The 57,671-nt window shown below is 42.9% G+C and carries 52 protein-coding genes, 1 tRNA gene and 1 pseudogene (1 of these 54 running past the window's edge); 45 read left to right on the forward strand and 9 right to left on the reverse strand.

Annotated features, from left to right (window positions below):
- Positions 1-203: 203 nt before the first annotated feature.
- The 6 genes from QQK21_RS18045 to QQK21_RS18070 are packed head-to-tail and all read left to right on the forward strand — an operon-like array spanning position 204 to position 2,566.
- A complete protein-coding gene (locus tag QQK21_RS18045) occupies positions 204-635 on the forward strand; it encodes a hypothetical protein (RefSeq protein ID WP_284193570.1) in 432 nt (143 codons plus the stop codon).
- Positions 636-676: 41 nt separating this feature from the next.
- The gene (locus QQK21_RS18050; RefSeq protein ID WP_284193571.1) at positions 677-1,057 is read left to right on the forward strand and encodes a lysozyme inhibitor LprI family protein; all 381 of its coding nucleotides are present in this window, start codon (positions 677-679) and stop codon (positions 1,055-1,057) included.
- Positions 1,058-1,110: 53 nt separating this feature from the next.
- Positions 1,111-1,524: a lysozyme family protein gene (locus QQK21_RS18055; protein ID WP_284193572.1), complete on the forward strand. Its 414-nt coding sequence runs from the start codon at positions 1,111-1,113 to the stop codon at positions 1,522-1,524.
- Positions 1,521-1,901, forward strand: a complete 381-nt coding sequence (locus tag QQK21_RS18060; protein WP_284193573.1) for a lysozyme inhibitor LprI family protein — start codon at positions 1,521-1,523, stop codon at positions 1,899-1,901. The genes QQK21_RS18055 and QQK21_RS18060 overlap by 4 nt, the downstream gene beginning before the upstream one ends.
- 20 nt (positions 1,902-1,921) lie before the next feature.
- Positions 1,922-2,299, forward strand: coding sequence for a hypothetical protein (locus QQK21_RS18065; protein WP_284193574.1), 378 nt, complete (start codon positions 1,922-1,924; stop codon positions 2,297-2,299).
- Between the two features lie 51 nt (positions 2,300-2,350).
- Complete coding sequence (locus QQK21_RS18070) at positions 2,351-2,566, forward strand: hypothetical protein (protein ID WP_284193575.1); 216 nt, start codon at positions 2,351-2,353, stop codon at positions 2,564-2,566.
- 413 nt (positions 2,567-2,979) lie between these two features.
- Here the strand turns inward: QQK21_RS18070 and folD are convergent, their stop codons facing one another.
- Complete coding sequence (gene folD / locus QQK21_RS18075) at positions 2,980-3,843, reverse strand: bifunctional methylenetetrahydrofolate dehydrogenase/methenyltetrahydrofolate cyclohydrolase FolD (RefSeq protein WP_284193576.1); 864 nt, start codon at positions 3,841-3,843, stop codon at positions 2,980-2,982.
- A 202-nt stretch (positions 3,844-4,045) separates the two neighbouring features.
- On the opposite strand from folD, the gene QQK21_RS18080 reads away from it, so the two are divergent.
- Positions 4,046-4,122, forward strand: a tRNA-Arg gene (locus QQK21_RS18080).
- A gap of 66 nt (positions 4,123-4,188) precedes the next feature.
- On the opposite strand, the gene QQK21_RS18085 is transcribed toward QQK21_RS18080, so the two are convergent.
- On the reverse strand, positions 4,189-5,169 hold the full coding sequence (locus tag QQK21_RS18085) for a GlxA family transcriptional regulator (protein WP_284193577.1): 981 nt from the start codon (positions 5,167-5,169) through the stop codon (positions 4,189-4,191).
- 326 nt (positions 5,170-5,495) lie between these two features.
- On the opposite strand from QQK21_RS18085, the gene QQK21_RS18090 reads away from it, so the two are divergent.
- The 10 genes from QQK21_RS18090 (at position 5,496) to copI (ending at position 18,922) form a co-directional block, all read left to right on the forward strand.
- Positions 5,496-6,746, forward strand: a complete 1,251-nt coding sequence (locus tag QQK21_RS18090; RefSeq protein ID WP_284193578.1) for a sarcosine oxidase subunit beta family protein — start codon at positions 5,496-5,498, stop codon at positions 6,744-6,746.
- Positions 6,747-6,763: 17 nt separating this feature from the next.
- Positions 6,764-7,066 carry a sarcosine oxidase subunit delta gene (locus tag QQK21_RS18095; protein WP_284193579.1) on the forward strand — a complete coding sequence of 101 codons (303 nt, stop codon included), beginning with the start codon at positions 6,764-6,766 and terminating at the stop codon, positions 7,064-7,066.
- Positions 7,059-10,079, forward strand: coding sequence for a sarcosine oxidase subunit alpha (locus QQK21_RS18100; protein WP_284193580.1), 3,021 nt, complete (start codon positions 7,059-7,061; stop codon positions 10,077-10,079). Before QQK21_RS18095 ends, QQK21_RS18100 begins: the two co-directional genes overlap by 8 nt.
- The gene (locus QQK21_RS18105) at positions 10,072-10,734 is read left to right on the forward strand and encodes a sarcosine oxidase subunit gamma (RefSeq protein WP_284193581.1); all 663 of its coding nucleotides are present in this window, start codon (positions 10,072-10,074) and stop codon (positions 10,732-10,734) included. Before QQK21_RS18100 ends, QQK21_RS18105 begins: the two co-directional genes overlap by 8 nt.
- A 66-nt stretch (positions 10,735-10,800) precedes the next feature.
- Complete coding sequence (gene purU, locus QQK21_RS18110) at positions 10,801-11,673, forward strand: formyltetrahydrofolate deformylase (RefSeq protein WP_284193582.1); 873 nt, start codon at positions 10,801-10,803, stop codon at positions 11,671-11,673.
- Positions 11,674-11,796: 123 nt separating this feature from the next.
- Positions 11,797-12,252 (forward strand): hypothetical protein, encoded by a 456-nt coding sequence (locus QQK21_RS18115; RefSeq protein ID WP_284193583.1) that lies wholly within the window; start codon positions 11,797-11,799, stop codon positions 12,250-12,252.
- Between the two features lie 89 nt (positions 12,253-12,341).
- Positions 12,342-13,724: a TolC family protein gene (locus QQK21_RS18120; protein ID WP_431313140.1), complete on the forward strand. Its 1,383-nt coding sequence runs from the start codon at positions 12,342-12,344 to the stop codon at positions 13,722-13,724.
- A gap of 13 nt (positions 13,725-13,737) precedes the next feature.
- Positions 13,738-15,216, forward strand: coding sequence for an efflux RND transporter periplasmic adaptor subunit (locus QQK21_RS18125; protein ID WP_284193584.1), 1,479 nt, complete (start codon positions 13,738-13,740; stop codon positions 15,214-15,216).
- The gene (locus QQK21_RS18130; protein ID WP_284193585.1) at positions 15,213-18,356 is read left to right on the forward strand and encodes an efflux RND transporter permease subunit; all 3,144 of its coding nucleotides are present in this window, start codon (positions 15,213-15,215) and stop codon (positions 18,354-18,356) included. The genes QQK21_RS18125 and QQK21_RS18130 overlap by 4 nt, the downstream gene beginning before the upstream one ends.
- Positions 18,357-18,427: 71 nt before the next feature.
- On the forward strand, positions 18,428-18,922 hold the full coding sequence (gene copI / locus QQK21_RS18135; protein WP_284193586.1) for a copper-resistant cuproprotein CopI: 495 nt from the start codon (positions 18,428-18,430) through the stop codon (positions 18,920-18,922).
- Between the two features lie 134 nt (positions 18,923-19,056).
- On the opposite strand, the gene QQK21_RS18140 is transcribed toward copI, so the two are convergent.
- Positions 19,057-21,039: a hypothetical protein gene (locus tag QQK21_RS18140; RefSeq protein ID WP_284193587.1), complete on the reverse strand. Its 1,983-nt coding sequence runs from the start codon at positions 21,037-21,039 to the stop codon at positions 19,057-19,059.
- 381 nt (positions 21,040-21,420) lie between these two features.
- On the opposite strand from QQK21_RS18140, the pseudogene QQK21_RS18145 reads away from it, so the two are divergent.
- Positions 21,421-21,528 (forward strand): annotated as a pseudogene (locus QQK21_RS18145) (copper-resistant cuproprotein CopI); the annotation flags it as partial.
- Positions 21,529-21,654: 126 nt separating this feature from the next.
- Here the strand turns inward: QQK21_RS18145 and QQK21_RS18150 are convergent.
- Positions 21,655-21,885: a hypothetical protein gene (locus QQK21_RS18150; protein WP_284193588.1), complete on the reverse strand. Its 231-nt coding sequence runs from the start codon at positions 21,883-21,885 to the stop codon at positions 21,655-21,657.
- 470 nt (positions 21,886-22,355) lie between these two features.
- Between QQK21_RS18150 and QQK21_RS18155 the strand changes: the two genes are divergently transcribed.
- The 18 genes from QQK21_RS18155 (at position 22,356) to pyrF (ending at position 43,636) form a co-directional block, all read left to right on the forward strand.
- Positions 22,356-23,402, forward strand: coding sequence for an FUSC family protein (locus QQK21_RS18155; RefSeq protein WP_284193589.1), 1,047 nt, complete (start codon positions 22,356-22,358; stop codon positions 23,400-23,402).
- 167 nt (positions 23,403-23,569) lie between these two features.
- Entirely contained in the window at positions 23,570-24,178 is a 609-nt protein-coding gene (locus QQK21_RS18160) for a DUF2913 family protein (protein ID WP_284193590.1), read from the forward strand.
- A 630-nt stretch (positions 24,179-24,808) separates the two neighbouring features.
- Positions 24,809-26,056, forward strand: a complete 1,248-nt coding sequence (locus tag QQK21_RS18165; protein ID WP_284193591.1) for an outer membrane protein transport protein — start codon at positions 24,809-24,811, stop codon at positions 26,054-26,056.
- Positions 26,057-26,066: 10 nt separating this feature from the next.
- Complete coding sequence (locus tag QQK21_RS18170; protein ID WP_284193592.1) at positions 26,067-28,307, forward strand: lipase; 2,241 nt, start codon at positions 26,067-26,069, stop codon at positions 28,305-28,307.
- A gap of 117 nt (positions 28,308-28,424) precedes the next feature.
- Positions 28,425-28,658, forward strand: a complete 234-nt coding sequence (locus QQK21_RS18175; protein WP_284193630.1) for a DUF2789 domain-containing protein — start codon at positions 28,425-28,427, stop codon at positions 28,656-28,658.
- Between the two features lie 569 nt (positions 28,659-29,227).
- Entirely contained in the window at positions 29,228-30,532 is a 1,305-nt protein-coding gene (gene tig, locus QQK21_RS18180; protein ID WP_284193593.1) for a trigger factor, read from the forward strand.
- Positions 30,533-30,637: 105 nt separating this feature from the next.
- On the forward strand, positions 30,638-31,267 hold the full coding sequence (gene clpP / locus QQK21_RS18185; RefSeq protein WP_284193594.1) for an ATP-dependent Clp endopeptidase proteolytic subunit ClpP: 630 nt from the start codon (positions 30,638-30,640) through the stop codon (positions 31,265-31,267).
- Between the two features lie 70 nt (positions 31,268-31,337).
- On the forward strand, positions 31,338-32,621 hold the full coding sequence (gene clpX / locus QQK21_RS18190; protein ID WP_284193595.1) for an ATP-dependent protease ATP-binding subunit ClpX: 1,284 nt from the start codon (positions 31,338-31,340) through the stop codon (positions 32,619-32,621).
- Between the two features lie 136 nt (positions 32,622-32,757).
- On the forward strand, positions 32,758-35,109 hold the full coding sequence (gene lon / locus QQK21_RS18195) for an endopeptidase La (protein ID WP_284193596.1): 2,352 nt from the start codon (positions 32,758-32,760) through the stop codon (positions 35,107-35,109).
- Between the two features lie 171 nt (positions 35,110-35,280).
- Positions 35,281-35,574 carry an HU family DNA-binding protein gene (locus QQK21_RS18200; protein WP_284193631.1) on the forward strand — a complete coding sequence of 98 codons (294 nt, stop codon included), beginning with the start codon at positions 35,281-35,283 and terminating at the stop codon, positions 35,572-35,574.
- A gap of 202 nt (positions 35,575-35,776) precedes the next feature.
- Positions 35,777-37,636 carry a peptidylprolyl isomerase gene (ppiD, locus tag QQK21_RS18205; protein WP_284193597.1) on the forward strand — a complete coding sequence of 620 codons (1,860 nt, stop codon included), beginning with the start codon at positions 35,777-35,779 and terminating at the stop codon, positions 37,634-37,636.
- Between the two features lie 137 nt (positions 37,637-37,773).
- A complete protein-coding gene (locus QQK21_RS18210; protein ID WP_431313141.1) occupies positions 37,774-38,073 on the forward strand; it encodes a ComEA family DNA-binding protein in 300 nt (99 codons plus the stop codon).
- A gap of 137 nt (positions 38,074-38,210) precedes the next feature.
- Positions 38,211-38,891 (forward strand): (d)CMP kinase, encoded by a 681-nt coding sequence (gene cmk / locus QQK21_RS18215; RefSeq protein WP_284193598.1) that lies wholly within the window; start codon positions 38,211-38,213, stop codon positions 38,889-38,891.
- 103 nt (positions 38,892-38,994) lie between these two features.
- Positions 38,995-40,665 carry a 30S ribosomal protein S1 gene (gene rpsA / locus QQK21_RS18220; protein ID WP_284193599.1) on the forward strand — a complete coding sequence of 557 codons (1,671 nt, stop codon included), beginning with the start codon at positions 38,995-38,997 and terminating at the stop codon, positions 40,663-40,665.
- Between the two features lie 210 nt (positions 40,666-40,875).
- The gene (gene ihfB / locus QQK21_RS18225; RefSeq protein WP_114787216.1) at positions 40,876-41,157 is read left to right on the forward strand and encodes an integration host factor subunit beta; all 282 of its coding nucleotides are present in this window, start codon (positions 40,876-40,878) and stop codon (positions 41,155-41,157) included.
- Positions 41,158-41,387: 230 nt separating this feature from the next.
- Positions 41,388-41,660: a LapA family protein gene (locus QQK21_RS18230; RefSeq protein ID WP_284193600.1), complete on the forward strand. Its 273-nt coding sequence runs from the start codon at positions 41,388-41,390 to the stop codon at positions 41,658-41,660.
- Between the two features lie 36 nt (positions 41,661-41,696).
- Positions 41,697-42,866, forward strand: coding sequence for a lipopolysaccharide assembly protein LapB (gene lapB / locus QQK21_RS18235; protein ID WP_284193601.1), 1,170 nt, complete (start codon positions 41,697-41,699; stop codon positions 42,864-42,866).
- 71 nt (positions 42,867-42,937) lie between these two features.
- Positions 42,938-43,636, forward strand: a complete 699-nt coding sequence (gene pyrF, locus QQK21_RS18240; protein WP_284193602.1) for an orotidine-5'-phosphate decarboxylase — start codon at positions 42,938-42,940, stop codon at positions 43,634-43,636.
- Between the two features lie 18 nt (positions 43,637-43,654).
- On the opposite strand, the gene miaE is transcribed toward pyrF, so the two are convergent.
- Both miaE and QQK21_RS18250 read right to left on the reverse strand, forming a co-directional pair.
- Entirely contained in the window at positions 43,655-44,431 is a 777-nt protein-coding gene (miaE, locus tag QQK21_RS18245; protein ID WP_284193603.1) for a tRNA isopentenyl-2-thiomethyl-A-37 hydroxylase MiaE, read from the reverse strand.
- A 63-nt stretch (positions 44,432-44,494) separates the two neighbouring features.
- Positions 44,495-45,256 (reverse strand): DNA repair protein, encoded by a 762-nt coding sequence (locus tag QQK21_RS18250; protein ID WP_284193604.1) that lies wholly within the window; start codon positions 45,254-45,256, stop codon positions 44,495-44,497.
- Between the two features lie 291 nt (positions 45,257-45,547).
- On the opposite strand from QQK21_RS18250, the gene cysB reads away from it, so the two are divergent.
- From cysB to QQK21_RS18275, 5 genes are all read left to right on the forward strand, one after another.
- Positions 45,548-46,522 (forward strand): HTH-type transcriptional regulator CysB, encoded by a 975-nt coding sequence (gene cysB, locus QQK21_RS18255; RefSeq protein ID WP_284193605.1) that lies wholly within the window; start codon positions 45,548-45,550, stop codon positions 46,520-46,522.
- 57 nt (positions 46,523-46,579) lie between these two features.
- Positions 46,580-47,776, forward strand: a complete 1,197-nt coding sequence (locus QQK21_RS18260) for a methyltransferase (protein ID WP_284193606.1) — start codon at positions 46,580-46,582, stop codon at positions 47,774-47,776.
- 132 nt (positions 47,777-47,908) lie between these two features.
- Entirely contained in the window at positions 47,909-48,874 is a 966-nt protein-coding gene (locus QQK21_RS18265; protein ID WP_284193607.1) for an ABC transporter substrate binding protein, read from the forward strand.
- Positions 48,875-48,920: 46 nt separating this feature from the next.
- Complete coding sequence (locus tag QQK21_RS18270; RefSeq protein ID WP_284193608.1) at positions 48,921-49,805, forward strand: ABC transporter permease; 885 nt, start codon at positions 48,921-48,923, stop codon at positions 49,803-49,805.
- 46 nt (positions 49,806-49,851) lie between these two features.
- Positions 49,852-50,646: an ABC transporter ATP-binding protein gene (locus QQK21_RS18275; protein WP_284193609.1), complete on the forward strand. Its 795-nt coding sequence runs from the start codon at positions 49,852-49,854 to the stop codon at positions 50,644-50,646.
- An 11-nt stretch (positions 50,647-50,657) separates the two neighbouring features.
- On the opposite strand, the gene dusC is transcribed toward QQK21_RS18275, so the two are convergent.
- Positions 50,658-51,611, reverse strand: a complete 954-nt coding sequence (dusC, locus tag QQK21_RS18280; RefSeq protein WP_284193610.1) for a tRNA dihydrouridine(16) synthase DusC — start codon at positions 51,609-51,611, stop codon at positions 50,658-50,660.
- A 191-nt stretch (positions 51,612-51,802) separates the two neighbouring features.
- On the opposite strand from dusC, the gene QQK21_RS18285 reads away from it, so the two are divergent.
- The 4 genes from QQK21_RS18285 to serS all read left to right on the forward strand — a co-directional run bounded on the left by QQK21_RS18285 (position 51,803) and on the right by serS (position 55,847).
- Positions 51,803-52,417: a YecA family protein gene (locus tag QQK21_RS18285; protein WP_284193611.1), complete on the forward strand. Its 615-nt coding sequence runs from the start codon at positions 51,803-51,805 to the stop codon at positions 52,415-52,417.
- Positions 52,418-52,497: 80 nt separating this feature from the next.
- On the forward strand, positions 52,498-53,094 hold the full coding sequence (lolA, locus tag QQK21_RS18290) for an outer membrane lipoprotein periplasmic chaperone LolA (protein WP_284193612.1): 597 nt from the start codon (positions 52,498-52,500) through the stop codon (positions 53,092-53,094).
- A 2-nt stretch (positions 53,095-53,096) separates the two neighbouring features.
- The gene (locus QQK21_RS18295; RefSeq protein WP_284193613.1) at positions 53,097-54,443 is read left to right on the forward strand and encodes a replication-associated recombination protein A; all 1,347 of its coding nucleotides are present in this window, start codon (positions 53,097-53,099) and stop codon (positions 54,441-54,443) included.
- Positions 54,444-54,539: 96 nt separating this feature from the next.
- Positions 54,540-55,847: a serine--tRNA ligase gene (serS, locus tag QQK21_RS18300; protein WP_284193614.1), complete on the forward strand. Its 1,308-nt coding sequence runs from the start codon at positions 54,540-54,542 to the stop codon at positions 55,845-55,847.
- A 50-nt stretch (positions 55,848-55,897) separates the two neighbouring features.
- Here the strand turns inward: serS and QQK21_RS18305 are convergent, their stop codons facing one another.
- Entirely contained in the window at positions 55,898-56,728 is an 831-nt protein-coding gene (locus QQK21_RS18305) for a CPBP family intramembrane glutamic endopeptidase (protein WP_284193615.1), read from the reverse strand.
- Positions 56,729-56,861: 133 nt separating this feature from the next.
- Positions 56,862-57,671 carry the 3' portion of an asparaginase gene (gene ansA, locus QQK21_RS18310; protein WP_284193616.1) on the reverse strand. 207 nt of this gene lie beyond the right edge of the window, so only the last 810 of its 1,017 coding nucleotides appear in the window; its start codon lies off the right edge, out of view — the gene reads right to left on this strand; its stop codon occupies positions 56,862-56,864.

The raw sequence follows: 57,671 nt of genomic DNA on the forward strand, positions 1-57,671 counted from the left end.
CCTCATTTTACGGTGGAAACTTTACCACCTAATTTGGTGTCCGGGATCATTAAACCACTACACAATTGTTATAAGGAAATATAACAAAACATATGTTGCACTGGCCCTAAATCCAACGTCTTTAAAGGGAGAATGTGATCCCTCTGTAAAGTAACACATACTTTTTAGCCACATCGATTCTATCGGCGGAGACACCACTAGTCATGATTAAAAAACGTTTAGTATCGCCTTTGATTTTTCTATTTGTCTTTAGCTTGTATATTCATTCAGCTGATAAGGTGAGTGATATTGACGATATAATATATAGTGAGGATTATAGCGATCTTTTTAAGGCCAGCCTAAAAAATCAATTTGTATTAGGTCCAAACTTTAATAAGTATGATTATGTTTTCACATATTCATGTGGCGGTGGGGCGATCTGTGGAAATATTTTTTCTTCTAGTGAGCATGCTTTGATTGATTTCCCAACTGAATTTTTAATTGATTCTCAGGAAGGTGATTTTAACATTGATTATAGTATCGATGTGAATGAAATATGCTTTACTGGCAAAAGTGCATATGACTCTACATTTTATGACTATGATTGCTATAAATTTAGCTCTGGAAAGCTTATAAAGATCACGGGTAATCAATAGTATAATTGACATCTCAACTCTAGTTTGAAGTACGATAGTAAATGAATACAAAAATTATAATTTTTGCAATTATTTTTCTTTTTTCAAGCATATCGGTATCTGCTTGCACTAATTTAAAGTCATCGAGCGAGCTTTTAAGCTGTAAAAAAGAAGTTGAGGCAACATCTAGAGCTAAAATGCAAAAGGCGTATTTGAATTTGGATAAATATTTGTCTGGTGCTGTTGATTATCAAAAAAAGATTAAGCTGTCTCAAGAATCATGGGCTAAATTAGCTACTCAAAATTGTGATGTTTATTCCTACTTTGCGGAACAGGGCTCAATAGCACATGATATTGCTATAAGCGAATGTATGGTAAGTGAGTACAAGAGTAGAGAAGAATTTATCACTTCGTTATCTGATGTAGTAGAGCAATTTTTTTAGCCAGTTGACGATAAACATAAAAATCCCCATCAACACAGCTGAAGGGTCAGGATGTGTATGATCATTATAAAAACTTAGACAAGCAGGTTCCGAAATTAGAGCAAGTATTGACAAGAAAGCAGCAGCACTTCTTATTTTTAGAAATATACCCTTTTTACGAAAAAGAAACAGAGAGGTTATTGACGAAGCCTGACGTCAGAAGTGCGTATGATAAGAAATCAGTAATCGTATGGAATCAGTCATCATCTAGTATACGAGAGGTTCTAGTTGATTTGACGTATCGAGGAGATAATGTTTCTAGCACAAGAAAGATGATTATTCCTTCTTTAGTGACTGATATTAATGATAAATTGAATGGTTGTGACTCCAAGCTCTGCTTACTGATGAAAGATGATAAGGTTTGGATTGAGAGATTTGGGGTTAATCACAATCGTTATAAAGCTAGGTATGAGGCCCTATTAAAATGAATGTAAAGTTGTGCGCTGCTCTTTTGTGTTTTCTGTCATTTAACGTGTTTTCAGATGATGCAGGCGATCCTTGTTTAATCAAAAATGGTGGTGTAACTGCGGGGTATCTTTGTGTCGATAAAAAGATAAAGGATATCGACATTGTGTTAAATGAAAGCTATCAACAGGCTATTGAAAGAATTTTGGATGAAGCCCCCGATATAGAGGGAAGCTTCAGAGAGGCTCAGAGATCATGGTTGAGGTTCAAGGACTCAGAATGTGACTTTATTGGATCATCTTTGACAAATTCACCATGGCGTGGAGTACGAATAGAAGAATGTAAACTGCGTATGATGAAAGAAAGAATTAAGTATTTTAATCAAGTATTTGTTGGGTGAAACTTGAGTTAATGTATTACATGAAAGGGAAATCATATTTTGAAGTGGCTAAATTAATAATGGTTTTATGGCTTTATTGTGTGAGTTTCCAACTTAACGCGATGAGTGAAGCTAGCGCGAACTGGCTTTTTGAAAAGCAAAAGCAATGTGATATCAAAATCGATTCTTTAAAAAAAGACATACAGAGCCATGCTGATAATTTGTCCAAAGGTAATTATAATGAAGCTGTCGTTTCTGACTTGCTTTCAGTCACATATAAATATGTACAAGAAAAATGTAGGTTTGATAATTTTGAAATTTTAGGTACTGAAACCGAGACATTAAATATGTGTGATTGTTTGATTGATGAGTACTCGAAGTTTAGTGAATACTTAGTTGAAAAAATAAACTTACCTTAAATACACACTTAAAAAAAGCCTCACCAAATGACAAAGGTGTCAAACCAGTTTATGAAGATGATGCAAAATTTGTTGGTCTGGTTAGTTATATTTATTTCAGCCTCTGCGAATGCAAAGAGTTTGGATAACACTCAGCTATACACGGTTCCTTCAGGTAAAGTATGGGTTGTCAACGATATTCAGAGAAACCTTTGTGACGTTTGTACTTCCGATGTTTATGTCCAAAAAGGAAGTATGCAGCTCAACGAAGTTTGGGTTTCTGGTTAAGAGTATTAATGTGGATGTAATAGACTCAGGAAAATAAGTTCAATTTACAGTAAGTTAATAGTGCTTTGATTATTAATTCAGATCGCACCCAATGGACTGGTGATTTGAAAATAATTAATATGAAATTTCAGTTGAATTTTTACATCTATCAAGCCAATGCAGGTAGGTACTTCTCGCAGTTGACTGAGTTCCGCTTTACATTTTAGACGACGTTACCCAACGTCTAAAGTGGGTGTTATGCCTACTCTCTAAGTGGCTTTGGCGACGGGTGTACAATTATCTGTGCTCTTATCGTTTCATTCGCTATTTTTACCAGACATAAAAAATCCCCATCAACACAGCTGATGGGGATGATCCGTTTATCGTAACAAGGTTCATCACCTTTAAACGATGAGCATTACTCGTTTTTCTGGTTACTTTTTCTTAGTGTGGAACTGCTCGCAGGCAAGCATGGTATTTTCTATCAAGCTTGCAACCGTCATAGGGCCGACGCCGCCCGGGACTGGGGTAATAAAGCTGGCTCGCTCTTTGGCGTTGTCGTAATCCACATCACCAATTAATTTGCCTGAATCTAGACGATTGATGCCCACATCAATCACCACGGCCCCTTCTTTAATCCATTGACCTGGAATAAAGTTAGGCTTGCCTACTGCGACTACCACAATGTCTGCTTGTCGAACATGGCTTTCCAGATCTTTAGTAAATCGATGACATGTGGTTGTGGTACAACCAGCCAGCAATAACTCAAGCGTCATTGGGCGGCCGACGATATTAGAGGCGCCAACAATAACCGCATGTAGGCCACGTAAATTAATATTGTAGCGATCAAGCAGTGTGATGATCCCTTTAGGTGTGCACGAACGTAATTTTGGAATACGTTGAGCCAAGCGACCCACATTATAGGGATGGAATCCATCAACGTCTTTGTCGGGGTGAATACGCTCTAATACATGAGTCGCATCAATGCCTGCGGGTAAGGGCAATTGGACAAGAATGCCGTCTATTTCATCATCACCATTGAGTTCATCAACCAAAGCAAGCAGTTCTTGCTCTGTTGCGCTTGCAGGAAGATCAAAAGATTTCGAGACAAACCCCACTTCTTCACAGGCACGTCGCTTACTGCCGACGTAAACTTGCGAGGCGGGATCTTCCCCAACCAGTACAACAGCGAGGCCTGGGGCTCTTAAGCCTGCATTAACACGTGCTTTTACGCGTGCGGCAACTTCTGAACGAACAGTTTGAGAAATAAGAGTTCCATCAATATTTTGAGCGGTCATGACGTTCCTTTAAAAACAGAATAGCTATTTTGCTGCGGGCATTGTCGCAAATTATCTAACGAACATCCATAGGCAAACGTTTGCTTTGTGGTGTTTTTAACCAAATTGCTACTTGGTGGACTTTTTTTAGTCATTCAGTTCATAATGTTACGAAAAGGTCTTGTGTTAAAGTGCTGAACTCGTATAATCCTTTCCCTGTAGCGCGCCCTTAGCTCAGTTGGATAGAGCACGTGCCTTCTAAGCATGTGGTCGCAGGTTCGAATCCTGCAGGGCGCGCCATTAATTTAGAAAACCCCAGCATCATTTGATGTTGGGGTTTTTGCTTTTAGGCCGCAGTATTAATGTCTAACAGATAGACATTTTCTCTCGCATCATGCTTGGCGATACGGAAAAAAACTCTTTAAAACATCGACTAAAATGTGTGGTTGAAGAAAAGCCGGTTGATGCTGCAATGGCTGAGATGGAATCTTCTGACTGGAGCAGTAATTGCCTTGCATAGGTTAATCTCAGTTCTAAATAGTACTTAGAAGGAGATGTTTGAATATGCGACTTGAACAGTCTTTCTAATTTTCTGCGCGATATCTTGAGGCAACGAGCAATGTCTTCGACATGGAGTGGCTCGTCAAGATTACTGACCATTAATAGATTGGCTTCTTTGACAATCGCTGGCGCAGAGTCGGGCAGGCAAGTGTGAAGTTGCGGTTTGGAATTTACTGGCATGCCTCGGTCACAAGAAAGGATTTCTCTCACCGCATTAGAATTGGCCTGGCTGGTGATTTTTTCCACTAGCGCTAACATCATATCGAGGGTGCTACTTGCGCCAGATGATGTCACAATATTGTTGCTATCGACATATGAGTCAGAAGACAGAATGCAGCTCGGAAAGCGCTCTTTTGCATAGGCATGATTATCCGGATGAAGCGCATACGGTTTTTTCTCAAGAACACCCGCTTGACAGAGAGCAACTGCCCCATTCCAAATCCCACCAAGAATTGCATTACGTTTGCAACCCTGTGAAATGAGCTTAGAGAGACGCGCGTGTTCCATCAAGTTGGTTCGATAGCCACCACAGACGATCAGTATGTCGTTATCTCGCAATGTCTTGATATCACTCAATATATAGTCAGGAGTGATGTGAATGCCAATATCACTCAACACATTGTCTGGTTTTAAGCCGATAGTTGAAAAGACAAATCGTTTTGTACCTTCCACCAAGTTCGAAGTCACTAGGCAATCCACGGCGCAGGTAAATGACATCAAAGAAAAATGCTCAAGCACAACAAATAGAACATTGGTTTGCTCAAACGCTGCCTTTGGTTTTGGCATAAAGCATTGATTGGTATCTCTCATTGGAGGTGAGAACCTTCTTATTGTTTTCATGGCTTTATCTAATGGTTGGCGTGCTGTGGCAGTGTCTCAGGTAAGATTGTTGTGACAAGTATCCGTCATGCATATTTATAAACTTCATCACATAATTTTTACTATCCAGCTTGGTAATGGATTGAACTGTCGCAAAAACAACCGCTCTTGACGCACACAGTCGGTCAAAGGGAAAAGATGCAAGATAGTTTGTTTGAAACAGCACCTAGGGCTTGATGGGCACAATCCTCATGACGCCAAGGTGAGAATTTAGGCAAATTAGAAGGTAACTAATGACGGATTACTCAGGGTTTGGTCTATTTAAGCATGCCTTAACCTATCACGAAAACTGGCAACGAATTTGGCGAAATCCCACACCCAAGAAGCACTACGATGTTGTCATCGTAGGTGGTGGTGGACACGGACTAGCCACCGCTTATTATCTAGCGAAAGAGCATGGTATTACCAATATTGCGGTGGTTGAAAAAGGCTATCTAGGTGGTGGTAATACTGCGCGAAACACCACCATAGTGCGCTCCAATTACTTGTGGGATGAGGCTGCTCATCTCTACGAGCACTCGATGAAATTGTGGGAAGGTTTGTCTCAAGAGCTCAATTATAACCTCATGTTTAGTCAAAGAGGTGTGTTAAACCTCGGCCACACATTACAAGACATGAGGGATATAGAAAGGCGAGTGAATGCAAATCGGCTCAATGGAATAGACAGCGAGGTGCTGAGCACCAAAGAAGTGCAAGACTTGGTGCCAATATTAAATTGCTCGCCAACTGCGAGGTATCCGGTGTTGGGAGCAAGTTGGCAACCGCGTGGTGGGACCGCCCGTCATGACGCAGTCGCTTGGGGTTATGCACGAGCAGCCGATAAGTTAGGCGTTGATCTTATCCAGCAAAACGAAGTGACCGGCATTCGCGTAGAAAAGGGCTCAGTGGTTGGTGTAGAGACCAAGAAAGGCTTTATTGGTGCAAGTAAAGTGGCTTGTGTGGCATCAGGCAACTCTGGTGAGCTCGCCAAGATGGTCAATATGAGCTTGCCATTAGAATCTCACCCGCTACAAGCCATGGTTTCTGAGCCTTTAAAACCCTGTTTAGATACTGTGGTGATGTCTAACCATGTCCATGGATACATGAGCCAATCTGATAAAGGCGATTTAGTTATTGGAGCGGGTATCGATAGCTACCTTGGATTTGGACAAAGAGGCTCTTTTCCTGTTATTGAGCACACCATAGCAGCCATTATTGAGATGTTTCCCATCGTTAGCCGAGTCAGGCTCAATCGCCACTGGGGAGGCATTGTTGATACCACGCCTGATGCTTGCCCAATCATCAGTAAAACCCCGATTAAAGGTTTGTATTTTAATTGTGGCTGGGGAACGGGAGGCTTTAAAGCAACACCAGGTTCTGGTCATGTATTTGCGCACACCATCGCGAAAGATCACCCGCACCCTCTCGCTGATGCCTTTAACCTCAATCGATTTGTGACTGGGAATTTAATTGATGAGCACGGCGCAGCCGGCGTTGCACACTAGGTCTAGGAGAAAGAGTTATGCTGCAAATCTATTGCCCGTATTGCGATGAAATACGCGAAGAAGAAGAGTTTCACTACGCGGGAGAGGCGCATATTGTCAGGCCTTTAGAACCAGAGGCGGTGACCGATGAAGAATGGGGTCACTATCTGTTTCACCGAAAAAATAACAAAGGCTCACATCAGGAAATGTGGTCGCACAGTGCGGGGTGCCGTAAGTTTTTTAATGTTGTCCGTAACACAGTAACTTACCAGATAGAAGAAGTTTATAAAATCGGCAGTAGCTGTGCTTTATTCAACCAAGAGGAGCAGCACAATGGCTGAGCTTAACAGGCTTGAGAAAGGCGGTCGTATTGAGCGAGCACACAGTCTCACATTCTCATTCAATGGTAAGCGCTACACAGGTTGCAAAGGCGATACTATTGCGTCGGCCTTACTTGCCAATGGCGTTGATGTGGTGGGAAGAAGTTTCAAATATTCTCGGCCACGAGGAATATTGGCAGCAGGGGCAGAAGAGCCCAATGCCATTTTACAAGTCGGCAGCAGTCCTTCGACCACTATTCCCAACATTCGCGCTACTCAGGCTGAGTTATATCAAGGTCTGACGGCCACCTCAGTTGCGGGTTGGCCAAGTGTGGAATTGGATGTGATGGCGGGGGTGGGAAAGGTAGGCGGTGCCATGATGCCGCCGGGCTTTTACTACAAAACGTTCATGCAACCTGAAAGCCTATGGCCAACGTACGAAAAATACATCAGAAAGGCTGCAGGTTTGGGTAAAGTCCCTGCTGAGCAAGACCCAGATCAGTACGATAAGCTTAATCATCATGCCGATGTGCTGATCATTGGTGCAGGGCCCGCTGGACTTGCAGCCGCAAAAACCTTGGCCGGTTCTGGCCTGCGTGTGATTGTGCTCGATGAGCAAAACGAATTTGGTGGCTCGCTACTGTCTAGTACTGAAAAGCTTGATGGTAAACCTTGCATGGACTGGGTTGCTGAAACTTTGGGGATCTTGTACTCAGACCCTAACGTTACCTTGTTGGCGAGAACGACGGCTTTTGGCTACTACGACCATAATTTTGTCGGAGCGGTAGAAAGGCGCAGCGATCATCTAGGCGAAAACGTATCGGGAATTCGTCAGCGTTTGCATCGCATTCGCGCTAAGAAAGTTATCTTGGCGACGGGGGCCTTGGAAAGACCACTGGTTTTTGCCAATAACGACGTGCCAGGGTGCATGTTAGCGTCTGCTGTCTCTACGTACATTAATCGTTATGCCGTTGCTGCGGGAAGCAAACTTGTGTTGATGACCACCAACGATCACGCGTACCAAACGGCGATTGATTGGCACAATGCAGGACGGGAAGTGGTGGCTGTGGTTGATACTCGGCAGGAATCAAACGGCGATCTCGTTTCAAAAGCGCGCAGCTTGGGCATCAAGATACTAATGGGGAAAGCGGTTATAGAGGTCTCTGGCAGCAAACGAGTGACAGGGGTTAAGGTGGTTTCCCTTAACTCTGATGGCAGCGAAGTTATTGGTAAAGCAACCCATCTGACTTGCGATACGGTGGCAAGCTCTGGTGGCTGGAGTCCGGTTGTTCATCTATCCTGCCACACAGGGAGCAAGCCTATCTGGAACTCAGATATCGCAGGCTTTGTTCCCGGCCCTGCCTCTCATAACCAACTGTTTGTTGGCGGCGCCGTGGGAACCTACTCATTAGGCGCTGTTCTAGAACAAGGTGCTGGGGCAGGGCTCGTCAGTGGTGAAGAATTGGGCGGAGCGCTAATCGAGGCCAACTTCATTACCCCTAAGGCTCATGAGTACAATGAGTCAGACCCAATGGCGCTTTATCATGTTCCCCATATCAAACCGACCAGTCGAGCGCCTAAGCAATTTGTTGATTTTCAAAATGATGTAACCGCCGCGGGTATTGAGCTTGCCACAAGAGAAGGCTTTGAGTCGATTGAGCATGTAAAACGTTATACCGCGATGGGATTTGGTACTGACCAAGGGAAAACATCCAATATCAATGGGATGGCTATTGTTGCCAAAGCACTAAATCAAACCATCCAAGAGACAGGCACAACCATTTTTCGCCCCATGTATACGCCAGTGACCTTTGGTGCGTTAGCGGGAAGAGATACGGGCAAATTGTTTGACCCTGCAAGGTTTAGCGCAATTCATGAGTGGCATGTTGCTCACGGGGCAAAGTTTGAAGATGTGGGGCAATGGAAGCGGCCTTGGTATTTTCCAAAGCAAGGCGAGACCATGCAGGATGCACTCACGCGTGAGTGTATGGCAACGCGTCGTAGCATAGGTATCTTAGATGCGTCCACGCTTGGAAAAATTGATATTCAAGGTAAGGATGCAAGAGAGTTTCTTAATCGAATTTACACCAATTCATGGTCAAAGCTTGCTCCGGGCCGCTGTCGATATGGTGTTATGTGTAAAGAAGATGGCATGATCTTCGATGATGGCGTGACTTCTTGTATCAATGACAATCACTTTATTATGACTACCACTTCTGGTGGAGCTGCCGCAGTACTCGAATGGTTAGAGCTATGGCATCAAACAGAGTGGCCAGAGTTAGAGGTGTATTTTGCTAGTGTGACCGATCATTGGGCAACGATGACAATATCTGGTCCGAATAGCCGATTTTTGCTCGAAAAGTTGGTGGATGGTCATGATGTGTCCAATGACGCGTTTCCTTATATGAGTTGGCAGTCATTTAAGGTAGCTGGCGTAGATGCACGAGCATTTCGTATCAGTTTTACTGGTGAGCTGTCTTTTGAAATTAACGTGCCAGCCAATTATGGCTTATACGTGTGGGAACAAGTCATGGCTGCTGGTGAGGAGTTTGGTATCACGCCTTATGGCACCGAAACCATGCACATTCTTCGTGCCGAGAAAGGCTTTATTATTGCAGGGCAGGACACAGATGGCTCGGTATCTCCGCAAGATATGGATATGAACTGGATCGTCGGTAAAAACAAAACATTCAGTTATATCGGTAAGCGCTCATGGGAGCGTGAAGACAACCAGCGGCAAGATAGAAAACAGTTTGTTGGGTTACTAACTCAAGATCCCAGTGTCGTGTTACCTGAAGGGGCTCAAGCGGTCTTTGACCCCAGTGAGCCAATCCCAATGACAATGGTTGGGCATGTCACATCAAGTTATTACAGCCCAGTATTAGATCGCTCTATTGCATTGGGCGTTATCAAAGGCGGTTTGTCTCGGGTAGGCGAAAAGGTGTATTTCCCGCTGCCTGATGGAACATCAGTAGAAGCTGAAATTACCACATCTGTATTTTATGATCCCAAAGGAGAGCGCCAAAATGTCTGATATCACTCTTGAAGCTAGGGCCGACAACAAAGTCACCTCTCCCAGCCCTAAAGCGCAATGGATGCCCCGAGAGGCTTCACCTCTCGCCCATGTGGAATTTATAACACCTGACCAATTATATCAGCAGACGAGCGTTGACATCCGTGAGATTAAAGGTTTAACCCACTTTATCTTGAGGGGAAAAACAGAGAACCCCGTTTTTACTTCTGGGGTTGAAAAGGCGCTTGGCGTAGCGCTTCCTATTGCACCGGGAACGTCCGTTCAAACCGATCGCCTGCGTGTTTTCTGGCAATCTCCTGATGAATGGTTGATTATTGGAGAGCCTAATTCAGCTGTGGCAATCGAATTGGCTTTGCATCAGCATTTAGAGGGGCATTATGCGGTCACTGAAGTGAGCAGTGGCCAAACTCTTCTGAGTCTGAGTGGAGCAAATGCTGAAAATGTCATAAAAAAATCAACCTTGTATGACGTCCATATCCGTCAGTTCCCGATAGGTCATGTGGCTGGAACCACGTTTGCCAAATCACAAGTTCAAATTCGGCGTATTGGCGAGCAGGCATTTGAGCTTGTGGTTCGTCGAAGTTTCGCCGACTACCTATGGATGTGGCTAATGGATGCAGGGCGTGAGTATGGTGTGGTCTTTCATAAAGACTAGCCGGACAACCAGTCGCCAAACCGATTTGGTGTTGGCGACTGACAATAACAGTCTTAAGGTGACTTAATGAATCAATCAAATTCCAACTACATTTTAACCGCAAGCTGTCCTAGCCGTATTGGGACAGTGGATGTAGTGACCCGCTTTTTATGTGAATCTGGGTGTTATATATCCGAGTTAAACTCTTTTGATGATGAGTTGAACCAGCGCTTTTTTATTCGAGTCGAATTTGCTCAAGAGGGCAGTGGAAAGTTTGATCAGCAAGCGTTTAAGCAAGGCTTTGGTGAACGCAGTAAAGCCTTTAATATGGAATGGGAGTTGACCGATAAGAGTTACAGACCTTCTGTGGTGATCATGGTGTCTAAATATGATCACTGTTTGAACGATTTGCTCTACCGCTATCGCACCCATAATCTGCCTATCGATATCAAAGCGGTGATCTCTAATCACGAAGATTTGAGGTCACTAGCGGAATGGCATGATATTCCTTATCACTGCTTTCCTATTTCCCATGAAACTAAGTCACAACAAGAAGCGCAAGTACAAAAAGTATTGGATGATGTTGGCTGCGAGTTATTGATTCTTGCCCGATACATGCAAGTTCTGTCTGATTCAATGTGTCAACAATGGTCACGAAAAGCGATTAACATTCATCACTCATTGCTCCCCGGTTTTAAAGGCGCAAAACCTTATCATCAAGCGTATGATAAAGGCGTGAAACTCGTTGGAGCCACAGCGCATTATGTCAGTAGCGACTTAGATGAGGGGCCGATTATTACCCAAGGCATGGAAAATGTGAATCATACCTATTACCCCAAAGATCTGATCAAAAAAGGTAAGGATATTGAAGCGCTAACGCTTGCCAAAGCCATTCAATATCATATTGAAAAGCGCGTGTTTTTATTTAACGACAAAACGGTAGTTTTTGAACGTTCCTAACGTGTTTTATCGTCAATATGGGTTTTTGCCGACTGGCATGCTTAGCTATATTTTCATTTTTAAAGTGCTTGACCTTACCCTTAGGGAAAGGTCTATATTCAACTTTCAAACCGAAGGTATACTATGAAGCACTCACTTAAACACACATTGATTACGTTACTCAGTATCTTAGCGATGCTGATGACTAGTTATGTGTCTAGTGTGCGCGCAATGCCAGGAAATAGTATGCCTTTTTCTGTGATGTCATCGAGTGATATGCCTTGCCATACTCGCAAAATCGACTTTTTGACTACATCAACAGAGCTTGTTCAAATAAGTTCCCGTGAGAACTGCCATTCGATGGTAGGGTCGTCGCTTGATGACTTGGATAAGGCCGCCTCAGATACGATGACACATTGTCAGGGAGCTAACTCAACGGTTGATAACTGTTGTCCTTCTGTTTGTTCAGGTGTGCCATACCCAATAGATACACTTAGCTCTCTTGGCATGGTGTCCGTTTCACGAGCGCTTCATCAATCACTTAAACTGGATCTGGCTGTCGCATATATCGATGGCTTACAACGTCCACCTTCCTTGTAGTTCAATCCTCATTTCTGTTCGTTCTCAAACATGCTGGCGATAGGTGCCGTGTTTGAGGTAGTCCATATTTTTATTCATGGATCAACATTGTGACTATTGAATTTTATCGTCTTGGTTTTCCTAAAACCTTGAGTGTTACGATTGCAGTTCTCGTTTCTGCTGTGCCTTTGTCGTCTAGCGCCAAGGACCAGAGTTTGCAGAGTAACCTTGCTGCTAGGCAGCAACTGAACCTAGTTATTGAAACTGCGCTGGCAAATGATACTAGCCGTGCACAATATGCTGCTCAATCTAAAGCTATGCGAGAGACCGCTGTGGCGAGCGCTACCTTAATGGACCCCAAACTCAAAGTGGGTTTTGGTGGCTTGCCAGTTGACTCTTTCGAGTTCGATCAAGACCCTATGACTAACCTCTCTCTTGGGTTGATGCAGCAATTTGAACGAGGTTCGACTTTGGAGTTGAATCAACAGCAAAATAACCAACAAGCTGACGCCATTGCCTATCAGATTCAGGTAAGAGAGAGGGACGTTGCCAATAGTATTACTCAGCTATGGTTAGAGCTAGGCTATTTGAAATTTACTTACCATCTTATTAAACAAAATCAAGATCTTATGATGGAGATGGAGCGGTATATAAAAACCAATTACGCCATTGGCAACAGTGAAGCGCAAGATCTACTCAACAGCCAAATACAAATTAGCAAATTAGACGAAAAATTACAGCTAAATCACCAAAAACAAAGCCGGTTGGTAGCGCAGTTATCCGAATGGCTTGGGAGTGGTTGGGAAACTGAGAGCCTCGTGAGCAGTGCCAATTATCAGCTTGCTTGGACCAAGTTAGATTCAATTTTGAACAATGCGGACAGTCAGCGCCAGTATTATCCCCTGCTTAATCAGCACCCTCTGGTTCAGATAGCTGAGAGCAACATTTCGGTCAATCGAACTCAAGTTGAGATAGCAGAGCAAGCTTTTTCACCACAATTTGGTGTGGAAGTTATGTATGCCTATCGTCAAGCAGATGCGATGAATGGGGAACCTGCATCCGATCTGGTGAGCGCTTATCTCACCATGGATATCCCGCTATTCACCGGCAATCGACAAGATAAAAAGCTTGCCGCAGCCCAATACCAAGTTGGTGCATCGCAATATCAAAAAGATACTTTGTTAGCGCAGATGTCTGCCAAAGTTGCCGCTTTAATAAACGATAGAACCAATATTACTGAGCGTGTCGAACGTTACCAAGAGCGATTATTGCCGCAGGCGAAGACAAGGATTGAAGCGGTTGAAAGGGGATATCAAAACAATACCGCTGAGTTTGGTGAAGTGGTCACGGCGTCGACTGACGAGCTGGCATTAAAAATGGAGCTTACCCGTCTAATTACTGACCTAAATCAAACCAATAGCCAGCTTGCTTCTCTGCTTGGTGGCTTTGAATATCAAGTGGCTACTCCGACTGCCAACTACCGACAACAGTAATAAAGGATTAAAAATGAGTACATATAGAATTGCTTGCTTCGCTTTGCTGATTGGCGGTGTTTTGGGTTTTGGTATTAACAGTGTTGTGAGTGGAATAAACCAGCCTATGTCTGAAACAAAAGATGGAGATTCCAGTGCAACGAACGATCCATTGTATTGGGTAGCGCCTATGGACCCCAATTATCAAAGAGATAAACCGGGCAAGTCACCCATGGGGATGGATCTTATCCCAGTCTATGCTGATGACCTAAATCGCGACAATGATAAGCCGGGAACCGTGAAGATCGATCCTGCTGTTGAGAATAACCTTGGAGTGAAAACGGCCGCTGCTGAGTATGAAGTGTTAGCGCCTAGAATAGAAACCGTTGGCTATATTGCTTTTGATGAGAGCCTGCTTTGGCAAACGAATGTGCGGGTTTCCGGTTGGGTTGAAAAACTCTACATCAATGCCGTTGGTGAAAAAGTTAAGCGGGGAGAAGTCTTGTTTACCCTATATTCTCCTGAACTGGTGAAGGCGCAAGAAGAGCTGATCAATGCTTATCAAACTAAACGAAAAGGCATGATAGAAGCGGCGACAGAGAGACTGATTACTCTAGGAGTTGATAAAGCGCAAGTAAAGCAAATAGCAAACCGAGGTAGAGCTTTTCAAAGCATAGAAATCAAGGCGCCCTCGGATGGCATTATTGCCAGCCTTAACATCCGAGAAGGAGGGTATTTGTCTCCAGCTCAAGCTGTGATCAGCGCTGGCCCCCTTGATGATGTTTGGGTTGATGCAGAGGTTTTTGAGCGTCAATCGCATTGGATTGAGCAGGGTAGTGAGGCGGTTATGACTTTAGATGCCCTTCCCAGAGGTGAATGGAAAGGAGAAGTCGACTATGTCTATCCTATTTTAGATCCTAGCACTCGTACTCTACGTGTTCGCTTGCGTTTCCCTAACCCTAATGGGGATCTAAAACCTAACATGTTTGCTAACGTTACCTTAAAGCCAGTTACTAGCGACAAGGTGCTTACGATACCACGTGCTTCTGTTATTTATTCGGGAGGAATGGCGAGAGTTGTTCTTGCGCAAGGCGGTGGCAAATATCGGTCTGTTCAAATTAAAGTTGGCCGTGAAGCATCAGATAAAGTGGAAGTATTGCAAGGGCTAAAGCGAGGAGAGCGGGTCGTTACATCCGCACACTTTATGCTCGACTCTGAATCGAGTCAGTCTGCAGACCTTTCACGTATCAACGGGTTAGATGATACGGTTTGGGCCAAAGAAGTATGGGTCAGCGGCAATATTACCATGCTTATGGCTGATTTTGGCATGATTACTGTGTCTCATCAGCCGGTGTCCTCTTGGCGTTGGCAAGCTGGAGAAAGGAGTTTCTCCGTAGCAGAAAAAGACATGCTAGCTGGGTTTGAAGAAGGACAAACGGTTGATTTTTTAATTGAGAAGAACGGCAGTGACTTTGTCTTGAAGCAGCTAAAAATGAGTGAGGGTAAACAATGATCAATACCATCATTCGTTGGTCGATAAGCAATCGGCTTTTAGTACTTATTGCGACATTGACTTTGATTGCGGCAGGTATCTATAGCGTCAAAAATACCCCCGTAGATGCCATTCCAGATTTATCCGATGTTCAGGTCATCATCAAAACCAGCTATCCGGGGCAAGCGCCTCAGGTGGTCGAAGATCAGGTTACCTATCCTTTGACTACCGCTATGCTTGCGGTTCCTGGAGCTGAGACGGTAAGGGGATATTCTTTCTTCGGCGATTCATATGTCTATATCATTTTTAATGACGATACAGATATGTATTGGGCAAGATCTCGAGTATTAGAGTACTTGAGTCAGGTTTCGTCCAAACTTCCGCCGAGTGCCAAGCCAACACTAGGCCCAGATGCGACAGGTGTTGGTTGGATATACAGCTATGTTTTGCAAGATAAAACAGGTCAGATGGATTTAGCCCAATTGCGCAGTTTGCAAGATTGGTTTTTGAAGTATGAACTGCAAACACTGGATGGTGTCTCTGAAGTTGCTACGGTTGGAGGCATGGTGAAACAGTATCAAGTACAAATCGATCCAGCAAAACTGAGAGCGTATGATCTTACTTTGCAACAAGTGAATAAGGCGATCCAAGAGGGCAACCAGGAATCTGGAGCATCTGTTGTTGAGGTAGCAGAAGCGGAACATATGGTCCGTACTACTGGCTATCTATCTGGAATTGAAGATATAAAAGCGCTACCACTAAAGGTGACTAAAAAAGGGACACCACTGTTACTTGGTGATATCGCGGATATTAATCTTGGTCCTCAAATGAGGCGAGGGATCTCTGAGCTCAATGGTCAAGGAGAAGCTGTTGGCGGTGTAATCGTAATGCGTTTTGGTGAGAATGCCAGCAAGGTGATTGAGGAAGTAAAAGAGAAGTTATCTCATCTGCAAAGCAGCCTTCCAGAGGGGGTGGAAATAGTGACGACTTATGATCGTTCGAGCTTGATTAATGCAGCGGTTGATAACTTGTGGGATAAGCTTGCAGAGGAATTTATCGTCGTTGCGATTGTATGCGCTTTGTTCTTGTTCCATATTCGCTCTTCTCTGGTTATCGCTTTTAGTCTTCCTGTCGGTATTCTCTGTGCTTTCATTATTATGCATTGGCAAGGACTGAACGCAAACATCATGTCTCTTGGGGGCATTGCAATCGCGATTGGCGCTATGGTTGATGGTGCTATTGTTATGATTGAAAATGTGCATAAGCATATCGAGAGAACACCGTTAACAGACAAAAATCGTTGGCAAGTAATAGGTGATGCAGCTCAAGAAGTGGGGCCGCCTCTGTTTTTCTCACTTCTTATTATTACCTTGAGCTTTGTGCCGGTCTTTGCGCTAGAAGGGCAAGAGGGCAAGATGTTCTCCCCTTTAGCATTTACTAAAACTTATGCGATGGCCGCATCGGCAGGTCTTGCGATTACGCTTGTTCCCGTGCTGATGGGATATTTGATACGAGGAAAAGTGCTTCCTGAGCACAAAAACCCAATCAACAAAGGGCTAGTTAACTTATATAAGCCATTATTGAATTTTAGCTTGAAGTACCCTAAATCCATACTAGCTTTGGCTATTGTGCTGATGGGCTCTGCTTATTATCCAACAACTCGGCTTGGTAGTGAGTTTATTCCGCCGTTGGATGAAGGCGATCTCATGTACATGCCAACGACTTATCCTGGTATATCGATTGGTAAAGCAAGAGAACTGCTCCAGCAAACCAATAAACTCATTATGACTGTGCCTGAAGTTGAAACAGCGTGGGGCAAAGTAGGCCGAGCGGAAACCGCTACCGATCCAGCGCCTTTGACCATGATAGAAACCGTTATCCAACTTAAACCAAGAGATCAATGGCGGGAGGGGTTGACCACTGAAATGCTCCGTAAAGAGTTTGATGATTTGGTTCAATTCCCGGGGCTAACCAATGCTTGGGTCATGCCCATCAAAACTCGAATTGATATGTTGGCAACCGGTATTAAAACACCGATAGGAATAAAGATCTCTGGCCCTGAACTCAAACAAATCGAGCAAATTGGTTCTCAGTTAGAGCCCATTTTAAATGGCATAGATGGCACAGCATCGGTTTACGCGGAACGTGTAGCGGGTGGTCGTTATGTCACGATTGATATCAATCGAAAGGCCGCGGCGCGTTATGGTTTGAGTATCAAAGACGTTCAGCAGGTGATTTCTACTGCAGTTGGAGGCCTAAATGTCGGTGAAACGATTGAAGGACTTGAGCGTTATCCTATCAATGTTCGTTATCCACAGAGCTATCGTGATTCTGTGGTAATGCTGAAAAACCTACCTCTCGTCACAACCAATGGTGCCCGTATTGCTTTAGCCGATGTTGCCGATGTGCGATATGAAGATGGTCCTCCGATGATAAAAACAGAAAATGCTAGGCCTAATGGGTGGGTGTTTGTTGATATTGATGGAAGAGACTTAGGCTCTTATGTCAAAGAAGCGAAGCAGGTGGTCTCGCAGAAACTTAGCCTACCAGCTGGATATTCATTATCTTGGTCAGGGCAATATGAATATATGCAAAGAGCAAAAGACCGTTTGGGTGTTGTGATTCCTATTACTGTCGCCATCATCATGCTACTGCTGTATTTCAGCTTCCGCAGGGTTGGTGAAGTTGCTGTGATTATGTTGACTTTGCCTCTTGCTATGGTAGGAGGACTTTGGTTGATGTATTTGCTCAATTACAACTTCTCTATTGCCGTTGGCGTGGGCTTTATTGCTTTAGCTGGCGTGGCAGTGGAGATTGGTGTGATCATGTTGGTTTATTTAAATCAAGCATGGCATTACACCAAGCTTGATGCGGCTTCGCAAAATGTAAGTATTCAAGAATCAGATTTAGTCGGTGCGATACGAGAGGGGGCTGGGCTTAGAGTTCGTCCGGTGATGATGACAGTACTTACCGTGATCATTGGTTTGATTCCGATTATGTTCGGACAAGGTACCGGTTCAGAGGTCATGCAGCGTATTGCGGCACCTATGGTAGGAGGTATGGCCTCTGCACTGCTCCTCACTCTCTTGGTCATTCCGGCAATCTTCAAACTATGGAAATTGCACGAAATTCGCCAATTACAAAAAAATCCAAAGCAATAAGGTCAATATAAACTGGGAGAGGCCTTAGGTTCTCCCTCTGACTTAACCCCCAATCTAGTAAGGAAAAAATGATGAACAAGACACTGATTGCAATACTTCTCTCTGTGAGTACGACTTCGGCACTGGCCAATATGGAGCATTCAAATATGAACCAAAACAAAATGGATCACTCCATGATGAATATGGATGGGATGTCACAAGTTGGCATGCCAGCAAAAGGATCACAGCCTGATAAAGTTGTCCAAGTTCTACTCAATGATGATATGACGATACAATTTAAACAAGAGGTCAATATAGAGCCTAATGATGTGGTCCAGTTTGTGGTGATGAATGTTGGAAAAATTGACCACGAGTTCACTATTGGCTCAGCAAAAGAGCAGTTAGAACATCGTGAAATGATGAAATCTATGCCACAACATATGCATGATTCAGGCAGTGCTGTTACGGTCAAGCCAGGTGAAGCTAAGCAGTTATTGTGGCATTTCCATGGAGACAATAACGTTGAGTTTGCCTGCAATATACCAGGTCATGCAGAAGCAGGAATGGTTAAAAAGGTGACCTTGTAGGTTATTTCATCTAGCGAGACACGGTAGAGGTTTAAGTTACTTGCTCGCTCTTTGGTGCTTGCTACAAAAGTGAAATGGCACTTGGTTAAAGGCGCTACAGCCGATTGTGCTATAGCGCTGATTTAGCTAGAGCATTAGTCTAGCTTTTTCCACTGTTGATTTACCCAACCAGGATCGGCAGCCACGCCTGGTGCGAAAGCAGAGTTGGAGCAATTTGCTGACCAAGCTCCGTAGCATTGCCAAATACCTTCTGTACCAAAATCAACTACGGTTCCTTCGGTATAGTTCTCCAGTCCATCTGGATAAACGTAATCGACATCACCGTTACCTCCACCATTACCACTGTCTAGGTCGTGTACGTTTATAACAATCGAATCGCGATTATTTTCTCCTTCAGAATCGGTCACTTCAAGAGTGACTGTTAAATTGGTATCCTCATCAACATCAGGAGCAATGAAACGGATAGAATGCCCATTGTTGATCTCTTCGAATTCAACGCCCTCCGATACACTCCAATGGTAAACAACTTTGCTGTTATCACCATCAGGATCATTAACTTCAGAATTGACAGTGACTTCATCTTTCTCGTCAACTGAATCTTGTGATGTTGACAGGCTTACTTCTGGGGGAAGATTATCACCGCCATCACCGCCATCACCGCCATCACCGCCATCACCGCCATCACCGCCATCACCGCCACCAGTGCCATCCAATTTCACGGGATCGTGGCTATATTGTTCAATCTTGTCTGCCATCCAGTCACCATCGCCAGAGTTGGTGGAGATCGGTGAAACAGAGGTCGTTGAGCCGCCACCCCATAAAATTGCAAAAATATTATGGCTAGGGAGGGTGTTGATCATCGGCTCTGACCAATCATGTATATCGGCACTGAGAAACTGCTCGACGTTGGATGAGTTACCATAGTAATAACTGGCGTCCATTGGTTTATTAAGTAGTGATGAATCAATAACGGAAATATCAGTTCCAATACGGGAGTCCCCCATAAAATAGGGACCTGATGAGGATTGTTGGTCTTCATTTATTAGACGACTGCCCTCATCTTTGGTCGGCATATGGCCTGCTGATATTTGCCATAGCATTGCAGGTACTTGTGCATCACTGCTGATATATTCAACATACTTGAGGTATCTATCCCAGTTGGTAGCATTGGCAGCATGCAACAAATCAATGGTTTGTACCTGATCAAACCCATCTCTCTCCCATTTATCAAAGACAATATAGTCGGGTTTGTATTCACCATTATAAACTTTAAGCTCTTTCAAAAAATCATTAACAATATCGGCTTTCTCTTGAGAAAGATCATTATCAGCTTGTAGCCACAATGCAGAGTCACCTGCCCAAATATTCATTTGCCAACCATAGCTGATATTTGGTGCGAAGGCTTCCATAATAAAGTTAATGGATGCGATATAACCGATAATATTATCTTCAAATTCAGGTTGTGAGGGGATAGTAACGTCTGGATAGGTAGCTCGAATATAGTCGATTGCTTGCGTCAATTGTGTATTGACATGAACGCTACCGTCTTTTTTGAGAGAATCTTGATCCCAATATTTTTGAAATTCTCCTAAGAAATCTGGGTTAAGAATAAATGACATTGGTGTCGATTGACCATCACTATAGTCTTGTGCAGCTACGGCTTGAGTAATGAAGGTGGCATAATGTTTATACAGTGCTTCATCGTTTTGTAGATCCTGTAAAGTTCCCGAGCCGTCTTCGCATTGACCGCTCGCTCCGATATAGCCCATCCCGCCGCTACCATTGGCGGTATAAATGACCATAACCGGCAACACCTCTTTTCCAGACACGTTGGAAATATTTTGGGCATTAATTATGGTATCGTGCAAGGGCAGTTCGTCGTAACCCAATATTTGGCATGGGTCGCCATTACCTCCAAACCCAGCATATTTAAAAACCGAGTCAACTTGAGTGCCAACAGCAACATCCGTCTGGTTATCCGTTACCGTGCCGTGGGAAACATAATCGGGAAAACCAGCCACCGTTAAGTTATCGACTGATGCGAAAGAAAGAGAAGATATGCCCCACAGTGCGCATGCGAGCAATGTTGGCTTAAAGGTTGGTTTCATGTCTTTCATTGTTTAAAACTCATCCATTAGATTATTAAAAATAAAAACCCCACATAACATTAATTTAAGACATACATTCCCTTAAATTGTTACTTGATGAGGTTCAATATTCATATTAATACTTGTCCTTATTTAAATTATGGTTTTACTGTCAATTTTCTGTTTTATAATTTATAGTGATGAATATTGATAAAATTTTAAATAAAAACATCATTTAATGTCATTCAACTGACACTTTATGATATATATTTACTATTTTTATAGATATATTCACTCAAGTTGTTATTTGATAAAAGCCAAGATTTATTTAATGTCTTTGTGTCAGTTTTCGGTGCTATTGTTTACAGGAGGTAAATTTCATTTAGCCGCATCTAGACAAAGTGGTCCATAAAAGCTAAGCAGTTATTGTGGCATTTCCATGGAGACAATAACGTTGAGTTTGCCTGCAATATACCAGGTCATGCAGAAGCGGGAATGGTTAAAAAGGTGACCTTGTAGGTTATTTCATCTAGCCAGTGTAAGTTAGAGATTTAAGTTACGGGCAGAAAGTTGCTCAACCTTAGATACGAAAGCGTTAGTGTGCGAGCCACTTAGGTGGCTCGACAACTATCTTAACAGCGATGGTTAATAAAAATCTGATCGCCTTAGAGCGGTAAAGTGCTTTACAAACTCTGGTCTTTCGGGCGTTGGGCGCGTTTCCTCGAGAGCTGCGCTATGTTCCGTATAAGCATACAGTGTTTCAGAACTGTTATTTTCTACACTTGTTTCGACCTCAGCCGAAAAGGTTTCTTGATCCACCGATTCACTCTTTTGTGCTCTAGTGAAAGAAAAAGGATTTAGGTTGAATAGACTCATAGTACTTCCTTAACCTCAGTCTTGTTATTGATAGGATTGTACAAAAAATAACCAGCAAGGCAAGGGGTGAGCGCAAGAATAAGCGTGTTTTTTAATCTTCCGTACGGATTTTTTTAGCACAAAGAATAAAAACCACATCAAAAACAGCAGATTAATAAATTTTAATTAGATTCTTTAATGCTTTGCTTTGTGATCTATATCTCATGTTTATGGTTTGATGGTGTTTTGTGAATTATTATTGGTGTGAGTGAGATAAATAATCATGACAGCGACATCAATGACCTAAGTCAATTCTCATTAGGGCAGAGCATTCTATAATGTGCCTACATCATTCTCTCTTGATCATTTCGTAAGTCGTAAAATGACTCAATTTACCTTCTTTAAAGCTAATGTAAACCTTGTTGTTAGGTATGTTTGTGCTCGGTTATCTTTTTTCTGCCATGAACCGATGGGCAATGCAGAGCTGTAATATGAATGAGCTACGCAATACCAGAACTGATAGTCCAAGAATACGGCGAAGCTTATTAGTCATCTTCAGTGGTATGGGTATTGAATTTCGCAATGGAATGCATGCTCTTAGGACAACATTTGCTTGCCTTATTGCCATCTGCATCACTCGTTTATTCGATATTCCGCATTCTAGCTGGACAATAGTCACCATTGTCGTGGTGATGGGACCTGCATCATACTTTCGAACAACACTTTCTAAGGCAAGCCAACGATTAATTGGTACATTGGTTGGTGCTTTCGCTGGTGTATTTCTTCACTTAATTCCGGTAGAAAAGACGATAACTCATGGTATATTGCTTTTGCTATTACTTGGAATAGCATCATATTTCTTTTGGAGCCGTTACTCCTATGCAGCAATTTTAGCTGCAGTCACATTGGCGATAGTCTCTGATGTTCAGTTAGGGGATTTATCTGTGACAGAATGGAGAGTATTTAATGTTATTTTGGGAACTTCAATAATTTGGTTTTGTAGCCGATTTGTCTTTCCTGAACGCGCTTTAAGTCACTTTCAATTGATGATCTCAGAATTTCTTCAACTGGTTGCCGATTATTATCTATTGCATTTATTTGACTCCCAAGATAAACATGAAAAAGTGGATCTCAACATAGACTTATTGAGCCAAAATCTAGCACAGCAACATGCTATTTTAGCCCATGTCAAAAGTGAATCGAGGCAACAAACGGATACTGTTTCAGAGATATTAACGCTTGAACATCGATTACTTGGATTAGTCGAGAGTTTGCTGACAGATAAGTGGTCACATTCAATTCCAAATATGCTAGAACTTGGCCGCCAACTTTTTGATGCGATGAACATTCTGAGTTTAGAAATTGCAGAGGGTGATGTTAGCCAATATACCAGCTTTGATTTTCTCGATTATTATGAGGATTTTGATTTAAGCCATCTAAATCAGTGCAGTTATGTATGGCTAAATCATCAATTAAGTCAGCAGATAAGTCAATTATCGAATCTTTTGCAAAAGATTTGTTATCACTCCAATTATTAGATATTGAAAATAAAGGCTATTGAATTAAAAAATGCTGAAGTTGAGTAAAGCTGTGATACTTACCTTTTTTTGAAACTGTACATGGCCACTGCTTTTCGGTAGCATATCGCTCCTTATAAATGATCCAAACTAACGAGGCTTCAGAAGCGTAAACACCTTCAGACACCATGCGCAGCATCCACACCAACATTAAACCTGAATTTGAGCCTTTATTGTCTGAACTAGCGATACATGCTTTACTTCATTTAAGAACGAACCATAGTGCTAAAATACTCGCACGCAAGTCCCGACTTGAGGTGAACGATATTCTTTCTGCATGGCTGAATAGAGCAGGAAATAGTAAGAAATATAAACCGTTTAAGAAAAAAATCCGTTCTCTTGTGACGCATGCGCGTTCGCAACGTTTAGATATGGAGTCAATGTTGGGTAATTTGTTATCACCGCTTAATGGTGATGAACTTCCACATTTGGACAGTTTTCTTCTGTTGATCAATATGCTCGAGAAAGAAGTGAGTACGACGGCACTAGTATCAAGTCCAGAAAGCGTGGACTTAGCCTTTAACCCCAAAAGTTGTCTGCTCTGTGTGTTATCGCCTGATCTTAATGCGCATTTTGACTCTCGCAATCGTTTAGTCCAAGACATCTCGATGTTGTTTCGTGGTTCTCGAGGTGAAAAGCATGCAATTTTGCGTATTATATATACTTCCTCAATTTTCGAACACAAAGTCGAATATGAAGATGATGACTTCATACGCATTTGTTTGTCCCTAAAATAATAGTGACTTTAACTTCTGACGATAACCATTTGCACCTTTTACGAGGGAGAAGCAAGCCCTATCGTGTAAAGGCAAATCGGCCAATGTCTGATAAAAATGATAATTAGGTCTATGCTTATCATATTAACATGGGGATTACAGCAAACCCATGTTTGCGCTTGGGAATGAAAGCCAGTCTTGTCTCCTTACTGGCTCTCTATTCTCGCTTAGTAAAATGGCAGCCTTGAGCTGCCATTTGTTTTATTTACTCGTGGCACTGAATTTTGTCTTAATGCGTTCACGCCAGCATTTCTTCATATCTCAAGTTTTTATCTTATTATTGGCTTTAATGTAATTTACTGTCATTTGTGTTCGTTTTTTGAACCAAAAAATAAAAATCCTCATCTGCTCAGACCACTTAACTTTTATTTTCATATCTAATACCATGTCCTTAACAAATTGTTGGCATCAATTTAATTGGCATCTGTAGAGATCTGCAACACCCCCAAGCGAATAGTGAGTTTTATAAATATATGCTTTGGGAGCATACTCTTCTGAATCTGCCATTTTTGATAGTAAACCCATATGTGAATGAGCATAAAGCTCATCAATATCTTGTGACTAAACCTTAATCAATAAAAAGAGGCAAGAATGAACACACAGCAGTGCTCTTTGTTAGCAGTGTCCATCCTACTCGCCAGCCAAGTTCACTCGGCAGGCTTTCAAGTAGCGGAGCATTCCGCATCAGGTCTAGGTAGAGCATTCTCAGGTGAGGGTGCCATTGCCGATAACGCGAGTGTATTGGCGCGTAATCCGGCAGCTATGATGCGATTTGAGCAAGCAGCCTTTTCAGGCGCCGTCTCGTTTATCGATCCAGAAATTGATGTTAAAGATGTCAGCAATAATGAGCAATCCAATGACATCGCACCTTTTCAGATTGTGCCCGCCAGTTATTATATAGCGCCTATCAATCAAAACTGGGCTTGGGGCCTTGGCTTATTTACCAATTATGGTGTTGCAACTGACTACCCAACCAATATATCGGCGGGTGATATGGCGGGTAATACCTCGCTGCGTTCAGTGAATTTAAACCCTAATGTTGCCTATCGCTTAAATGAATCTTGGAGCTTTGGCGTTGGTGTCAATTTGGTTTATGCCGAAGCTGAATTAACCCGCTATAAAGGTGAAACCACAACGTACTATGGTGGTAATGCTAACGATAAATTAATTGGCATGACGGGAGAAACGTTTGGCTATGGTTGGAATATCGGCAGCTTATATGAACTGGATGAGGATAACCGCTTTTCATTCGCTTATCGTTCTGCGGTGAACTTAGATTTTGATGAGGGTAAATTTAGTTCTTACAGCTCAGGGATTGCCTCAGAGCCTACGGTGACTGGTCGCCTTGAAATTGAGCTACCAGCTATGTTTGAACTGTCTGGTTTTCACCAGTTGAGCCCTCAGTGGGCTGTGCATTACAGCTGGCAGCGCACGGATTGGAGCACCTTTACCAAGCTTGAAGCCACTAGCCCCAAATGTACCTATAACGGTATCCAAGGTCAATGTTTCTATAAAGCAGAAGACTATAACGATAATGACCGTTTATCACTCGGCGCGACATACCAACTCAACAAAGAGTGGACCTTAAGAGCAGGTTACGCCTTTGATGAGCAAGCTGGTAAAGCGACATTGAGCATCCCAGACAGTGACCGTCATTGGTACAGCACAGGTTTCACCTACCAATGGAGCCCAGCCTTATCCTTTGATGCAGGCTTTGCGTTGGTGTTAAGTGATGACGGTTCGTTTAAAGAAACCAATGGTTTAGGTCAAGAGCGCACGTTTGAGTCACAGGGCCGCGCCTTTATTTCCTCTATACAAATCAATTATGCATTTAATTAAGGTCTAAGGAATGACAAGTCTTAAGAATATATTTCGCCTAACGTTATTATGCTCTGCTTCACTTCTTGTAGGTTGCGGAGACGGTAAAGGTAGCTCTGGTACAGAACCAGAATCGTACATCGGTGAATCTTTATCTCGCAGTACCACCGTCAGAATGTATCTTGGTGGCGGCAATAAATATGTGCCTTTGAACAACAATCTATTACTGGATGGTCAAACAGGTATGTTAAAGGTTCTGTCTGATCAAGAACGAGCCAATAGTGATATTAGCGATCCTAAATTCGCACTTGGTTACGCTGATGGTTTTTCTACCTCTATGCCAATATACATCTCCATGGATGGTAGAGGCTTTGGTGATGATTCAGAGATTACAGAAGGGGTAAGCTTATTTAAAGTTACCAAACCTCTCACTAATAACGCCGTATTTCATGAACGCCCACAAAAGCTAGCAAATGATGAATTTCAAGTATTTGGAAAGGGCGACAAACTTGTTGTAGTGCCAACTAAGCCCTTTGAGCCAAGCAGTGAATATGTATTGGTGCTAACCAATCAAATAAAAGATGTTAAAGATGAGCCTATTGGTATGTCTGGCTCATATGCAGGGTTAAAGTCGCATCCTTATACAGACGGTGTACTCGCTGGTATACAAAAATTACTAAAAGCTCAAGAGGCTATTGCTCAGGCTGGCGGGATTGATCCCAAAACTATCGTTTATTCTGCTTGGTTTACTACTGGGTCAGTTGGCGATGTGGTGACTAAAACCGCGAAAGAGCTGTTAAAGCTAAAAATTGAGGATAAAGGGGCATTTAAGTTAGAAAATGCAAACCCTAGCAACCTAGATCTTTCATCAATTTACTCTTTGACACTGGACAAAAAAGAAGGGGGAGAGGTGAAAACTCGGTCATTTACGGCCGCATTGGATGATGAAAAAGTATTTAGTGTCGCAGGGAGTGACGGTGAGAAGTTTAAGAATGGACTGAAGGATTTATACACAGCGTCAGGTAAAGACTTGGATTTGGTTAGGGTTACTAAAGGGAAGGTGGCACTACCTTATTTTCTAGAATCTGGTAGTGCTTTTGCGGTCACACCTTTCGAACCTGCGTTGCCAGGATCTTCGTTTGTTAGCCGTTATTCGCCTATTCCAGTGATTAAATCACTCAAGGATGTGGAATTTACACTATTTACGCCAAAAGATACTCAGGTCAATGGAATAGTTATTTACCAGCATGGTATTACTTCTGTTAAAGAAGATGTCTATGCCTTTGCAGCCAATTTAACCGAAAATAAGTTGGCTGTAATTGCTATTGATCATCCCCTTCACGGAGCCCGAGCGCTAACTTTGGGTAATAATCAATTAATTGTGACCGATAAAGAAAACCCACTTTATTACTTAAATTTAGCAGCGTTACCTGTAGCTAGAGATAACCTAAGGCAGAGTGTTCTGGATATCTTAGGATTGCGATTAGCTCTGGAAGGTAAATATATCAATATTCAAAATGATAAGGTAGAGCTTGAAGTGTATGACCCTGATTTGGGGGTTCCAGCTGATGTTACTGCGTTGGACAAAACTAACATAAATTTTCTTGGTCATTCTCTGGGAGGAATCTTGGGCAACACGGCCGTTGCAATAGGGAGCGCCACCGAACTGCCGCAATATGGCTTCAAGTCTGCTGCATTTGCGAAGTCAGGAGGCCACATTGCTGAGCTCTTGTCCATATCAGGTAAATTTGGAGATGTTATCAAAAAATCATTTGCGGCAAAGTTGGGTCTCCCTGTTGATTCACAAGAATTCGAAACTAAGTTTGCTCAGTTCAAAATAGTTGCTCAAACTCTCATGGATACCGTGGACCCTCATTCTGTAGTGAGTGCAGGCCTTTACCCAACAGATTTACCTACGCTGCTGTTACAAGTAGAGAATGATGATACCGTACCAAACCATGGCTTTGCTCTTGATAAGACTCCGCTGGTTCCGACGGCTCATTTTGTAGGTACAGAAGGCTTACGAAAAGGCTTTGAGCAAGGTGATACGAATGTTGTAAGACAATTCGCTTCTTTTAAAGAAGGAGATCATGCGTCGTTATTTGTACCTAATTTTGAAGATTCAGATGATATGATGGCTCAAGTTCAAAAAACTGCAAACACCTTCGCTATTCGAAATTTGGTAGTAGACTTTCTATCTCTTAAAGAAAATGAAACCTTAGTTGTTGATCCAAGCTTTGCAACCCTTGAATCGTTACCAGTTATAGATTAGTCAAGTTTAAGTTATTAATTTAAATGCAAAATTAAAACTAATCAATTGAGCTATAATTAAATTAAGGCGGCGAAATTGTCGCCTTATTTTTTAACGACACAATTGAGTGAGGCGGATATGGAAATGCACCAGCACTCGATGCCCGATTTGTTTATGCAGCTTGGACTCGAGAGCTCAGATGACAACATACGTGAGTTTGTGAAAACACACAGCGGCTTGGTGGTGGGCACTGCACTTCACGAAGCTTTTTTTTGGTCTCCTTCCCAGGCGGCGTTTCTGAGACAGGCCATAGATGAAGATGCCGACTGGGCTGAGCTTGTTGATCAATTAGACGCTCTATTAAGAGGTTAAGAGTAAGTCTATAAGCTATTTGACAATCGCGTATTCGTTTTTGGGGCTTATCACATGGTGTGATAAGCTTTGTGTCGGAATATTTTTGTCTTTCAGTCTTCTTTTATGTCTCAGTATCTATAAACCACCAATCTTAGATAGCGAGCGTGATTTGATAGAGGAAAATCAGACTCAGATCCGTGTTTTTTTACTTATCTAAGAAAAAAATCCTATTTGACTTGAAAAAGTGATGAAAGGCCCCATTTGAAAAATTGTCGTCTGATTAATTGACGTTTTTTTTAGCGGTTGGTGGAGTTTTTAGGTCAGAAGGCTAAGTGATGTTGGGTATAAGCTCGACAGTAACCGATCAGGTCGGTAGAATGCGGCGTCTGAATTTTATCCTGAGGCTAATCGGAGATAGCTTTTGCGATTGAATCAATAAAGAGATCACTAATTAGTCCGGTGACTGACTCGTTTGGTTATCGATTCTCGATTTACAAATAGTGCTCTTTGAGTACCAATGAAGATGAACTTTTTGTCGAGTTCATATGCTCAGTTTCAATTTGAGCCAGTTTTGAGGTTAATGAATAATGCAAGTTACTGTTGAAACGCTAGAAGGCCTACAGCGCCGTCTTAACATTACTGTTCCAGCTGCCAACATCGAAGATGCTGTGACAGCTGAACTACGCAACATCGCAAAAAACCGCCGTTTTGATGGCTTCCGTAAAGGTAAAGTGCCATTAAAAATGGTCGCTAAGATGTACGGCAAAGCAGTACGTCAGGACGTGATGGGTGAAGTGATGCAGCGTCACTTTATTGAAGCGATTGTAAAAGAGAAAATCAACCCAGCAGGCGCACCTACTTTTGCTCCTGTAGAAAATAAAGAGGGTGAAGATCTTGTTTTCAACGCAACTTTCGAAGTCTATCCAGAGGTTGAACTGAAAGGCCTAGAGAATATCTCTGTTGAAAAGCCAACCACCGAAGTTCAAGATTCAGATGTTGACGAAATGATTGAAACGTTACGCAAGCAGCAAGCGGCTTGGGTAGAAGTGGAAGAAGCGGCTGAAGAAGGCAAGCGAGCGACGATTGATTTTGTTGGCTCTATTGATGGTGAAGAATTTGAAGGCGGCAAAGCAGAAAACTTCCCACTAGAGATGGGTGCTGGCCGTATGATTCCTGGTTTTGAAGATGGTATCGCAGGCAAAACTGCGGGTATGGAATTCGAAATCGATGTGACTTTCCCTGAAGACTATCATGCTGAAAATCTAAAAGGCAAAGCGGCTAAGTTTGCAATTAAACTAAACAAAGTTGAAGCCCGCGAGCTTCCTGAAGTTAACGACGAATTTGTTGCTAAGTTTGGGGTTTCTGAAGGTGGTATTGAAGCACTGAAAGCTGAAGTACGCAAAAACATGGAACGCGAGCTTAAGCAAGCAGTTAAAAATCGCATCAAAGAGCAAGCATTAGAAGGTTTAGTTCAAGAGAACGAAATCCAAGTTCCTGCGGCCCTGATTGACCAAGAAATTGGTACTCTACGCCAGCAGGCTGCTCAGCGTTTCGGTGGTAACCCAGAGGCGGCTGCTCAGCTTCCGCGTGAGTTATTTGAAGAGCAAGCAAAGCGTCGTGTTATGGTTGGTCTATTGTTAGGTGAGGTGATCAAGTCTGAAGAGCTTAAAGCTGATGATGACAAGGTGAAAGCTCTGATTGAAGAGATGGCTACGGCCTATGAAGACCCATCTGAAGTGATTGCCTACTACGAGCAGAATACTCAGATGATGGATAACATGCGTAATGTTGCTCTAGAAGAGCAAGCTATTGATGCCATTATTGCTAAGGCGCAAGTGTCTGAAAAGGCGATTAGCTTTAACGAGCTAATGAACCAACAGCAACCAGCTTAATAAGCAATATCTTGCGTACAAGGTTGACGGAACGTTAACTCTTCTGCTAACAATGGTCCGTGTGGTATTTATCATCCGGACCATTTATTTTAGGGACATAACAATATGAGCTACCAAGAAAAAAATGCAATGTCACCCATTCTAGACGCACTGGTACCCATGGTGGTCGAACAGACTTCCCGTGGTGAGCGCTCTTACGATATTTATTCTCGCTTATTAAAAGAACGCGTGATTTTCCTAACAGGTCAAGTAGAAGACCACATGGCAAACCTTGTGGTGGCGCAGTTACTTTTCTTAGAGTCTGAAAATCCTGATAAAGATATTTTCTTATACATCAACTCTCCTGGCGGTAGTGTGACAGCGGGTATGTCTATCTACGATACTATGCAGTTCATCAAGCCAAATGTGAGTACGGTATGTATGGGTCAAGCATGCTCTATGGGAGCATTTCTATTAGCTGGTGGTGCGCCAGGTAAACGTTATGTGCTTCCCAATTCACGAGTGATGATTCACCAGCCACTTGGCGGCTTCCAAGGGCAGGCATCAGATATTCAAATTCATGCTCAAGAAATATTGACCATTAAGCAAAAACTTAACAAGTTGCTTGCTGAGCATACGGGACAACCGCTCGATATTATTGAGCGCGACACTGACCGTGATAACTTTATGGCTGCGCAACAAGCCGTAGATTACGGTTTAGTTGATGCTGTACTGACTCATCGCAGTGAGCAATAATTGCCAGAGCATTTTGGCTATAATTGATATACACTCAGATCATAATGAGTAAAGGCTAAGAGGTTAGCGAATGACAGATAAAAGCAAAGAGAGCGGTAGTAGTAAACTTCTTTACTGTTCTTTCTGCGGCAAAAGCCAGCACGAAGTTCGCAAGCTAATCGCCGGCCCATCCGTATACATCTGTGACGAATGTGTTGACTTGTGTAACGATATCATCAGAGAAGAAATTAAAGATGTGTTACCAAAGAAACAATCTGAAGCATTACCAGTGCCTAAAGAAATTCGTGACCATCTAGATGATTATGTGATTGGCCAAGATTACGCTAAGAAAGTGCTAGCGGTAGCCGTATATAACCACTATAAGCGTTTACGTAATGGAGATACGACCAGTGAAGGGGTGGAGCTTGGCAAGAGTAATATCCTTCTCATTGGACCAACCGGTAGCGGTAAAACATTGCTGGCAGAAACACTGGCTCGTTTTCTCGATGTTCCGTTTACAATGGCTGATGCGACAACGCTTACTGAAGCTGGTTATGTGGGTGAAGACGTTGAGAACATCATCCAAAAGCTGCTGCAAAAGTGTGATTACGATGTAGCAAAAGCGGAACGTGGCATTGTCTACATTGACGAAATCGATAAAATTTCACGTAAGGCTGAGAACCCTTCAATTACCCGAGATGTTTCCGGAGAAGGCGTTCAGCAAGCACTGCTGAAATTGATCGAAGGAACCGTTGCTTCTGTGCCGCCTCAAGGCGGTCGTAAGCACCCTCAACAAGAGTTTCTTCAAGTAGATACGTCTAAGATACTCTTTATCTGTGGTGGTGCTTTTGCTGGGCTAGACAAAGTCATTGAGCAGCGTGTTGCAACCGGAACGGGAATTGGCTTTGGTGCCGAGGTTCGTTCGAAAGATGAAACCAAAACAGTGGGTGAACTCTTTACACAGGTTGAGCCAGAAGATTTGGTCAAGTATGGTTTGATACCGGAGTTTATCGGCCGTTTGCCAGTGACTACCACTCTTACGGAGTTGGACGAAGAAGCGCTGATTCAAATTTTGTGTGAGCCTAAAAACGCATTAACAAAGCAATATGCAGCATTGTTTGAAATAGAAGACGCTGAGTTAGAATTCCGTGAAGATGCATTACGAGCCATAGCGAAGAAAGCGATGGAGCGTAAAACGGGAGCGCGTGGTTTACGTTCTATCTTAGAAGGTGTTCTACTTGAGACCATGTATGAACTTCCATCGATGACCGACGTGAGTAAAGTGGTGATTGATGAATCGGTTATTAATGGTGAATCAGAGCCTTTGCTTATCTACAGCAACTCTGACAATCAAGCCGCAGGTGCAGAATCTTAAGTGTGATTCACATAAATTTAGGATTAAATTGAGGAGGTAGTGATTTACCTCCTTTTTTTTGTTCTTTCATTGAATCCAACCAATTAGCCCCCATATACTCCTCATAAGACTAAGCGGAAGAGAGAAGAAGAAGAATATGAACTTGGAACGTTCCGAACGTATCGAGATCCCTGTACTACCTCTAAGAGATGTAGTCGTTTACCCGCACATGGTAATTCCTTTGTTTGTTGGACGTGAAAAGTCAATCGCTTGCCTCGAAGCTGCGATGGATAACAACAAGCAAGTACTGCTGGTTGCTCAAAAAAAAGCTGAAACCGATGAACCAACTAAAGATGATTTGTTCAGTGTTGGTACAGTGGCGACTATTCTTCAGTTGCTCAAACTCCCTGATGGAACGGTTAAGGTATTGGTGGAAGGTCAGCAGCGCGCAAAAATTCATAAGTTTGCTGAAGAAGAATTCTTCACTGCAGATGCCCAATATCTAATGACCTCTGAGCTTGATGAGCGTGAAGAAGAAGTGATTGTTCGCAGCGCAATCAACCAATTTGAAGGCTTCATCAAACTCAATAAAAAAATCCCACCGGAAGTACTGACATCGCTTAATGGTATTGATGAAGCGGCTCGCCTCGCTGATACTATTGCAGCCCATATGCCACTCAAACTTTCAGATAAGCAGATTGTTCTAGAAACACTCGATATTACAGAGCGTTTAGAATTTCTGATGGGGCAAATGGAATCTGAGATAGATTTGCTTCAGGTTGAAAAACGCATCCGAACACGGGTGAAAAAGCAAATGGAAAAGTCTCAGCGCGAGTACTATCTCAACGAGCAAATGAAGGCTATCCAGAAAGAGTTAGGTGAGAGTGAGGATGGTGTTGATGAGTTTGAGGCCCTCAAGCAAAAAATCATTGATTCAAAGATGCCTCAAGAAGCTAGAGAAAAAACCGAGCAAGAGTTGCAGAAACTTAAGATGATGTCACCAATGTCTGCGGAAGCGACAGTAGTACGTGGATACATTGACTGGATGCTTGGTGTTCCATGGCACAAGCGCTCTAAAGTGAAAAAGAATCTGGCTAAAGCCGAAGAAGTGCTAAATGAAGACCATTACGGCTTAGAGCGCGTAAAAGAACGTATTTTAGAGTACCTCGCAGTACAGAATCGTATTAATAAGCTCAAAGGGCCTATTTTGTGCTTGGTTGGGCCTCCTGGTGTCGGTAAAACTTCTTTGGGGCGCTCTATTGCTGCAGCGACAGGCCGAAAATATACACGAATGGCATTAGGTGGAGTGCGAGATGAAGCTGAAATTCGTGGCCATCGCAGAACCTATATTGGTTCCATGCCAGGCAAACTTGTCCAGAAAATGTCTAAAGTTGGGGTGAAAAACCCACTATTTCTTTTAGATGAAATCGACAAGATGTCCTCTGATATGCGTGGAGACCCTTCATCTGCTCTGCTTGAAGTGCTTGATCCAGAACAAAATAGTGCATTCAATGATCACTACCTTGAGGTGGATTACGACTTATCTGATGTGATGTTTGTCGCAACATCAAATTCGATGAACATTCCAGGTCCTTTGCTTGATCGTATGGAAGTCATTCGTTTGTCTGGATATACCGAGGACGAGAAACTCAATATTGCTAAGCGTCATCTAGTGGATAAGCAGATTCAGCGCAACGGTCTGAAAAACGGAGAGCTGGAGATTACGGACTCAGCCATTATTGGTATTATCCGCTATTACACTCGTGAAGCTGGCGTCCGCAATCTAGAGCGTGAAATATCGAAAATATGCCGCAAAGCAGTGAAAAATATTTTGCTTGATGTTAGTTTGAAAACCGTCACAGTGACTATGGATAACCTAAAAGATTATTTAGGGGTTCAGCGTCATGATTTTGGCAAGGCGGATGGTAGCAACCGTATTGGTCAAGTGACGGGGCTTGCTTGGACAGAAGTGGGCGGAGATTTGCTAACGATTGAAACCGAAGCTATGCCAGGTAAAGGGAAACTGACTCAAACGGGTTCTTTGGGCGATGTCATGCAGGAGTCTATACAAGCTGCGATGACCGTTGTTCGGGCTCGCGCCAATCGATTAGGTATCAATACGGACTTTTACGAGAAACGAGATATTCATGTTCATGTTCCAGAGGGTGCGACGCCTAAAGATGGGCCAAGTGCCGGTATTGCGATGTGTACTGCTTTAGTCTCAAGCTTGACTGGTAACCCTGTTAGAGCCGAAGTCGCAATGACAGGAGAGATCACCCTGAGAGGCGAGGTTTTACCTATAGGCGGTCTTAAAGAAAAGTTACTGGCGGCCCATCGTGGTGGAATTAAGACGGTGCTTATTCCCAAGGATAATGAGCGAGATTTGGAAGAAATTCCAGATAACGTTATCGCTGATCTCAAGATTATACCTGTGCAATGGATTGATGATGTCCTTAGAGTTGCCTTAGAAAAAGACCCGTCAGGTGTCGAAATTGCTGCTGTAAAATAGTGATGTGTAGCAAAAATAAATAAAAGATTAGGCTGATAAGCACAAAAAGGCTTGTCAGCTTTTTTTTTGAGAGCTAACGTTACCCACATAGCCTCAGGCCTTGTTGGGTAAGGGTTGAGGTTAGTTTTAAATTGGAATGGAACGAAAGCTGCCTTTAAAAAATTACCATTGGTGGCGCAAAGGGGAATCACAGTGAATAAAACACAATTAGTAGAAAAAATTGCACAGAACGCTGACCTTTCAAAAGCGTCAGCAGGTCGCGCTCTAGACGCATTTATCGAAGCAGTGGGCGATACACTCCAGTCAGGTGATCAAGTTGCGTTAGTTGGGTTTGGTACGTTCAGTGTACGTACTCGTGCTGCACGTACTGGTCGTAACCCTAAAACGGGTGAAGAAATTAAAATAGCAGCGGCTAAAGTCCCAGCATTTAAAGCGGGCAAGGCGCTAAAGGATTCTTGTAACTAATATTTGCCGATATACAGAAGCAGATTGTTGGTTTAAAAAAAGCCAATATAGGCAGTTCTATCGAACCTTTTTAAAATATGCGCATCATACTGATGCGCATTTCTTTTTCTGATATCATCGCGCTATCTGATTTTTATTGTAACGTATGTCGTGACAGTTTTGATTTAACGAGAATGAACTGCACGTGGAGAGTGGTTAAATTATGATGGATCGATTACGCGAGGGCGCCAATAGCATCGCGATTAAAATTATCCTTGGGATTATCATCCTATCTTTTGTATTTGCTGGTGTAAGTAGCTATATCGTAGGTGGCAGCAACAACTCTGCTGCAAAAGTAGGCAGTATGGAGATTGGTCGTGGTGAGTTTGAACAGGCTTACCAGAACGAGCGAAATCGTATGCAAGCTCAGCTTGGCGACTATTTTGCGAATTTGTTGGCAGACCCAAGCTATGTGGCATCTTTTCGTAAGTCAGTGCTGGATCGCATGGTCAATGACCTACTTTTGGAGCAACATGCTCAATCGCTAGGTTTGCGTGTCAGTGATCAGCAAGTTAGGAAAATGATTGTCGATATGCCTCAATTCCAAGTAGAGGGTAAGTTTGATCAAGACGTGTATCAAGCGACTCTACGTCGTGCAGGTTTTAGCCCAGATAGCTTTGCAGAATACTTACGTCGTGATCTAGTGAGAAATCAATTGTTAAGTGCAATTCAGAGCAGTGATTTTTCTCTGGAAGGGGAAGTCGAAGCTCAAAGTAAACTGCTGACTCAAACACGTGAGATTAAGAAAGTCACTCTTTCACTTGCAGACTTTGCTGCCAAAGCAGAATTGTCCGAAGACGAAATTAATGATTATTACACGCAAAATTCTGACAAATATACTCGCCCAGAGCAGGTCAAACTTTCTTATATTGAGCTGTCAGCTCAGCAATTAAAAGACACGATTGAGATTTCTGATCAGCAGGCAGAAGAGTATTATCAGCAACATCTAGATAAGTATTCCTCAGAGGAACAACGCCGCGTAAGTCACATTTTAGTTGAAGGTGATGACAAAGCTAAGGCGCAGTCAATTCTTGACAAGGTCGCTGCAGGGGCAGACTTTGCCACATTGGCAGAAGAAAACTCTGATGATGTAGGCAGTGCTTCAGAGGGAGGCGCTTTAGGTTGGATTGAACGCGATGTGATGGACCCAGCTTTTGAAAAAGCAGCGTTTGCTTTGAAAAAGGTCGGTGATACCACAGGACTAGTAAAATCTGACTTTGGGTACCATATTATCAAACTTGATGAACTCAAAGGTTCCGTTATCAAGCCATATGAAGATGTTGCGCAAGATATTAAGCGAGAGATTCAAGACCAAAAAGCTATCGATGAATTCTATGCATTGCAAAGCAAATTGGAAAAAGTGGCCTTTGAGTATCCAGATTCTCTAGAGGATGCTGCAAAAGCGGTCAACGTCGATATCCACACCACAGACTTTGTTTCTGAATCGGATCTGCCTGAGCTATTGAATACACCTGCGATTGTCCAAGCCATTCAGAGCCCTGAAGTGAAAGAAGATGGTCTTAACTCGGAAGTGCTCGAAGTGGCTCCTGAACATGTTGTTGTTGTGCGCGTTTCAGATAGCCGTGAAGAGAAAGTGTTGCCTTTAGATGACGTTCGTGAGCAAGTGGTTGCCTCTTTATCGAAAGTGAAAGGCGAGCAAACGGCTATCGAACTGGCTGACAACCTTGTCGCCGAGCTTAAAAAAGGCAGTCAAGAATTGATGAAGAAAAACGACCTTTCTTTTGATGAATCTGAAAGTGTGGATCGTAGTTCTCCTTTGGCAGACGTTATATTTGCTATGCGGAAACCAGAAGATGGTAAGCCGGAGTTTGGTCAGGCAAAAGACTTCAATGGTGACATCATAGTCGTTGAACTGACCGGTGTGAAATCAGAGGTCAATGAGCAGTATAACCAGCAAATTGGCACTCAATTGGTTCAAGTGAATGCCCAGCAAGACCTGTCTGGACTTATCAGTATTCTCCGTAAAACTACGGACATCAAGTATTATGCAGTTTCCCAGTAAGTGATTGGATGAAATTGATAGTATTAATACCACGGGCTGCAAGTGCAGCCCGTTTTAATTTTCTTACCTATCACTCGTCCAACGTAGTATTTGTTTTATCGTATATAAGGTCGGATTCAATATGAGGAGAAGACACTATGATACGACATCTTTCGACAGCAATTTTGTTGGTATTGGCTTGTCACAGTTCAATAGGGTATTCACAGACAACCCCAGTCAATGATAAATATGCACAAATAGACATAACAGTAAATATTAATACAGCGCAGGAGGAGGAATTGGCGACCCTTCTCAGTGGTATCGGACTCAAAAAAGCTCAAGAAATTGTTAGGTACCGAAATGAAAATGGACCTTTTGAAACCGCGGAGGATTTAGCTCAAGTAAAAGGGATTGGTCTCTCTTTGGTTGATAAAAACCGAAGTCGGATAAAACTTTGAAAAAGGGGCGCTTTGCGCTCCTTTTTGTTGAATTACCTTCAATACACTCTGGTACAGTTAGGTGATAACCTCTATAATTTTACGCCAAATGATGGGCTGTATTAATGCAGTTGTTTTCAATTAATATGGAGTAATGCATGTCATCTCATACGCCGGTTGTCACTGTTGATGGACCAAGTGGTGCGGGTAAAGGTACTCTTTGTATGCTGTTGGCTAAAAGGCTTGGTTTCCAACTACTTGATTCGGGAGCTATTTACCGAGTTTTAGCATTGGCAGCAATTCATCATGGTGTCGATCTTGATTCAGAGGAGGCATTGGTTCCCTTGGCGACTCACCTAGACGTTCAGTTTATTGCTGAAGGGGAGTTAGTCAAAGTGATTCTCGAAGGTGAGGATGTCTCTGGGGAACTACGTACAGAAGAGACGGGCATGGCGGCGTCGAAAGTCGCAGCATTGCCACGTGTACGAGAAGCTTTGCTGCGTCGTCAACGATCCTTTGAAGGCGGCGCTGGTCTGATTGCTGATGGTCGAGATATGGGGACAGTCGTATTTCCACATGCAGAAGCCAAGATATTCCTAGATGCAAGCGCTGAAGAACGTGCACATCGTAGGCTTAAACAGTTGCAAGATAAAGGTTTAAATGTTAAATTTGGCGACCTTTTGAGCGAAATACAAGAGCGTGATGAACGCGATCGTAATCGTCTGGTTGCGCCGTTGAGGCCTGCAGAAGACGCGCTCTTGCTTGATGCTACTACGATGAGTATCGACGAAGTGGTAGAAAAGGCGCTACAATATATCGAATCTAAGTTGGTAGTATAGGCTGCCAAATAAGGACGTTGATCGCATGGATGATGATCGGCGAAGTTAATAACCCCATGTGGTAGGATACCCATGGACGTTTAATGTATTGAAGATTAAATAAATGACTGAATCTTTTGCTCAACTCTTTGAAGAGTTTCTAAACGAAACCGAATTTCAACAAGGTACCATTGTTAAAGGTACTGTAGTCGCTATCGAGAACGGCTTTGTTCTTGTTGACGCAGGTCTTAAGTCTGAGTCAGCTATCCCAGCAGAACAATTCAAGAACGCAGCAGGCGAACTTGAAGTTGAAGTTGGTTCTGAAGTCGACGTAGCGCTAGACGCTGTTGAAGATGGTTTCGGTGAAACTCAACTTTCTCGTGAGAAAGCTAAACGTCACGAAGCTTGGATTGTTCTTGAGAAGGCTTACGAAGAAGCTGAAACTGTTATTGGTATCATTAACGGTAAAGTGAAAGGTGGCTTCACTGTTGAACTCAACGGTATTCGTGCTTTCCTTCCAGGTTCTTTAGTAGACGTACGTCCAATTCGTGATACAGCTCACCTAGAAAACAAAGAGCTAGAGTTCAAAGTTATCAAACTTGATCAGAAGCGTAACAACGTTGTTGTTTCTCGCCGTGCTGTTATCGAGTCTGAAAACAGTGTTGAGCGTGATGAGCTTCTAGAGTCTCTACAAGAAGGTGCAGAAGTTAAAGGTATCGTTAAGAACCTAACTGACTACGGTGCATTCGTAGATCTAGGTGGCGTTGACGGTCTTCTTCATATCACAGATATGGCATGGAAGCGTGTTAAGCATCCTTCTGAGATTGTTAATGTTGGTGATGAAATCCAAGTTAAAGTTCTTAAATTTGACCGCGATCGTACACGTGTATCTCTAGGTCTTAAGCAGCTAGGTGAAGATCCATGGGTAGCTATCGCTAAGCGTTACCCAGAAGGTCACAAACTATCTGGCCGTGTAACTAACCTTACAGATTACGGCTGCTTCGTTGAAATCGAAGAAGGTGTAGAAGGTCTAGTTCACGTTTCTGAAATGGATTGGACTAACAAGAACATTCACCCATCTAAAGTTGTCAATGTTGGCGATGAAGTTGACGTTATGGTTCTTGAGATCGATGAAGAGCGTCGTCGTATTTCTCTAGGTCTAAAACAATGTAAAGCTAACCCATGGCAATCTTTCGCTGAAGCACAAGCTAAAGGCGATAAAGTAACTGGTAAGATCAAGTCTATTACTGACTTCGGTATCTTCATCGGTCTTGAAGGTGGCATCGATGGTCTAGTTCACCTATCTGATATCTCATGGAACGTTGCTGGTGAAGAAGCCGTTCGTGAATATAAGAAAGGTGATGAAATCTCAGCAGTTGTTTTAGCAGTAGATGCAGAGCGTGAGCGTATCTCTCTAGGCGTTAAGCAAATGGAAAATGACCCATTCAATGCTTACGTTGCGGACAACAAGAAAGGTGTACTTGTTAACGGTACTGTGACTGCAGTAGACGCAAAGGGTGCAACTATCGAGCTTGAAGAAGGTGTAGAAGGTTACATCCGTGCTTCTGAAGCTTCTCGTGACCGTGTAGAAGACGCTTCTCTAGTTCTAAGCGTTGGCGATAGTGTTGAAGCGAAATTTACTGGTGTAGACCGTAAGAATCGCGTAATCAACCTATCTGTTAAAGCTAAAGACGAAGCTGAAGAGCAAGAAGCAATGGCAACACTAAATAACGCTGATGAGGCTTCATTTGGTAATGCAATGGCTGATGCTTTCAAAGCAGCTAAAGGCGAATAATAACTCTCCTTTATAAAAAAGGGAGCCGAAAGGCTCCTTTTTTATCAATTGAACTAAAATAGTTTTAATACCAATCTCATCAAGTCACTCAAAAAATACGATGCTTCGCCGAGCAAAGCTTCATTTTTGTGTCTAGAATAGTTACCAAGTGTTTGTTGGAATTGGTATTACTTACTATAATAAGTGATAAAATACTCTACGAGGAAAACTATGACTAAGTCTGAACTGATTGAAAGGCTCTGTGCAGAGCAAACCCATCTTTCAGCTAAAGAAATTGAAGATGCTGTGAAAGACATTTTGGAACACATGGCTTCGACACTAGAAACTGGCGATAGAATTGAAATCCGTGGCTTTGGTAGTTTTTCTCTTCACTATCGTGAGCCTCGAGTGGGCCGTAATCCTAAAACTGGTGCAAAAGTGGAGCTAGATGGAAAACATGTCCCTCACTTTAAGCCGGGTAAAGAGCTGCGAGAGCGTGTTAATATCGGCTAAATCCCATTCTAATTTTTGAAAAACGGCATACATTTGTTTGCCGTTTTTTTATATCAATAGCTCGCTTTAACGATTCGTTTTCTTTGTAACCTATGGTCAACAAGGGGACTTTAGGTTACTTTTTCCGAGGGATGGGGTCTTTAAAGAATGAAATTCCAAGATAGGCATGGTTTGTTTACGGGATTTACTGCATAATCGGTATCGGCAGACATTCACTCAGGTGACCTGATATGAAAATTATTAAAATTGTTATCGTGCTGGCCTTGTTTCTTATTGCTTTGGCTTTAGGTTCGCAAAATCAAGAAGTTGTTAATTTCAACTATTTATTAGCGCAAGGCGAATTTCATCTTTCCACCTTGCTGGGTGTGATATTTGTCAGTGGCTTTGTGTTGGCTTGGCTCATATTTGGTGGTCTCCATTTGCGTTCCCAGCTACAGATACGTAAGCTAAAAAAGCAGGTGAAGAAATTGTCACCTTCTGAAGAATCAACCTCAACAGGTTAACGCCAAATTAAGTGTTATAGGTAAGCTTTTTACTCAATGTTAGAAATACTCTTCTTGCTTCTACCAATTGCTGCAGCGTATGGTTGGTATATGGGTAACCGTAGTGCCCAGCAAGATAAACAGAAGCACTCTAATCAGATTTCCCGCCAGTATGTGACGGGTTTGAACCTGCTTTTGTCTGATCAGTCTGACAAAGCCGTTGATCACTTCATTGAACTACTCCAAGTCGACAATGAAACTATTGATACTCACTTAGCTTTGGGGAACTTGTTTCGCTCAAGAGGTGAAGTCGACCGAGCAATACGTATCCATCAGAATCTAATCTCACGATCTGGTTTAACTATCGACCAAAAAAACATAGCACTTCAACAACTTGCTAAAGATTACATGGCATCAGGCTTTCTTGATCGTGCTGAGAAAATTTTCGAACAGCTTGTTGAAGAGCCTGAGCACAGAGAAGCGGCATTGCAACAATTAGTGGCTATTTATCAGCAAACTCGAGAATGGTCAAAAGCCATTCAGTATGCCTCTCAATTAGTCAAAATGGGTCGTAAGCGTATGCGCAACAGCATCGCTCATTTTTGGTGTGAGCTTGCCATGCAGGAGAAAGCCGAAGGGGATAGCAATCGTGCTGTTTTGCATTTCAAAAGAGCGTTATCAGAAGATCCGAAATGTGCTAGAGCGAGTATTGCACTTGGTAAGCTGCACCTAGAAAATGAGGATTACGTCAAAACAATAAAGTACATGGAGATGGTACTTGAGCAAGATACTGACTTTGTTAGTGAAGTATTACCAACACTAGCCGACTGTTACCATCACCTAGGTCGAGAGGAAGATCTCCTCGACTTTCTACGCAAATGTATTGCAGCGAAAGCAGGTGTGTCTGCAGAATTGATGCTTGCTCAGATGGTTGCTCAACATGAAGGCTCAGGCTCTGCACAGGAGCTTTTGACACGTCAGTTGGTCAAGAATCCAACCATGAAAGGCTTTTATCGTTTGATGGATTATCATTTGGCAGAAGCAGAAGAAGGGCGAGCAAAGGCCAGCCTTCAAACACTGCAGCGACTGGTTGGTGAGCAGCTGAAGATTAAACCTCACTATCGATGCCGTAAGTGTGGATTTTCAACACACTCTATGTATTGGCATTGTCCTTCTTGTAAAGGTTGGGGGACGATCAAACCAATCCGAGGATTGGATGGAGAATAATCATAATGCAGCTAACAGACCTTCTGTTCGCTGCATTTTTTAGCAATGAAGAAAACTAGGTAGGAAATGAAATGATCGACCAAAAAGTCATTGTCGCACTGGATTACGACCGTCAAGCAGATGCGCTTGCTTTTATAGATAGGATTGATCCTGCGTCATGTCGCCTAAAAGTCGGTAAGGAGATGTTTACGCTCTTTGGTCCTGAATTTGTCAAACAGCTGCATCAGCGTGGCTTCTCAGTATTCTTAGACCTTAAATTTCACGATATTCCGAATACTTGTTCGAAAGCGGTGAGGGCAGCAGCAGAGCTTGGTGTTTGGATGGTGAATGTCCATGCCAGTGGCGGTGAGCGCATGATGAATGCGTCACGAGAGATACTTGAGCCTTATGGACAAGATCGTCCGCTACTTATTGGTGTCACGGTGCTCACAAGTATGGAGCAAAGTGATCTTTCAGGTATTGGTATCGATGTTAGCCCCCAAGATCATGTCACTCGACTTGCTACGCTAGCAAAAAACTCAGGTCTAGATGGTGTTGTATGCTCAGCTCAAGAGTCATCTATGCTCAAAGGTCGACTTGGTGAGTCATTTAAACTAGTCACACCCGGAATTCGTCCTCTTGGCTCAGAGGTTGGAGATCAAAAACGTATAATGACACCCGTTGAGGCCGTTACAGCCGGTTCGGACTATTTGGTTATTGGCAGACCTATAACCAAGGCCAAAGATCCGGCTCAAGTTTTAGCTGAAATAAACCAATCAATTACGGTGTGATAGCCGAGATTTTTAGCTTTACACAGCTTCGGGTGCTCCACTGTGGAATTTGAAGTCGTTATCAGGGCTAGAGATTAATTGTGCTTCCAATTGTCCAAAGAAGGCAACTCTTTGAGATATGTCTTCACCAGCGATATTTTCGGCAAGTGTCAGATAGTCTTGATAATGGCGTGCTTCAGATCTCAGTAACGAGATGTAAAATTTTGCAATCTCCTCGTCCATATGCGGAGCAAGCTTAGCAAAGCGTTCACAAGAACGGGCCTCTATATAGGCACCAATAATGAGCTTATCGGTCAAGGCTTGTGGTTCGTGAGTTGCCATATGAGTTAATAATCCTTTGGCATATCGACTGGCTTGAACTGGCTCATAGTCAATACCTCGTTTTTCCATTATTTCAAGAACTTGATAAAAGTGATGAAGTTCCTCTTTGATGAGCATGACCATTTTATCTATCAGCTCTTGGCTATATGGAGAGTCAGACTTTGCGATGATAGCTTTGGAAATATTACACTTACCTTTGAGGGTTTTTAAGCAACCAACTTTGCGATACGCAAAATCCTCAAAAGGTTTTAACCAATCTAGTAAATTCTGTGTGCTTTGTTTGTCTACGGCATATCTACGAATAAGATACATAGCGGATTGCCCAGCCTTTAGCTCGCATAATAGATGATCAATTAATACTGTCTTGAGGTGTTGAGGTTTTCGGGCTTCATTGATCCATGACTGAGGTGTTGGGCAATGGAGAAAGTCATCTATAGGTTGCAGTAGGTCTTGGTAATTCTTTAAATCGATCATAATTGTTTTACAACTAAAAAGGCCGCGTAAGCGGCCTTAGTCAAGCGGGATGATGGGATTATATTACCATTTTTTCTTTTCACCAAAGAGTTCGTCCATATCGCTTTGTCGTTCATCTGTCATTTGGCTAAGATCCTCAGCACTTTTCGATTGACGTTTTTCTTCCAATTCATCGTGCATTTGCTGAAGCTTTTCGCGTGCCTGATTGGAGAAGTTATCATTTTTGGTGCTTAGCGCATCCAGACCTTTTCTAACTAACTGAAGAGCAGTTCCCGGCTGTCCTCGAACAATTGCATCGTTGGCACGTTTAAGTACGTTTTCAATATTAATGCGAATTTGAATGGTCTCTAAACGGCCATTTTCAGCTACATAGGCTTGAGTATCAAATCGTCCTTTGTTGTGCTCGCTTCTAATTGTGTCTCTTAAACGTTTGACCAGTTTGAGCATGACTATCGCTTGCTTATCACTGCTTGGTGTTTTGAACGTAGTGCTTTCCGCACCGCTATTATCGTTTTTCAGTTGATTAATTTGCTGTTTAACATGGGCAACCCGCTGTTCAAGTTGTTTGTTCTTAGGATCCAGCTCGTACATACTCTGGACCGAATCTAATATTCGGGTATTCAGACAAACTAGCAAGTCTCTGCTGTACGGTATGTGGTTAGCGTATCCGATGAGTTCTTCCGTCGCATCTATGATTGACAAGTATCTCACACTTTCTTGCTTTTTGGCCGATTCGACTTTGACCTTGTACTGAAGCATGATGTTATAGCCAAGTACCAAGACGAGTAGGATGGTGACTAAAGCTATGATTAACCCTATATTCATAAATTCCGTATCTTTTGTTGGCTAGCATTTAAGGATACACGATTCTTATGTACCACTGTATCTATTTTATATTATTACGTTTCTTAGGCTAATTATTAACGAAAACTCCGATCTATGGGTGATTTTTGAGTTATTGATTGCAAAAAAACCGTCCAATTCAGAAATTGCTCATTAGAAACCATCCAAATGCCTCGTTGGACTATCAATTTATTTCAAGAGGCGTTATAACTAAATATTATAAACTATGTTTGCCTTTTGTGGGGCATTGGGTAAGGGATTGCAGGGTTAAAAATGAAGTTACAGCAACTGAAGTATATTGTTGAAGTCCTCAACCACAATCTGAATGTATCTGCAACAGCAGAGAGTCTGTATACATCTCAACCAGGGATTAGCAAGCAGGTACGCCTGTTAGAAGACGAACTAGGTATTCAAATTTTTGAACGCAGTGGTAAGCACTTAACACAAGTTACTTCAGCTGGTGAGGATATCATACGTATCTCACAAGAGATTTTGGCGAGAGTCGAAAGCATCAAAGCAGTGGCTGGTGAACATACTCATCCAGAAATGGGAACGCTAAATATTTCCACCACTCATACTCAAGCTCGATATGCACTGCCAGAGGTAATAAAGGGATTTACTGCTCGTTACCCCAAAGTATCTTTACACATGCATCAGGGAACACCATCTCAAATGTCCGAAGCTATTGCAAAAGGGACTGCTAACTTTGCTATAGCAACAGAGGCTCTTCATTTATATCAAGATGCAGTGATGTTACCTTGCTATCATTGGAATCGATCCATTGTCGTTCCCAAGGACCACCTGTTGGCACAGAAGAGCACGGTAACGATTGAGGATCTTGCATCGTATCCATTGGTGACTTATGTGTTTGGGTTTACTGGACGTTCTGAGTTAGATACCGCTTTTAACAAAGTTGGACTGACACCCAAGGTCGTTTTTACCGCGACTGATGCTGATGTCATCAAAACCTATGTCCGCATGGGAATAGGGGTTGGGGTTATCGCGAGTATGGCAATCGATAACGAGCGAGATCATGATTTAGTCGCGATTGATGCGCGTCATTTATTCGGTGCAAGTACGACGAGTATTGGGTTTCGAAGAGGAACATTCCTTCGAACCTATATGTATGACTTCATGGAGCGTTTTGCACCTCATCTGACGCGTCCTGTTGTAGAGAAAGCGCTTTCTTTAAAGTCCAACGCTGAGATTGAAGAGATGTTTCAAGGTATACAGCTACCGATTAGATAATCTGGCCGTTTTTTAGTCTGTCTGTTCCCTGTGTGGGTTATGGCAAGTAGAACAAATATGCACGCAAAGTTTTTGCAGTTGGATTCTTTTCTTACCTCACATCAGCAATTTTGGCGGTTTGAGCCTTTTTTGGTGACGTGTAATGGGGGAGTACCTTGGAGGGAAGACTATCCACAACTTTCCTCTTGGCTTGCGAGTCTATCGGACTTACAGATAGAAGAACTTAAACTCGATTCAAAACAACTCAGGTGCCAGTTGTCTGAGTTTATTCCTCAGTTGATCTCTACTTCAGCGTTTACTCAGTTGAAGCCTCTTCAATTAGATGGTTTGCGATTGGACAGATCTCTGCGTGCGGGAGTGCCCGGAAGAAAACTAGATCAAATAGTGTCTATGGGGGAAGCGGCATTAAAGTGTCAGCATGGCAGTGAGTGGCTGGAATGGTGTTCTGGAAAAGGTTATCTAGGCAGAGTGCTAGCCGACTGCAGTCGAAAGCCTGTAACCAGCTTTGAATATCAACGCAGCTTGTGTGATTCTGGACAAAGAGTAGCCAATCAACTCAATTTGCCGATGACTTTTGTCCAAGGTGATGCGCTGTCTTCGAGCGCTCTGTCTGTACTTAACCCAAATCAACATGCGATTGCCTTACACGCTTGTGGAGATCTGCATGTTTCTTTGATTGAAAAAGCCTCTTCAGTTGGAGTACCCGCTCTCACCATATCACCTTGTTGCTATCATCTTATCCAAGACAATCATTACCAACCTTTGTCTCTGTCTGGGAAATTATCAGAGCTTAAGCTCACTCAATCGGAGTTGCGAATTCCATTGCAAGAAACAGTAACCGGTGGAGAAAGAGTTAAAAAGCATCGCTTTCTTGAGATGAGTTATCGATTGGGGTTGGATTTGATTTTGAGAGAAGTATTGGGTCGCCGAGACTATACACCGATCCCAAGTGTTAAAAAATCGCAATTGTCAGCAGGCTTTTCTGCGTTTTGCCAATGGGCTGCTGAGTTAAAACATTTGTCATTACCCAAAGACTTAGCTTTTGATGATTTTTACCTTCGCGGGATTGAACACTATTGGCAAATGGAGCGGTTTAGTTTAGTTCAGCAGCCTTTTCGTCGCAGTATAGAAATGTGGTTGGTTTATGACAAAGCGCTTTATCTCCAAGAAAAAGGATATAAGGTATCACTTGCAACTTTTTGTTCTGAAAAAACAACGCCAAGAAATATTTTAATTCAAGCAACCAAGCCTTAGCTCACCTAAATGGCAACTTTATTCGTTCAACCTTTCAATTTTCCGAACTTATTGCCAATAATAAATATGGATATCTAGCGGCAGAGTGATCGAAGCCGCCAACGTCGGTAATGCTTAGACCAAGGAGTCGAGATGAAAGCAGCAAAGGTTATATTAGGATTATTCGTATTGGGTGTGGCGCTAGTATTACCAATAAGCAGTATGGCAAAAACAGCTAAAGTCGCGATATCTCAAATTGTGGAGCATCCAGCACTGGATTCAGTGCGCCAAGGACTGTTAGACGGACTCAAAGCAAAGGGATATATAGAAGGAAAAAATCTCCAATTTGACTATAAAACCGCTCAAGGAAACCCTGCTATCGCAGTTCAGATTGCTCGTCAATACGTGGGAGAAAAACCAGATGTATTGGTCGGAATTGCCACCCCCACAGCTCAGGCTCTCGTTGCTGCAACTCGTTCTATTCCGGTTGTTTTTACCGCAGTGACTGACCCTGTGGGGGCAAAGCTGGTTAACAGCATGACTCAGCCGGGCAAAAATGTCACTGGGCTTTCTGACCTTTCACCAGTCAAGCAACATGTCGCTCTTATCAAAGAAATCATGCCAACGGTAAGTTCTATTGGCGTGGTGTTTAATCCGGGTGAAGCTAACGCTGTCACCTTAGTAAAGTTGCTAAAAGAAAACGCACAGGCTGAAGGAATAAATGTTCTTGAAGCGACGGCTTTAAAGAGTGCTGATGTCCAATCGGCGACTCAAGCGATCGCAGATAAATCGGATATTCTCTATGCACCTACTGACAATACGGTCGCCAGTGCAATTGAAGGTATGCTTGTTGCTGCAAATCAAGCCAAAACACCTGTGTTTGGGGGGGCGACTTCCTATGTTGATAAGGGGGCGATAGTGGGGCTAGGATTTGATTATTATCAAGTTGGAATACAAACCGCAGATTATGTTGCTGCCATATTAGAAGGCGCGGAGCCAGGTACTTTGGATGTCAAGGTAGCCAATGGCTCTGACCTTGTAGTGAACACTGAAGCTTCCAAGACATTAGGAGTCACTATTCCAGAGTCTGTGTTGGAGCGCGCAACCAAAGTGAAATGATTACGTGCAAGATGTTGGTCTGTGACTAACAGAAAAGGGGTTGATGATGTCGGCTTTCGCATTTTTTGGTGCTCTGGAAATTGGTCTAGTTTATGGCTTGGTGGCTCTTGGGGTATTTCTCACATTTCGGGTGCTTGATTTTCCCGATTTGAGTGTGGATGGCAGTTTTCCCATGGGAGCCGCAGTTGCGGCGACCGCGATAGTGGCTGGTGTTAATCCTTGGTTAGCGACAGGGATGGCGATAGTGGCTGGGGCTGTTACCGGCTGGATTACGGGATTTCTAGCGATAAGGTGCGGTATATTGCATTTACTAGCCTCAATTCTCACTATGATCGCCGCATTTTCGGTTAATATCCGCATTATGGGGCGGCCCAATGTCGCTCTTCTTGGTGAAGAGACGATTCTTACTTCGTTTGAAAATCTAGCCGATCCCATGCTGATACGTCCCCTAGTTGTTGGGGTATTGGTCATGTTGTCAGCGCTGTTTGTTATTCGACTGCTAAGCAGTGATTTTGGCTTAGGCTTACGTGCAGCAGGTGTCAATGCTCGTATGCTTTCAGCTCAGGGTGGAAGTACCGCTTTTTATGTCTATTTTGGTCTTGCATTATCAAATGGTTTTGTCGGTTTTTCAGGGGCATTATTTGCTCAAACGAATAGCTTTGCCGATGTGACTTCTGGTGTTGGTACTATTGTGGTTGGGCTTGCGGCGGTAATTCTGGGCCAAACATTACTGCCGGGAAGAGCAATATGGGTATCGGTCGTGGCCGTTATTCTCGGTTCAGTGCTTTACCGTCTCGCTGTCGCTTTTGCTCTTAGCTCTGGGCTATTTGGTCTTCAGGCCTCTGATCTTAACCTTGTTACCGCTGTGTTAGTGGCAATCGCCTTGATTGCGCCAAAGCTCAAAGCGAACCTTCGACTCAAGAAATTGTAATCTCGGATAACATTAGAAACTAGCTTGCTATATGTGGAGGAGGTGTATGATTGAACTTAACAATATCCAAGTCATATTTAATCGCGGAACCATATTGGAAAATCCTGCGCTCAAGGGAGTGTCATTACAAGTCGAAAAAAACCAATTCTTAACAGTTATTGGGTCCAACGGTGCAGGTAAGTCGACGTTACTTGGTGCCGTAACTGGAGAAACCCCAATAGCAGGCGGTCGTGTTGTTCTAAATGGTTTGGACGTGACGAAGCAAGCTGTCCATCAAAGAGCAAGGCAATGCGCAAGAGTGTTTCAAGACCCTTTGGCTGGCACTTGTGCTGACCTATCAATTGAAGAGAATATGGCACTTGCCTACATGCGGGGTAAAAAGCGAGGCTGGCGTTTTGCACTTTCTAGCCAAAGACGCCGTATTTTCCAAGATAGAATCAGCATTCTTGGACTCGGTTTGGAAGACCGGTTGGGAGATAATATTGGCTTATTATCAGGGGGACAGCGTCAGGCTGTCAGTCTGGTTATGGCTACTTTATCGGACAGCCAGATTTTGTTACTTGATGAACACACAGCCGCGCTCGATCCGAGAATGGCGAAGTTTATTATTGATTTAACCAAAACGATTGTCGAAGAATTTCATTTGACTGTGATGATGGTGACCCATTCGATGAAAGATGCCTTAGCTTGTGGAGATCGCACTGTGATGTTGCATCAAGGTGAGGTTGTTCTGGATGTCGCTGGTGAGCAAAGATCGGATTTGCAAGTCTCAGATTTGCTTGATTTGTTTACCAAAGTCAGGGGAGAAGAGCTTTCAGATGATAGCCTTCTTCTCAACTAAGGGGGACCAACTTATAACAAACAGCGCGTATTTTGGTAGTCTTTTATTTTTTCAACAATAGGCGCAGCTTGATTGAAGGTCCTTATTTCTCTAAACAGTGTGTCTGCTTGAGGATATTGTTGGCGTAAATACGAAAACCACTGTTTCACTCGATTAGGATAGTAGAGCCCTTTATCGCCTTTTATTTCATATTGAGAATACAGTAATAGTAACTTTATGACGTCATGCCATGGCATTGGTGCTTGATTATGTTTCACGACGTTGCCAAGATTCGGTATATTAAATGCCCCTCGGCAAACCATGACAGATTCCACTCCCGTAGTTTCAATGCAAGCTTGTCCGTCTGCAAAATTCCATATTTCACCATTGGCGATGAGAGGAATGTGAAAGCGTTTACGAATCTCATCAATGTAAGACCATTTTATCTCGCTTGCTTTGTATCCGTCGGTTTTTGTTCGCGCGTGAACAGTGAGCTCATTAGCTCCGGCGTTTTGGATGGCGTCGACAATTTCGAAACAATCGTTAGGGTTTTCCCAGCCCAAACGAATTTTTGCTGTAAGTGGCGTGTGTTGTGGAAGCGCATCTCGACAGGCTTTGACAACGCGATGAATGAGTTCGGGGTGTTGAAGTAAGGCGGCGCCGCCTTTGCTTTTATTCACCAGCTTTGCTGGGCACCCAAAATTAATATCCACCCCTTTTGCACCAAGCTCGGCCGCGCGCACGGCATTTTCAGCCATCCAATGAGGATCTTGTCCTAATAATTGAATATGTACAGGGACACCCGACTTAGTCTTCGACCCTTGCTTGAGCTCAGGACATAGGCGGTAAAAAACGTGTTCAGGCAGCAATTGATCAACGACGCGCACAAATTCGGTCACACAAAGATCGTAGTCGTTAATATCAGTCAAGATCTCTCGCATTAAATGATCTAATACGCCCTCCATGGGGCCTAAAACAACTCGCATAAACAACATCTCTTAGTCAGGAGGCGTGATTTTAGAGATTTAGTTATAAGATGTCTAATGACATAAGTGATTTGTTTATAGTTTGTATCAACGAGCACCGGTTATTGGCTTAAGCCGCCAAGACATCAGTGACCATGGCCAATTGGTCAGGTTATAATAGTTCTACCTTACTTTGATCATAAAATTAACGTATGACCTACCAGCTACTAAAACTTGAAGCACTGCAAATTGACGAATCTGATGTTTTCTTTGAAGGGGTAATGCTTGCCGCCAATCTTGCAACCAAACCACTAGACCCTGAGCTATGGCTGTCAGATATTTTTGCCGACAATGCGATGTCCATAAAAGCAGAGGTTGAGCATCATATCCACAAACAATATGCTTGTCTAAAGCGCAATGAATACTCAGTATTGTCACTACTTGATGTGACCCAAAGAGATGAGCAGCTGGCAGATTTTGCTGAAGGTTTTATGACATTGTGGCCTACGATTGAGGGGCACTGGCAAGAGACTGTGTCTGGTGATGGTTCGTTAAGAATGCTGCAAGCATTGCTGACTACTTTTATGCTGGCCATTGATGAAGACCAAACACAGGCTGAGATGAAAGCGGCTGGAATCGAATCACCTCCGGCATTAGACGATTTGGTTGGTCAACTGGATTTAATGATCAATGAAGTGGCGCATGCGGCTGATGAAGTTATGCTAGGTGCGAAAGCACAGTCAGTGAATCCGTTTAAGGATGTTGGTCGCAATGATCAGTGTCCGTGTGGTAGCGGAAAAAAATTCAAACAGTGCTGTGGTCAATAGAACAAAGTTGACCAGAATCGGTCATAGATCATGAAATCAAGATGTAAAGTTGTATTTTTCCCCAGATAGGATCGAAAAGAATGAAAAAATTTGCTGTGCTACTTCTGCTGAGTTTTTCTGTGATGGCTGCCCCTAAAGATGAGCTGAGTAAACGGCTACAAATGTCTGATGGGTTCAGTGCCAATTTTACTCAGCAATTAATCAGCCCAGAAGGAGAAGTGTTAACCCAAGGGGCTGGGAAAGTGGATATTTCAAGACCAAGTCTATTTCGTTGGGAAACCACCTCGCCAGATGAAAATTTATTAGTGTCTGATGGAAAATCACTTTGGTATTACAGTCCTTTTATACAACAGGTCAGTATTTATTCTCAGGAGCAAGCGATAGAACAAACGCCGTTTATTTTGCTCACTCGTAATCGAGCTAGTGATTGGGACAGCTATAAGGTTTCACAACAAGGCGATCTTTTTACATTACTTCCAACTGCGGTAGAGAGCAACCAAGGTACATTCAAGCTTGAAATTGATAAAAAAGGTGCGGTCAAAGGTTTTAGTGTGATAGAGCAAGATGGTCAAAAGAGCGAGTTCAAATTTAATAATATAAATTTGTCTAAGCCAAGTGCCGATTATTTTACCTTTAGTGTCCCTGAGGGGGTGGAGGTCGATGACCAAAGGAAGTAAGAGTGAGTAATTATTGTTTGGATTTTTCTGGGCAAGAGGACTTTCGACCTCTTGCCGCTAGAATGAGGCCCAAAACCCTCGAAAATTATATAGGTCAGGCGCATATATTAGCTCAAGGTAAACCCTTGCGTCGTGCACTGGAGTCTGGGCATTTGCATTCCATGGTTCTTTGGGGACCGCCCGGCACAGGTAAGACGACGTTGGCCGAAATTGCTGCCCGCTATGCTAATGCAGAAGTCGAGCGTGTGTCTGCTGTAACGTCGGGGGTTAAAGATATTCGTTTCGCAATTGAAAAAGCTCGAGAGAACCAAATGGCGGGTAAGCGAACGATTTTGTTTGTTGATGAAGTTCACAGGTTTAACAAATCTCAGCAAGATGCTTTTTTGCCCCATATTGAAGATGGCACGATAACCTTTATTGGTGCGACCACAGAAAATCCGTCATTTGAATTAAATAACGCTTTATTGTCACGCGCTCGTGTGTATAAGCTTACTTCTCTTTCCGTACAAGAGATTTGTCAAGCGCTTGAACAAGCCATTTGCAATGACGAAGTAGGGCTAGGTAAGCTAAACGCTTATTTTGCTGACAATGTGCTTGAACGTTTATCAGAGTTAGTAAACGGTGACGTACGTATGTCGCTAAACTACCTTGAATTACTTTATGACATGGCAACAGAAGATGAGACAGGCACCAAACAAATTACCTTATCTCTGTTGGCCGAGGTGGTAGGAGAAAAGGTTTCTCGTTTTGATAACAAAGGCGATATTTGGTATGACCTGATATCTGCTGTTCACAAGTCGATTAGAGGATCAGATCCAGACGCAGCATTATATTGGGCTGCGAGAATGATGGTTGCAGGTTGTGACCCTTTGTATATTGTTCGCCGTTTGCTGGCAATTGCATCTGAGGATATTGGCAATGCGGATCCAAGAGCAATGCAAGTCGCATTATCAGCATGGGACTGTTTTACTCGTGTTGGCCCTGCAGAGGGTGAAAGAGCCATCGCTCAAGCTATTGTTTATCTGGCCTGTGCGCCTAAAAGTAATGCGGTATACACAGCTTGGAAGCAGGCACTCAGTGATGCTCACAATCAACCGGAGTTTGAAGTACCTGTTCATCTTCGTAATGCACCTACGAGATTGATGAAAGATCTCGGTTATGGAGAAGAATATCGTTATGCCCATAACGAGGAGGGGGCTTATGCGGCCGGTGAAAACTATTTCCCTCCAGAAATGCGTGATACGCAATATTACTTTCCGACAAAGCGAGGATTAGAGGTAAAAATTGCGGAAAAGTTAGAATATCTAGCGAGTTTAGACGCAAAAAGCCCACAAAAGCGCTATGAATAAGTGTCTTTTTTGGATACATTTGTCAGGGTATTTACTAAAGCGCTTGAGCACGACGTTTAAGCGTAATTTTCACTACATCAAAGCATAGGATTAACAATGCTGGATTCTAAATTACTTCGTACAGAGCTGGATGAAACAGCTGCAAAACTGGCGCGTCGAGGCTTTAAGCTAGACGTAGAGACAATCCGTACACTTGAAGATCAACGCAAGTCGATTCAAGTTGAAGTCGAAAATTTACAATCCACTCGTAATTCCATCTCCAAGCAAATTGGTCAAAAAATGGCGGCTGGAGACAAAGATGGTGCAGAAGAAATAAAACAGCAGATTGGTACATTAGGTAGCGATCTCGAAGCAAAAAAAGTACAGCTAGCTGATATCCAGAATAAATTGGAATACATTACTTTATCGGTTCCTAACTTACCTGACGATGAGGTACCTGATGGCAAAGATGAGAATGACAACGTAGAAATATCTCGCTGGGGTGAACCTAAAACCTATGATTTTGAAGTTAAAGATCATGTAGATTTGGGCGAGATGGGTGATGGCCTTGACTTTGCCTGTGCGACAAAAATTACTGGTGCCCGCTTTATTGTAATGAAGGGACAGTTTGCACGCCTTCACCGTGCTATTGCTCAGTTTATGCTTGATCTGCATACCGAAGAGCATGGTTATACAGAAGTGTATGTACCCTATCTAGTCAATTCTGACAGTTTATTTGGAACTGGACAGCTACCCAAGTTTGGGGAAGAGCTTTTTCATACCGAGCCATTGACTGAAAAAGTCAATGATGAAGAGCCACGAAAGTTGTCTCTTATTCCAACAGCGGAAGTGCCCGTGACAAATATGGTTAGAGATACCATAGTTGATGAAGCCGATCTGCCGATTAAAATGACGGCACATACCCCTTGTTTCCGTTCTGAAGCTGGTTCTTACGGCCGTGATACGCGTGGTCTAATCCGCATGCATCAGTTTGATAAGGTCGAACTGATTCAAATTACCAAACCTGAAGATTCAATGGCGGCTTTGGAAGAGCTGACGGGGCATGCTGAGAAAGTATTGCAAATGCTAGAACTTCCGTATCGCAAGGTTGTTTTATGTACTGGTGATATGGGCTTTGGTGCTCGTAAAACTTATGATCTTGAAGTCTGGGTTCCAGCACAAGAGACTTATCGCGAGATTTCTTCTTGTTCAAATACATGGGATTTTCAGGCTCGTCGCATGCAGGCCCGTTTTCGCCGTAAGGGTGAGAAAAAACCTGAGCTCGTGCATACACTAAATGGTTCAGGCTTAGCGGTTGGCCGCACTATGGTTGCAATATTGGAAAATAACCAAGAAGCCGATGGTCGCATCGCTATTCCTGCGGTACTGCAGAAATATATGGGTGGTGCAACGCATATTGGATAAAAGCACAATATAATCCAAAGCCAGCCCTGAAGGCTGGCTTTTTTGCGTTCTTATCCTCGCAACATAGGATATGTGTAAAAAATTAGGTGGCTAAAGTTAAATAAGAAGTGGATAAGAACGGCAGCCCATAACCTTCCAGTTAGATGAAAAACTAGCCCGTAGCAAAGCCCAGCTAGTGAAGCAAATATTATCAGCAGTGGGCCCCCTGCGAAATGAGCGGCACCGAATAAAAAACTCGTAATAACTAGGGCAATATACAAACCAAATTTATCGGTTAGTTTTTGTTGAATGAAACCTCTAAATAGGGCTTCCTCGGATACGCTAGTAAACATTAAGTTATTAAATGCGAACAGCCACCACCAAGATGGAATAGTCAATTCAGGCTTGATTGCACCAAGTACCGATGCGATAGGTAGTAAAGAAAAAAGTAAAGTACAAACAATAAATAACGTTCGATAATTGGGTTTTCGTGGCGTGCCTAGTAAGTGCGGAAAGATGCATAGTAGTGCAAAAAATACGAGTGGTTTGTCCAAATTTATGTACATATTGAAATCTGCACTGAGAGGACCAGCTTGAACTTTTTCTAGTACCTGAGGGTTATTAAAACCAGGGATTAGGTGAAGGAAAAGGAACACGCAAAATACCACAACAACAGCAGATAAAATCGTTGGTGGGAGCCAGTTTTTGTCCCTTAGGTAGTATAGAGCTGTAAAAAATGTGCCAATAATCATCAAGCCAATTGGCGTTACAACGCCATAAAACATCCCACATAGAATAACCATGAAGAGAAGAATCGATGAAGCTTTATTTATCTTGAGAAAAGCTGCTGTTATTGAGATTGCGAGTATTAGCCAAATCCATAGATAGACGTCGATTTGCATATTTTAAGCTCTTGTGTTTTTCAAAACCGAATCGACCGAATTGGTTGAATGGAACATATTCGATCAAATTTATTCACAAGCCGATGAGTTATCGGCTTATTTGGTATAGCTTGTCCGAGCTACTAACTAATGGTCAAATAGACATCTCACCCCTAAGCACTTGCTGCATTTGCTCTTTGACCTGCTCATAGCTGAGGTTTTGACTCAACAAATAATGCAGTTTGGCCAGTGCCGCTTCAGGTGTCATATCGTATCCGCTGATCACACCTGCTTCAGCAAGAGCACAGCCTGTAGCATAGCCACCCATATTAACTTTGCCCGCTAGGCACTGAGTGAGGTTGACCACAATGACGCCACGTTCAGAAGCCTCTTTTAAATGGGATAAGAGCTCAGGATTTTGTGGAGCATTGCCTACACCAAAGGTCAATAAAATCATTGCATTGACTGGCTGCATTAAAGTATTGCGAATCACTTCGTGAGAAATACCTGGGTACATGGTGATCACTCCAATCGGTTGCGGGGTGATGTCGTGTACTCTAAATGCTCCTACTGGTTGTTCATCAACCACAATATCTTTGCTGATCTGAATATTGATGCCCGCTTCCAAAAGTGGTGGTATGTTTGGTGAAGTGAAAGCATCGAATCCATCTGCGTGCGATTTGGTGCTGCGATTTCCGCGCATCAGTTTATTATTGAAGAAAAGCGTTACTTCGTTAATCGGATAGTTGGCGGCGATGTGAAGAGCATTAAGCAAATTAGCTTGACCATCAGACCTTAGTTCCGCTAAGGGGATTTGTGATCCTGTTACAATCACAGGTTTCGCTAAGTTTTCCAGCATAAATGACAGAGCTGATGCTGTGTAAGCCATGGTGTCTGTGCCGTGCAATATGACAAATCCATCATATTTATCATAGTGTTTTCGAATATCATCGGCGATTTGTTG

Origin of the sequence: Vibrio zhanjiangensis, from assembly GCF_030161235.1 — a bacterium.
GTDB lineage: Bacteria > Pseudomonadota > Gammaproteobacteria > Enterobacterales > Vibrionaceae > Vibrio > Vibrio zhanjiangensis.

Excerpts from the sequence above, each read along its gene's own strand:
- QQK21_RS18065 (WP_284193574.1), top strand. The coding sequence starts at position 1,922 with ATGAAAGGGAAATCATATTTTGAAGTGGCTAAATTAATAATGGTTTTA.
- ihfB (WP_114787216.1), top strand. The coding sequence starts at position 40,876 with ATGACTAAGTCTGAACTGATTGAAAGGCTCTGTGCAGAGCAAACCCAT.
- QQK21_RS18160 (WP_284193590.1), top strand. The coding sequence starts at position 23,570 with ATGCGCAGCATCCACACCAACATTAAACCTGAATTTGAGCCTTTATTG.
- ppiD (WP_284193597.1), top strand. The coding sequence starts at position 35,777 with ATGATGGATCGATTACGCGAGGGCGCCAATAGCATCGCGATTAAAATT.
- QQK21_RS18155 (WP_284193589.1), top strand. The coding sequence starts at position 22,356 with ATGAATGAGCTACGCAATACCAGAACTGATAGTCCAAGAATACGGCGA.
- QQK21_RS18150 (WP_284193588.1), bottom strand. The coding sequence starts at position 21,885 with ATGAGTCTATTCAACCTAAATCCTTTTTCTTTCACTAGAGCACAAAAG.
- QQK21_RS18210 (WP_431313141.1), top strand. The coding sequence starts at position 37,774 with ATGATACGACATCTTTCGACAGCAATTTTGTTGGTATTGGCTTGTCAC.
- lon (WP_284193596.1), top strand. The coding sequence starts at position 32,758 with ATGAACTTGGAACGTTCCGAACGTATCGAGATCCCTGTACTACCTCTA.
- QQK21_RS18095 (WP_284193579.1), top strand. The coding sequence starts at position 6,764 with ATGCTGCAAATCTATTGCCCGTATTGCGATGAAATACGCGAAGAAGAA.
- QQK21_RS18285 (WP_284193611.1), top strand. The coding sequence starts at position 51,803 with ATGACCTACCAGCTACTAAAACTTGAAGCACTGCAAATTGACGAATCT.
- rpsA (WP_284193599.1), top strand. The coding sequence starts at position 38,995 with ATGACTGAATCTTTTGCTCAACTCTTTGAAGAGTTTCTAAACGAAACC.
- QQK21_RS18275 (WP_284193609.1), top strand. The coding sequence starts at position 49,852 with ATGATTGAACTTAACAATATCCAAGTCATATTTAATCGCGGAACCATA.
- QQK21_RS18115 (WP_284193583.1), top strand. The coding sequence starts at position 11,797 with ATGAAGCACTCACTTAAACACACATTGATTACGTTACTCAGTATCTTA.
- tig (WP_284193593.1), top strand. The coding sequence starts at position 29,228 with ATGCAAGTTACTGTTGAAACGCTAGAAGGCCTACAGCGCCGTCTTAAC.
- QQK21_RS18130 (WP_284193585.1), top strand. The coding sequence starts at position 15,213 with ATGATCAATACCATCATTCGTTGGTCGATAAGCAATCGGCTTTTAGTA.
- lolA (WP_284193612.1), top strand. The coding sequence starts at position 52,498 with ATGAAAAAATTTGCTGTGCTACTTCTGCTGAGTTTTTCTGTGATGGCT.
- QQK21_RS18270 (WP_284193608.1), top strand. The coding sequence starts at position 48,921 with ATGTCGGCTTTCGCATTTTTTGGTGCTCTGGAAATTGGTCTAGTTTAT.
- QQK21_RS18250 (WP_284193604.1), bottom strand. The coding sequence starts at position 45,256 with ATGAATATAGGGTTAATCATAGCTTTAGTCACCATCCTACTCGTCTTG.
- QQK21_RS18100 (WP_284193580.1), top strand. The coding sequence starts at position 7,059 with ATGGCTGAGCTTAACAGGCTTGAGAAAGGCGGTCGTATTGAGCGAGCA.
- miaE (WP_284193603.1), bottom strand. The coding sequence starts at position 44,431 with ATGATCGATTTAAAGAATTACCAAGACCTACTGCAACCTATAGATGAC.
- QQK21_RS18050 (WP_284193571.1), top strand. The coding sequence starts at position 677 with ATGAATACAAAAATTATAATTTTTGCAATTATTTTTCTTTTTTCAAGC.
- cysB (WP_284193605.1), top strand. The coding sequence starts at position 45,548 with ATGAAGTTACAGCAACTGAAGTATATTGTTGAAGTCCTCAACCACAAT.
- QQK21_RS18125 (WP_284193584.1), top strand. The coding sequence starts at position 13,738 with ATGAGTACATATAGAATTGCTTGCTTCGCTTTGCTGATTGGCGGTGTT.
- QQK21_RS18090 (WP_284193578.1), top strand. The coding sequence starts at position 5,496 with ATGACGGATTACTCAGGGTTTGGTCTATTTAAGCATGCCTTAACCTAT.
- QQK21_RS18165 (WP_284193591.1), top strand. The coding sequence starts at position 24,809 with ATGAACACACAGCAGTGCTCTTTGTTAGCAGTGTCCATCCTACTCGCC.
- folD (WP_284193576.1), bottom strand. The coding sequence starts at position 3,843 with ATGACCGCTCAAAATATTGATGGAACTCTTATTTCTCAAACTGTTCGT.
- QQK21_RS18045 (WP_284193570.1), top strand. The coding sequence starts at position 204 with ATGATTAAAAAACGTTTAGTATCGCCTTTGATTTTTCTATTTGTCTTT.
- QQK21_RS18070 (WP_284193575.1), top strand. The coding sequence starts at position 2,351 with ATGAAGATGATGCAAAATTTGTTGGTCTGGTTAGTTATATTTATTTCA.
- QQK21_RS18305 (WP_284193615.1), bottom strand. The coding sequence starts at position 56,728 with ATGCAAATCGACGTCTATCTATGGATTTGGCTAATACTCGCAATCTCA.
- purU (WP_284193582.1), top strand. The coding sequence starts at position 10,801 with ATGAATCAATCAAATTCCAACTACATTTTAACCGCAAGCTGTCCTAGC.
- clpP (WP_284193594.1), top strand. The coding sequence starts at position 30,638 with ATGAGCTACCAAGAAAAAAATGCAATGTCACCCATTCTAGACGCACTG.
- QQK21_RS18140 (WP_284193587.1), bottom strand. The coding sequence starts at position 21,039 with ATGAAAGACATGAAACCAACCTTTAAGCCAACATTGCTCGCATGCGCA.
- QQK21_RS18175 (WP_284193630.1), top strand. The coding sequence starts at position 28,425 with ATGGAAATGCACCAGCACTCGATGCCCGATTTGTTTATGCAGCTTGGA.
- copI (WP_284193586.1), top strand. The coding sequence starts at position 18,428 with ATGAACAAGACACTGATTGCAATACTTCTCTCTGTGAGTACGACTTCG.
- cmk (WP_284193598.1), top strand. The coding sequence starts at position 38,211 with ATGTCATCTCATACGCCGGTTGTCACTGTTGATGGACCAAGTGGTGCG.
- QQK21_RS18265 (WP_284193607.1), top strand. The coding sequence starts at position 47,909 with ATGAAAGCAGCAAAGGTTATATTAGGATTATTCGTATTGGGTGTGGCG.
- QQK21_RS18105 (WP_284193581.1), top strand. The coding sequence starts at position 10,072 with ATGTCTGATATCACTCTTGAAGCTAGGGCCGACAACAAAGTCACCTCT.
- QQK21_RS18060 (WP_284193573.1), top strand. The coding sequence starts at position 1,521 with ATGAATGTAAAGTTGTGCGCTGCTCTTTTGTGTTTTCTGTCATTTAAC.
- QQK21_RS18085 (WP_284193577.1), bottom strand. The coding sequence starts at position 5,169 with ATGCCAAAACCAAAGGCAGCGTTTGAGCAAACCAATGTTCTATTTGTT.
- serS (WP_284193614.1), top strand. The coding sequence starts at position 54,540 with ATGCTGGATTCTAAATTACTTCGTACAGAGCTGGATGAAACAGCTGCA.
- QQK21_RS18230 (WP_284193600.1), top strand. The coding sequence starts at position 41,388 with ATGAAAATTATTAAAATTGTTATCGTGCTGGCCTTGTTTCTTATTGCT.
- clpX (WP_284193595.1), top strand. The coding sequence starts at position 31,338 with ATGACAGATAAAAGCAAAGAGAGCGGTAGTAGTAAACTTCTTTACTGT.
- pyrF (WP_284193602.1), top strand. The coding sequence starts at position 42,938 with ATGATCGACCAAAAAGTCATTGTCGCACTGGATTACGACCGTCAAGCA.
- lapB (WP_284193601.1), top strand. The coding sequence starts at position 41,697 with ATGTTAGAAATACTCTTCTTGCTTCTACCAATTGCTGCAGCGTATGGT.
- dusC (WP_284193610.1), bottom strand. The coding sequence starts at position 51,611 with ATGCGAGTTGTTTTAGGCCCCATGGAGGGCGTATTAGATCATTTAATG.
- QQK21_RS18170 (WP_284193592.1), top strand. The coding sequence starts at position 26,067 with ATGACAAGTCTTAAGAATATATTTCGCCTAACGTTATTATGCTCTGCT.
- QQK21_RS18260 (WP_284193606.1), top strand. The coding sequence starts at position 46,580 with ATGCACGCAAAGTTTTTGCAGTTGGATTCTTTTCTTACCTCACATCAG.